The sequence below is a fragment of the uncultured Spongiibacter sp. genome, assembly GCF_964011655.1.
GTDB lineage: Bacteria > Pseudomonadota > Gammaproteobacteria > Pseudomonadales > Spongiibacteraceae > Spongiibacter > Spongiibacter marinus.
Genome location: NZ_CAXGPO010000027.1, coordinates 1 through 40809, shown reverse-complemented (window position 1 = coordinate 40809; position 40809 = coordinate 1). Strand labels below are relative to the sequence as shown.

At 55.3% G+C, this 40809-nt stretch carries 43 protein-coding genes; 29 read left to right on the top strand and 14 right to left on the bottom strand.

All coding sequences use genetic code 11. The features are described 5' to 3' along the window. The 11 genes from ABNS66_RS11905 to ABNS66_RS11855 all read left to right on the top strand — a co-directional run. Positions 1-492 (top strand): hypothetical protein (locus ABNS66_RS11905; protein ID WP_348655333.1); only part of this gene is annotated, 492 nt, incomplete at its 5' end. Between the two features lie 281 nt (positions 493-773). Next, positions 774-1619 (top strand): major capsid protein P2, encoded by an 846-nt coding sequence (locus ABNS66_RS11900; RefSeq protein ID WP_286836553.1) that lies wholly within the window; start codon positions 774-776, stop codon positions 1617-1619. Between the two features lie 36 nt (positions 1620-1655). Next, entirely contained in the window at positions 1656-1946 is a 291-nt protein-coding gene (locus ABNS66_RS11895; RefSeq protein WP_286836551.1) for a hypothetical protein, read from the top strand. Then, entirely contained in the window at positions 1946-2140 is a 195-nt protein-coding gene (locus ABNS66_RS11890) for a hypothetical protein (RefSeq protein WP_348655332.1), read from the top strand. Before ABNS66_RS11895 ends, ABNS66_RS11890 begins: the two co-directional genes overlap by 1 nt. Positions 2141-2149: 9 nt before the next feature. Then, positions 2150-2512, top strand: a complete 363-nt coding sequence (locus ABNS66_RS11885) for a hypothetical protein (protein ID WP_286836550.1) — start codon at positions 2150-2152, stop codon at positions 2510-2512. A 1-nt stretch (position 2513) separates the two neighbouring features. Further along, the gene (locus ABNS66_RS11880) at positions 2514-3086 is read left to right on the top strand and encodes a hypothetical protein (RefSeq protein ID WP_286836548.1); all 573 of its coding nucleotides are present in this window, start codon (positions 2514-2516) and stop codon (positions 3084-3086) included. Positions 3087-3119: 33 nt separating this feature from the next. Next, positions 3120-5315, top strand: a complete 2196-nt coding sequence (locus ABNS66_RS11875) for a right-handed parallel beta-helix repeat-containing protein (RefSeq protein ID WP_286836546.1) — start codon at positions 3120-3122, stop codon at positions 5313-5315. Positions 5316-5319: 4 nt separating this feature from the next. Continuing rightward, the gene (locus ABNS66_RS11870; protein WP_286836544.1) at positions 5320-5802 is read left to right on the top strand and encodes a structural protein; all 483 of its coding nucleotides are present in this window, start codon (positions 5320-5322) and stop codon (positions 5800-5802) included. Further along, the gene (locus tag ABNS66_RS11865) at positions 5799-6110 is read left to right on the top strand and encodes a hypothetical protein (protein WP_286836542.1); all 312 of its coding nucleotides are present in this window, start codon (positions 5799-5801) and stop codon (positions 6108-6110) included. The genes ABNS66_RS11870 and ABNS66_RS11865 overlap by 4 nt, the downstream gene beginning before the upstream one ends. Continuing rightward, positions 6107-6304: a hypothetical protein gene (locus ABNS66_RS11860; protein ID WP_286836541.1), complete on the top strand. Its 198-nt coding sequence runs from the start codon at positions 6107-6109 to the stop codon at positions 6302-6304. Before ABNS66_RS11865 ends, ABNS66_RS11860 begins: the two co-directional genes overlap by 4 nt. Next, positions 6301-6438 carry a hypothetical protein gene (locus ABNS66_RS11855; RefSeq protein ID WP_286836540.1) on the top strand — a complete coding sequence of 46 codons (138 nt, stop codon included), beginning with the start codon at positions 6301-6303 and terminating at the stop codon, positions 6436-6438. The genes ABNS66_RS11860 and ABNS66_RS11855 overlap by 4 nt, the downstream gene beginning before the upstream one ends. A 524-nt stretch (positions 6439-6962) precedes the next feature. Here the strand turns inward: ABNS66_RS11855 and ABNS66_RS11850 are convergent. Continuing rightward, positions 6963-7448: a hypothetical protein gene (locus tag ABNS66_RS11850; protein ID WP_286836539.1), complete on the bottom strand. Its 486-nt coding sequence runs from the start codon at positions 7446-7448 to the stop codon at positions 6963-6965. Between the two features lie 563 nt (positions 7449-8011). On the opposite strand from ABNS66_RS11850, the gene modA reads away from it, so the two are divergent. From modA to modC, 3 genes are read left to right on the top strand one after another with little or no spacing between them, the layout of a single operon-like run. Further along, positions 8012-8755, top strand: a complete 744-nt coding sequence (gene modA, locus ABNS66_RS11845) for a molybdate ABC transporter substrate-binding protein (protein ID WP_286836538.1) — start codon at positions 8012-8014, stop codon at positions 8753-8755. After that, a complete protein-coding gene (gene modB, locus ABNS66_RS11840; RefSeq protein WP_205618876.1) occupies positions 8752-9447 on the top strand; it encodes a molybdate ABC transporter permease subunit in 696 nt (231 codons plus the stop codon). The genes modA and modB overlap by 4 nt, the downstream gene beginning before the upstream one ends. Positions 9448-9479: 32 nt before the next feature. Further along, positions 9480-10523 (top strand): molybdenum ABC transporter ATP-binding protein, encoded by a 1044-nt coding sequence (gene modC, locus ABNS66_RS11835; protein ID WP_286836537.1) that lies wholly within the window; start codon positions 9480-9482, stop codon positions 10521-10523. Positions 10524-10548: 25 nt separating this feature from the next. Here modC and ABNS66_RS11830 read toward each other — a convergent pair whose 3' ends face one another. After that, complete coding sequence (locus ABNS66_RS11830; RefSeq protein WP_036255505.1) at positions 10549-10920, bottom strand: nuclear transport factor 2 family protein; 372 nt, start codon at positions 10918-10920, stop codon at positions 10549-10551. A gap of 137 nt (positions 10921-11057) precedes the next feature. Between ABNS66_RS11830 and ABNS66_RS11825 the strand changes: the two genes are divergently transcribed. Further along, on the top strand, positions 11058-13181 hold the full coding sequence (locus tag ABNS66_RS11825; RefSeq protein ID WP_027872493.1) for a carboxy terminal-processing peptidase: 2124 nt from the start codon (positions 11058-11060) through the stop codon (positions 13179-13181). 26 nt (positions 13182-13207) lie between these two features. Here ABNS66_RS11825 and gorA read toward each other — a convergent pair whose 3' ends face one another. Genes gorA through ABNS66_RS11790 form a run of 7 tightly spaced genes read right to left on the bottom strand, consistent with a single transcriptional unit; the run spans position 13208 to position 21946 of the window. Beyond that, positions 13208-14560: a glutathione-disulfide reductase gene (gene gorA, locus ABNS66_RS11820; protein ID WP_027872494.1), complete on the bottom strand. Its 1353-nt coding sequence runs from the start codon at positions 14558-14560 to the stop codon at positions 13208-13210. 53 nt (positions 14561-14613) lie between these two features. Continuing rightward, complete coding sequence (cysG, locus tag ABNS66_RS11815) at positions 14614-16014, bottom strand: siroheme synthase CysG (protein WP_027872495.1); 1401 nt, start codon at positions 16012-16014, stop codon at positions 14614-14616. After that, positions 16014-17321: a serine--tRNA ligase gene (gene serS, locus ABNS66_RS11810; RefSeq protein WP_027872496.1), complete on the bottom strand. Its 1308-nt coding sequence runs from the start codon at positions 17319-17321 to the stop codon at positions 16014-16016. The genes cysG and serS overlap by 1 nt, the downstream gene beginning before the upstream one ends. 32 nt (positions 17322-17353) lie before the next feature. After that, positions 17354-17722 (bottom strand): fluoride efflux transporter CrcB, encoded by a 369-nt coding sequence (gene crcB / locus ABNS66_RS11805; RefSeq protein WP_027872497.1) that lies wholly within the window; start codon positions 17720-17722, stop codon positions 17354-17356. 46 nt (positions 17723-17768) lie between these two features. Next, positions 17769-19061 carry a replication-associated recombination protein A gene (locus tag ABNS66_RS11800; protein WP_036255394.1) on the bottom strand — a complete coding sequence of 431 codons (1293 nt, stop codon included), beginning with the start codon at positions 19059-19061 and terminating at the stop codon, positions 17769-17771. Beyond that, complete coding sequence (gene lolA / locus ABNS66_RS11795; RefSeq protein ID WP_027872499.1) at positions 19058-19657, bottom strand: outer membrane lipoprotein chaperone LolA; 600 nt, start codon at positions 19655-19657, stop codon at positions 19058-19060. The genes ABNS66_RS11800 and lolA overlap by 4 nt, the downstream gene beginning before the upstream one ends. A gap of 9 nt (positions 19658-19666) precedes the next feature. Then, positions 19667-21946 (bottom strand): DNA translocase FtsK, encoded by a 2280-nt coding sequence (locus ABNS66_RS11790; RefSeq protein WP_036255508.1) that lies wholly within the window; start codon positions 21944-21946, stop codon positions 19667-19669. Positions 21947-22222: 276 nt separating this feature from the next. On the opposite strand from ABNS66_RS11790, the gene trxB reads away from it, so the two are divergent. The 4 genes from trxB (at position 22223) to infA (ending at position 24930) form a co-directional block, all read left to right on the top strand. Then, positions 22223-23173, top strand: coding sequence for a thioredoxin-disulfide reductase (gene trxB, locus ABNS66_RS11785; RefSeq protein WP_027872501.1), 951 nt, complete (start codon positions 22223-22225; stop codon positions 23171-23173). A gap of 16 nt (positions 23174-23189) precedes the next feature. Then, on the top strand, positions 23190-23909 hold the full coding sequence (gene aat, locus ABNS66_RS11780) for a leucyl/phenylalanyl-tRNA--protein transferase (RefSeq protein ID WP_084497785.1): 720 nt from the start codon (positions 23190-23192) through the stop codon (positions 23907-23909). Next, positions 23902-24606: an arginyltransferase gene (locus ABNS66_RS11775; RefSeq protein ID WP_027872502.1), complete on the top strand. Its 705-nt coding sequence runs from the start codon at positions 23902-23904 to the stop codon at positions 24604-24606. Before aat ends, ABNS66_RS11775 begins: the two co-directional genes overlap by 8 nt. Positions 24607-24711: 105 nt before the next feature. After that, entirely contained in the window at positions 24712-24930 is a 219-nt protein-coding gene (gene infA, locus ABNS66_RS11770) for a translation initiation factor IF-1 (protein WP_027872503.1), read from the top strand. A 26-nt stretch (positions 24931-24956) separates the two neighbouring features. Here the strand turns inward: infA and clpA are convergent, their stop codons facing one another. Together clpA and clpS are read right to left on the bottom strand one after the other, a co-directional pair. Next, a complete protein-coding gene (gene clpA / locus ABNS66_RS11765) occupies positions 24957-27236 on the bottom strand; it encodes an ATP-dependent Clp protease ATP-binding subunit ClpA (protein ID WP_027872504.1) in 2280 nt (759 codons plus the stop codon). Positions 27237-27290: 54 nt separating this feature from the next. Beyond that, positions 27291-27638, bottom strand: coding sequence for an ATP-dependent Clp protease adapter ClpS (clpS, locus tag ABNS66_RS11760; RefSeq protein WP_027872505.1), 348 nt, complete (start codon positions 27636-27638; stop codon positions 27291-27293). Between the two features lie 191 nt (positions 27639-27829). Here clpS and ABNS66_RS11755 point away from each other — a divergent pair, with 191 nt between their 5' ends. Continuing rightward, positions 27830-28060 carry a cold-shock protein gene (locus tag ABNS66_RS11755; protein ID WP_027872506.1) on the top strand — a complete coding sequence of 77 codons (231 nt, stop codon included), beginning with the start codon at positions 27830-27832 and terminating at the stop codon, positions 28058-28060. 139 nt (positions 28061-28199) lie between these two features. Here the strand turns inward: ABNS66_RS11755 and icd are convergent, their stop codons facing one another. After that, positions 28200-29453, bottom strand: a complete 1254-nt coding sequence (gene icd, locus ABNS66_RS11750; RefSeq protein WP_027872507.1) for an NADP-dependent isocitrate dehydrogenase — start codon at positions 29451-29453, stop codon at positions 28200-28202. A gap of 184 nt (positions 29454-29637) precedes the next feature. Here icd and ABNS66_RS11745 point away from each other — a divergent pair, with 184 nt between their 5' ends. The 7 genes from ABNS66_RS11745 (at position 29638) to ABNS66_RS11715 (ending at position 36019) form a co-directional block, all read left to right on the top strand. Beyond that, on the top strand, positions 29638-30300 hold the full coding sequence (locus tag ABNS66_RS11745; RefSeq protein ID WP_027872508.1) for a pseudouridine synthase: 663 nt from the start codon (positions 29638-29640) through the stop codon (positions 30298-30300). A gap of 63 nt (positions 30301-30363) precedes the next feature. Further along, positions 30364-30810, top strand: coding sequence for an NUDIX hydrolase (locus tag ABNS66_RS11740; RefSeq protein WP_027872509.1), 447 nt, complete (start codon positions 30364-30366; stop codon positions 30808-30810). Then, positions 30810-31937, top strand: a complete 1128-nt coding sequence (mnmA, locus tag ABNS66_RS11735; protein WP_051170761.1) for a tRNA 2-thiouridine(34) synthase MnmA — start codon at positions 30810-30812, stop codon at positions 31935-31937. Before ABNS66_RS11740 ends, mnmA begins: the two co-directional genes overlap by 1 nt. Next, positions 31937-32581 (top strand): high frequency lysogenization protein HflD, encoded by a 645-nt coding sequence (gene hflD, locus ABNS66_RS11730; RefSeq protein WP_036255397.1) that lies wholly within the window; start codon positions 31937-31939, stop codon positions 32579-32581. The genes mnmA and hflD overlap by 1 nt, the downstream gene beginning before the upstream one ends. Before the next feature lie 58 nt (positions 32582-32639). After that, positions 32640-34004, top strand: a complete 1365-nt coding sequence (gene purB / locus ABNS66_RS11725; RefSeq protein ID WP_027872512.1) for an adenylosuccinate lyase — start codon at positions 32640-32642, stop codon at positions 34002-34004. A gap of 1 nt (position 34005) precedes the next feature. Continuing rightward, positions 34006-35124 carry a cupin domain-containing protein gene (locus ABNS66_RS11720; protein WP_027872513.1) on the top strand — a complete coding sequence of 373 codons (1119 nt, stop codon included), beginning with the start codon at positions 34006-34008 and terminating at the stop codon, positions 35122-35124. Continuing rightward, on the top strand, positions 35105-36019 hold the full coding sequence (locus ABNS66_RS11715; RefSeq protein WP_084497791.1) for a GNAT family N-acetyltransferase: 915 nt from the start codon (positions 35105-35107) through the stop codon (positions 36017-36019). Before ABNS66_RS11720 ends, ABNS66_RS11715 begins: the two co-directional genes overlap by 20 nt. Here the strand turns inward: ABNS66_RS11715 and ABNS66_RS11710 are convergent. Further along, on the bottom strand, positions 36016-36333 hold the full coding sequence (locus ABNS66_RS11710) for a Rieske (2Fe-2S) protein (protein ID WP_027872514.1): 318 nt from the start codon (positions 36331-36333) through the stop codon (positions 36016-36018). The two genes, ABNS66_RS11715 and ABNS66_RS11710, sit on opposite strands and share 4 nt — an antisense overlap. Before the next feature lie 940 nt (positions 36334-37273). Then, a complete protein-coding gene (ppsA, locus tag ABNS66_RS11705; protein WP_027872516.1) occupies positions 37274-39649 on the bottom strand; it encodes a phosphoenolpyruvate synthase in 2376 nt (791 codons plus the stop codon). A 130-nt stretch (positions 39650-39779) separates the two neighbouring features. Here ppsA and ABNS66_RS11700 point away from each other — a divergent pair, with 130 nt between their 5' ends. Together ABNS66_RS11700 and ABNS66_RS11695 are read left to right on the top strand one after the other, a co-directional pair. After that, positions 39780-40598: a pyruvate, water dikinase regulatory protein gene (locus ABNS66_RS11700; protein WP_027872517.1), complete on the top strand. Its 819-nt coding sequence runs from the start codon at positions 39780-39782 to the stop codon at positions 40596-40598. A 15-nt stretch (positions 40599-40613) separates the two neighbouring features. Continuing rightward, positions 40614-40809: patatin-like phospholipase family protein (locus ABNS66_RS11695; protein WP_348655331.1), on the top strand; the 196-nt coding region annotated here is incomplete at its 3' end.

Here is a 40809-nt window from a genome sequence, read left to right as displayed (position 1 = left end):
TGTGACTGGAGTTCAGACGTGTGCTCTTCCGATCTGGAGCTGATGAAGGCCGACCGCAGCGGCAAACCCTATCGGCTCGCCTATACCGGGGCCAGTAAAGCGGCTGATTTTGAGCGCTTTTGTTTGGCCGTGTGGGATGTGCTCGACGGCAGTAAAGAAACCCACATACTGCTTGAAGAAGTCGCGCAATTCACGGCATCAAGTGGGCCAGCGTTGGAAGCATACGGCAACCTGCTGCGCCGGGGCCGCAAATATGGCGGCATTGTGTACACCATTGGCCAGCGCGCCGCCGAGATACCCAGCACCGCCAGGCAGCAAAGCCCGGTGCGCTATGTAGGCGTATTGGATGGCGAAAGCGACGCCAAAGCCGCCGCGAAATTTGCCGATGTGACCGCCGCGAAGCTGCTGGCAATACCGCCAGACACCCTCACGTTTTACCGAAAAGAAAGCGGCAAACCCGCCGAGATCGTGAAATTCAAATACAAGGGCTAAGACTAAATTAAACCTATAGGTTTTACGGGGCTTCGCGCCCCTTTTTTTTATTGACAGAAAACCGCAGCCGTCTGGTGGACTGAACCCCGACCGCGCCACACAGCGCACCGACTTTCAGAAACCAACAGGTATTTACACCATGAGCAAATCACGACTGATTACTGTAGCGATGGCCGTTGCCGCTGTGGCACTGCTGAACCGCATTCCCCAGACCAAAGCCATCATCAACGGCTAAGCCGGGCGTTTTTCGCCTTTCCCGAAATTACCCGGAGTAGATAAACATGGATTTAGAGCGTCTAAATCAATTTCCAGTGGTGCCCGCCGATGGCGTTGCGTCGCTGGTCACTGACGAACTGGTCGACCGCAGCGTCCACGCCATTGTGCTGGAACTGGGCGGCACCGCCTTCACCAAAGCCATGATTACAAACTTGCGCGTTCGCCTGGACGGCAAAGATGTGATTAACGGCATCACTGGCACCCAAATGCAAACCCTCAACAGCTACGAGGGATTGCCAGACGAAACCAATTTTTTGGTTATTCCGTTTGGCGACTTCACAGCGCGCACTATTCGCGGCCAGCACTTGGGCGACCTCGATTTAAGCGTGTACCGCAAACCGCTGGAAATCGAAGTCACCATTGCCGGGGCAACCGCGCCAACACTGGTGGCCCATGCCTCGCACAATGTGCCAAAAACACTCATGGGCATTGGCTTTGATGTGGCCGAGGCAGCGCAGCTGCGCTCACTCATTCGCACCGTTATTCAGCCAGCCGCCGCCGTGTCGCGCACCAGCTACGGTATCAGCTTGGGCGGCAGCCCCGGCGCTCGCCTTCGCCGCTTTGCCTTTTTCCACTCGAATCTAACGAGCGTGGACTACAAAAAGGGCAGCTTTACCAAGCACGACGATGTAAGCACCGCGCTGAATAACGCCATGCTGAAACAGTTTGCCCGTGTGCCGCAGTCTGGCCTTTATGTGCTAGACCGCATCGCCGACGGCAACCAGGGCGAAGCGGAAACGACTGTCGACGCTGATGGCCGCCCGTGGAACCAGCAAGTCGCATTGACCACCAGCGCAGGCGATACCATTACCGCGTTTGCTGACGTGCATATCCCTTGGCCCCTGCTGTAAGCGGGGCTTTTCCACTCACCGGACAAGGTAACAAGCATGGCAGATACACAAACCAGCTTTTGGGACGACCTAAAGCAAGACGGGGCGCGGGGCGTTTTAGACCTCGCCCTAAGTTGGGGAAAGTCAAAAGTTATTGACGTGGAAGATCGCACCAGCGACCGAAACATTCCCGACCAAAACGACCTAGTTAACGGCAACCCCGCTGTTGCGTCATCCGATGCACTGGGCGGCAGCTACACCAGCGCCCCGGCCTCGCAGTGGATGAAATACGGCGCGTTTGCACTGGCAGGCGTTGCCGCCTTGGTCATTGTGAAGAAGGTGCTTTAATGGCAGTTCCCGGCGTACCACTACCGCCCCTAAATATCGCTACGTCGTCAAGCGCTGGCGCAAATACGGGCGGCTTTTCAATCGGCGGGCTGAACATGACCCCCAACGCGCAAAGCCTTACCAGCCTACTGCCAGTAATCGTATCGATTGCCGCTGTAGGCGGCGCTGCGCTGCTGTTGGCGAAAAAATCATAAGGGGGCCGAATGGGCTTACTTTCTGGCGGTAACTCGAAAAGCTCGACCAAAGTCATCAACGAAACATTGAACGCGGGATTCTCCGAGCTGGGCGGCGGTAATGCCACGGCCATTCAAGGCGACGGCAATACCGTGACTGTCACCGACTTGGGAACCATTGACCGCGCGTTTAGCTTTGCTGAGCGCACCAACAATGACGCCATCGCCGTCGTGTCAGACGTGGCCGAGAACGCGGGCAAGCAAACCAGCGAAGCCGTTGCCGCCGTGTCGCAATCCGTGCGAACCGGGGCTGAAAATATTGTTAACCAGTTGGGAACCTATGGCGCGGTCATCGCGGCTGGGTTTCTGCTGGTCAAGCTGTTAGGGAAATAACATGGCAGGGCCGATAGATAAAACGATCACTTTTGCCGCTGCTGGCGAACAGAATATTCCCGCCATTGGGCGGCATATCCGCGTGCTGGAAGCGTCCAGCGACGTTTATTTGGGCATCAACAACGACAGCGCCGACTTAAAGCGCCGCCAGGGCGCGGAAGTCTCCAGCGTCACCGAGTTTAAGAGCATCCGCGTTAAATCACTGGTTGCCCAAACCGTGCGCCTCGCTATCTCCGAAATCCCCCAGGCAGACGATTCCAAAAGCGTCAGCGTATCGGCCACCGCCAACATCGAACCCGCTAACGCACTGGGCAACGTGAACGAAGTCACCGTACCCGCTGGCGGCAGTATTCAATTAATCGGCAGCGATGCCACCCGCCAAGCCGTGCGTATTGCCGTCGATGACGAGCAGCCCGGCCCGATCCACTGGGCCGCCTCGGGCCTAACCGCCATACAGGGCGGCTGGCTGGGAATCGGCATGGTGGACTACCCGGAAACCAGCGCCGAAATCACCGCATACAACCGCGGCGCGGCTGACGTTGTCGTGTCAGTTGTACCGATGAAAAAGATTTAGGCGATACTGGCCCCAATAGAAAAGGGGCCAGTGATGAAAAGACGAGACATTTTTAAGTATTTCACTGTAAGCGGCATCGGTGCCGCGCTAGGGGCCATAATGGGCGGCAAAGTTAGCTCACCACATCCGGATACGTTATTGAGTAGCGGTAAAGTCGCGCCAATTAAGATGACGGTTACTGAATTGACAAATTTAAACGGTAATAGGTTTAAAGTGGGGGCGGTCATTGATGCCATGGGGTTTGCAGCGGAGGAAGATGGCGGCGGCGGTCGTTGGCGTAAGACAGGCGTAGGGGGGCAGGCTCCAGGCCAATTGCCAGCGCAACGAGGTAATACCACATTAACGGATGCTCAGGGCAATGAGTGGGCTTTGATTTTGTCGGCAGGCTCTACGGCACTGCAGGTGGGCCTAATCGATGACGTAGATAGTACTCCCGAGTTTTTGGCATTCGTAGCCGGGGTGCAAGAAGCTGGCAAAACCGTATTACCATTGCATGAGGGTATAACTCGGGTAGAGAGTTTGACCGCTGGTGTCCCTGTACTGGGCTCCTTGATAGTGCAAGGCAAAGGAAAAGAAGCGAGCACGATTATATGGAATGACGACACAGACGGCCGCGACCTATGGGACTTTACAGGTAGCCGTGATTTTTTCGAGGCACGGGATTTTACCATCCGAGGCAGTCACGACGTTAACCGCAGCAACATAAACGCATACCCAATGCTGGTGCGCAACACCGAACGAGTGATCTTTAAAAACTTGCGCTCACAGTACTCCCGTGTCATGGGTATCGTCGCCCGCGATGCGTTGGTCGCAGTCGCAACGGAGTGCTCAGTAGACCACTGCGCCCGTGACGGTATAAGTCTCGCTAACTGTGACTACACAGTGACAGCGGGTAACGATGTCTCATACGTCGATGACGATGCTATTGCGGTACACAACCAGTATTACAGCGATCAGCGAAACCATATCTGCATCGGTAATCGGTTCAAATTTGCGCAGGGCATTAAAATGCTCGGGGTGCATGTTGCGTCAATTACCGGCAACACTTTTGATTTTTGTACCGGCAATGCGTTTGATATCCAGACGCTTGCAGCCACCGAGCTAGAGGGTGGCACGCCGTCGTTTGCTGTTACCATCACTGGCAATACAGTATCCAACCACATTAATCGCGCAAACATCGACGGCCTAAACTCGGCTGGCGACATCTTTGCTTTGTCCAGCACCTCGGCGCAGGCGGGCACACTTGCAGCGATACCGGGCACTCGCAAGCCAGACGGTACGATTGATTTGCCGTATGCGTATTACCGCAACGTTTACCAGCAGGCTGACGCCAACAGCACTACTCCCATCCCGATGTCGCGCGGCTTTACGATCTCTAACAACACCGTTATGCGGAACATTGAAAGGGCAGGGCTGCTTAGTGATCTCGGGCACGGTAAGTTCTGGATGCGCGATGGGGAGTATGACGTAGACCTGTCGGTCAAGGCGGCAACAAATCCGAGCTTCTTTCGCCTACCTGATACGCCGGTATTTTCCGTCAACGGCACCGGTAATACTTTTATCGGCGGCAAGTGGTTCATTTCCGCATCAAGCAACGGTCGAATGGTCGATAGCAAGCTGACCGACACGACAATTTATGACTGCGACGCGCTAATCACCGCCGAACCAACCACCAATCAATGGGGGTTAAAGCTGGAGGGTTTTGAGGTCGATCTTGATCCTTACTTGCAGCACGCTAGTCGTAACACTGACGGCTCTTGGGCGGGTGAGGGCGCATTGACTGCGATGACCTTGCAGGGTGCGACGGGCATCGAGCTGGTGGGTAACACCTTTAAAAATATGTCCCGGATTAGCGATTACGACTTTAACAACGCAGTGCGCGATGGTGTGCTGCTTGCCGACGGTAACGTCGTTTGGTCTGGCGTGAGTACGCGTGGATACTCGGCAGCGAACAAGGGTGTCGGCTATATCCCGTCCGTCGGCAATACGCGTGTGATCAACTACGATGCTGACCCGGCCAATGCGACCTTCGGCGAAATCATCAACGAGCTAAGGCGCGATGCCCAGGTACAGCCCACGTCCGGCTATTACTTGGACGGGTGGTTTGTTGATAAGTCGATAAAGCAGATTAGCTTGGGCAAGGTTATTACTGGGTGGCTAAAGGTTGGTGACGGTGATTTGCATACGCCGGGGGTAAACTGGCGCGAAGTGAGAGCGGAGGTGGTTTGATGTTATGCAAAATCTTCTACTACTTACCGTGGCCGTGGGTGTACTAATGACGCTGCCAGGCAACATCAACCCAGCCGCGCCGCGTGGGATTCGCAACAACAACCCGCTGAACATCCGAGAAGGGGCAGGGGGAGGCGACCAGTGGCGGGGCGAGTACGCCACCGAGCTGGACGACGCGTTCGAAGAATTCAACAGCCCGGAATGGGGCTACCGCGCCGCAAAACGCATCGTGCAAAGCTACCGCCGCCGGGGCATCACCACACTGCGCGGCATCGTCAGCGCATGGGCGCCCACCAACGAAAACAACACCGGGGCCTACGTTAACAGCGTCGCCAGCAAAACCGGGCTGCCACCTGAGCACACCATCACCGATGCAGACCTGCCGGCACTTTTCCGAGCAATGGCCATACACGAAAACGGCGCAGCATGGGCGCTGCACCCCTCGCTGTCACTCGCCACCATCAACCGGGGACTAGCACTCGCATGAGCACCGCAGCCGCAAAAGCCATCGACAAACTGCCCGGCGGCGTCTGGCTCGCCTTGGGCGCTGCCGTGGGCGTGTTGGTAGTTGTGGGCGCTGCCCGCAAACACGCCGCCAAACTCAACCCGGCCAACCCAGACAACCTCGTTTACTCAGGCGTGAACGCCGTGGGCGACAAGCTCGACGATGGCAAGGACAACAACAGCTTTAACCTCGGCGCGTGGATATACGACGTGCTGCACCCCTATGACAATTTCGAACTAAGCCCGCAATGGCAGAACGTCATCAACAAAAAACAAGGTATCGCAGAATGAGCCTATTACACCGCCGCCAACAGACCATGAACGCCGCCAAGCGCGCCGCCGTGTCACACATTCCCGCATGGGCCGAGCTAATGAAGCTCGACGAACAAGAAGCCCTAGCACTCGCCAAACAACACGGCATCGCCGAAAGCGACCGCATGGCCGCACTGCAAGCCCTCAACGCCAAGCGCAAGGCCAGCCAATGAAACTGCCCAAGCCACTAAAAAACCGCTACGTAGTCGCCGCCATCATTGCCGCCGCACTTAGCATCGGCGGGGCATCACTCACCCTTGCGCCAACACTCACCAACGCCGCGTGTGCCATCGTAGAGTGTGAATAAATGACCGAGCGACAAAAAGAAATTGCACTACAAATCGCCATTACCGCAGCGGGCGGCGTGCTTGCTGCCATCATCACCGCCAAACTGCTAAAACGGGGCTAAGGGGGAAGGGTGGAAGTTGACCTGATTACAGTAGGCACAGCCGCAGGGACGTGGGCGACATCAATGATCGCCACCGTTGCAGTGATAAAAGCCGAAATTAAATGGATAGTAAGAAGCCTGGACAGATTGCATCATCGCGTTGATAGGTTAGAAAAAATGGTAGAACGCCGCCAGGCAGCCCCATTAAACCCATATACCGGGCCAGAGCGCCGCGCCACATGAGCCGCGACATACTCGCCGACCTACAAGCCGCCGCCGTCGAAAAACTCACCGGGGGCGACGTTCGCGCCGTACTACGCACCAACATCGCGCCGCCCATCACCATCTACAGCGGCGCAAGCCAAGGGCCGGGCCTGCTGCAAACCCTCGGCATAAAAGCGGCCATCACCATCACCGACGCCAACGGTCGCCAACTCACCACACTAGGCACCGCTGCGCCAACGGATTGGGTCAGAGCCGCGATAATATGGGGCGGGCTGGGCTACCTCGCTGCCGTGTTTGGGCGCGGGCTTCTCAAGTAACCGCAAGCCGCCACGCTGCGCCGCACCGCGTATCACCTCCAGCCGCTGCAAACGATCCACCCGAGCGCGTAAACTGAACAGCTCCGACGCCATAGCCTGCTTGTTAAAATGCCACGCCAGCAGCTCGCCCAGGTCGAACGACTCGCCGCTATCCAGCTCCAGCCGATCACCGGCCAGGTCAAACCGCATACAATCGGCCAGCTTATCCGGCACCACATAGCCGCAAGCCACCAGCGCCAGCAACCGCCAAACAGGCTCAGGCGCGTTATTCTGCCGGCGGTATCGCCGCGCCGTGGTGGCATCCACGCCTGTAATTTCCTGAATATCGGACGCTGTAAAGTCCCGCACCGTAAAAAATCGGCGCGCGTTTTTATATTTTTTCTGCATAGATAATCCCTTATTCATAACCAAAACCAATCAGCAAAAGGCCAACCGGGGCCGGGATTATCGAAAAACCTGATAAGCAGCGTAGGAAATCGACCTAGCCACTTGACAGAATTAAAACACCTCACAATGTTCGCATAATATATATTATGTTAAATATGGTATTTGCATGAGAGCGAGAGGTTGGCATTTGCGCCCCCTTACTACGGCGGGCTTTTAGCTTTTTAACCACATAACGGCGTATTTACGCTCGCGGGACCAACAAAATTTGGCTGCTTATTAGCAGGCGTTCGCCGAGCAAGATGGGAAAACCGAGGCCTATAGTGCCGCAGGCCTCGCCGCGCCGGCGCTTACCGCGAGGCAGGTGTTTTTGCTGCTGGAAGGTGCTCCGTCGAGTATGTTGATCCACCATGACCCAGCGTACATTTCCGACGCGGGTCATGCCGCAGCAGCCCTTGTCGCACAACATGCATTAGAGGCTAACTAAGTTGAGGCTAAGTAGAGGCGCCGCTTGTGTCGTACCTAAATTTGGTCGAGACTAGCTGCCTGATTTTAGGGTGCCTGTGTTGTTGAACCGACTGTTTGGCCTGTTATTGATATGTGTGTGGTCTGGCGCTGCGGTGGCGGCGCCGCTGCGTATTGCTGTGGCCGCGAATTTCGCTCCCACACTGGAGAAACTCGCCGCTCATTACGCGACCTTGGGTGGAGTGTCACCTGAGCTTGTTCGCGGTTCGTCGGGCAAGCTATACGCACAAATTCGCCAAGGTGCGCCCTTCGATATGTTTTTCTCGGCTGATATCGCCCGTCCGAAAGCGCTGGAGGATAACGGCTTCGTCATCGATGGCAGCCGCCAGGACTATGCGCGTGGCCGCTTAGTGCTGTGGCCGGTAAATAAAGATGGGCAGCGCGAACTGACAGCATTTAGCTATTCGCGTTTTGCCATTGCCAACCCGCGTTTGGCCCCTTACGGGCGAGCAGCGCAAGATGTTTTGCGGCATTTCAAGCTAGAAAAAGCGGCGGCAAAGCGACTCGTAGTCGGTGAAAATATCGCCCAGGCCTACCAATTTGTGCATTCCAAAAATGCGGACGCGGGCCTGTTAGCGCGCGCCCAGATGCCCCCCTCTTCCACCGATTATTGGTTAATTCCCGATGTCTGGCACCGGCCGATCAGGCAGCAACGAGTGGTGCTAACTCGCTGTGACGATATTGAGGCTGCCCGGGCGTTTCTGGCGTTTTTACAAACCGATGTTGCTAAGCAGATCATTCGTAACGATGGTTATCAGCTGCCCACAAGGGAGGGCGCAGAATGATGGGGTTCGATAGCCAGGATATGACCGCGCTCTTACTTACCCTGAAATTGGCACTGGTCGTCACTGTTTTACTGTTGGTGATTTCGACTCCGCTGGCTTGGTGGCTAAGCCGCAGTCGCTCTTGGTTGCGCGCTCCGGTAGCGGCGCTGATCACCCTGCCATTGATACTACCGCCTACAGTGCTTGGCTTTTATTTGCTGTTGGCAATGGGGCCGGAGGGGCCCATAGGCTACCTGAGCGAGCGTTTGGGAATGGGGAGCCTGGCGTTCAGTTTTACGGGCTTGGTGATTGGCTCCTTGTTTTACTCCCTGCCCTTTGTGGTACAGCCCATACAAAACGCAATGGAAAGCATGGGCGAGCGCCCTTTTGAAGTGGCCGCCACCTTGCGTGCCGGCCCGGTTGACCGTTTCTTCACGCTGTTATTACCGCTGTGCCGAACGGGGTTTATCACCGCGGCGGCGCTGGGTTTTGCCCACACGCTGGGTGAGTTCGGTGTGGTGCTGATGATTGGCGGCAATATTCCGGGTGAAACCCAGGTGCTCTCGGTGCAGCTGTATGAACATGTGGAAGCCCTCGACTACCCCCGTGCGCATCGCCTCGCCGCGCTGATGTTGGCGCTATCCTTTATTACCATGCTATCGCTGCATGGGCTTCGCAGCGGCAAGCGCTCAGCAAAAGTATTGGGTTTCTAGTCGTGGTAAAGCAGCTTTCAGGTCATTTTAGATTGGCGTTTCCCGGCGACAAGTTCGCGCTTGATGCCGAGTTTTCCCTGCCAATGGACCGTGTTACGGCGATATTTGGCCCTTCCGGTTCGGGAAAAACAACGTTGCTGCGCTGCATTGCAGGATTGCAACGCGCTCGCGGCGAGTTGTTTTTTGGCGACGCTTGCTGGCAGCAAGGGCGCCACTGCCTACCCTGCCATCGCCGGCCGATCGCCTACGTTTTTCAAGAGGCGAGTTTGTTCCCACACCTCAGTGTGGCGGGCAACCTCCGCTACGCACGGCGGCGCGCAGCGCCCCAGGCGCCGGCATTGGAAGAAGTAGTGGACTTATTGGACCTTGCCGCATTGATGTCGCACCGGCCAGATCAGTTATCAGGGGGAGAACGCCAGCGTGTGGCGATTGCGCGAGCGCTATTGATCGGCCCGGAGTTGCTGTTGATGGACGAGCCTTTATCCGGCCTGGATGACCGCAGAAAAGCCGAGATATTGCCCTATCTTGAAACACTCTGCCGCGCGTCGAATATTCCTATTCTGTATGTCAGCCACTCGGTTGATGAGGTGTGCCGCCTCGCTGATACCCTGCTAATGCTGGAAAACGGCAAAGTCAGCCACTACGGGCCAATGGAAGAGCTGCTCATGCAGCAGGTAATCGCCCGACCGGGCAGCGCGGATGTGTCGGCGGTACTGCGTGCCAGGGTGAACCGCATTGATGAGCAATGGCAACTCGCGGAATTGGCCTTTAATGGGGGTGCACTTTGGGTACAACACAACGATGAAGCCTTAGGGAGCGAGCAACGCCTGCGTATTCGGGCGCAGGACGTGAGTATTAGCCTGTCGGCCCACGGCGACAGCAGTATTTTGAATGTGCTGCCCTGCTCGATAACGGCAATCAGTGATGAGGCGGTAGGCGCTATGCAGGTACTAACATTGCAGCTGGGTAGCGAGCGCCTATTGGCGAGGCTCACCCGGCGAAGTATCGACCACTTGGGCTTAACCGTGGGTATGTCGGTGTTTGCACAAATTAAGTCGGTGGCGATCATTCGCTAGGTGACAGGCATTTGGCGGGGCGGCGTTAGGGGGTTGTCATGTTCTCTTCACCCCAAAATGCCTTCATTGCACAGATTTTTCCGACGTCATTAAAGGTGAATTGGTCGATGACTTCCAGGCGCATTTCGCCGTTGCCGGGGTTGAGTTCTACCACAAACGGAAACACCGCATGGTTAGCGGCTAAGCGCACCGCGCCCTCTAATCTTGCAGAAATGCCGGAACTAAATGCGGTCTTGTAGAATCCTAGAATAGCGTCCTTACCGCGAATGACATCTCCGCCGACTGGGTCTTCCACGGTAGCGTTGTCATCAAAAAGTGCGTCAATTGCGCCGAGGTCGTGCTCAGTCAGCGCCTTGATATATGTTTCAACGGCTGTCACTTTAGGGTTTTTACTCACAATTGCGGGCTCCATCAGTTAGCCTAAGTGGATATTTTCAGTGTAACGCGGTATACCGATACGGGAAATCCGCTGATAGGAAATCACCGGAAAATTAGTCGTAAGGCTGAACCACAGCGGAAAAACACAGGTAATTTATGCTTTTTACTCAACATCGTTCGTCGCGCACCCTTTTCGCTAGCGTTTCACTCCTCTTTTTATTCTTGCTGTCGCCCGCCCATGCGCTGACCGACTTAGAACCCAGCAAAGAGCATCGCAAGGCGATTCGCGACATGCTCAACCAACTCAATAGCAGCCACTATGTAAAATTGGCTGTTGATGACGCCTCATCGTCGCGTTTGTTGGATGCCTACCTCAGTGACCTGGACCCCAATCGACAGTTTTTACTCGCCGAGGATATTGCCAGTTTTCAGCAATACCGCGACCGCCTGGATGATGAACTCAAAAAGGGTCGCCTGGATACAGGTTTTCTGATTTTTAACCGCTATCGTCAACGCATTGTGAGCCGTTTGGAGCGCAGCCTCGACGATCTGGAAAAAACCGTCGCAGCGATGGACTTCAGTGTCGACGAGAGTTTTTTGCTGGACCGCTCTGAACAGCCCTGGCCAAAAAACCAGACCGAAGCTGATGAGATTTGGCGCAAGCAACTGAAAAATCGTGTTCTCGGTTTAAAGCTGGCGGGCAAAGAAGATAAAGCCATCGTTGAGTTGCTGGAGAAGCGTTTCCGCAATCAGGTGAAGCGCCTGACTCAGCTTGAGGCGGAAGACGCCTTCCAAATCTACGCGAACGCCCTCGCCTCGCTGTACGACCCCCACACTGATTACTTTTCGCCAAGGCTGTCGGAAAACTTCCAGATTAATATGAGCCTGAAGCTCGAGGGGATCGGCGCTGTTCTGCAAATGGAAGACGACTACACCAAGATCGTGCGACTGGTGCCTGCCGGCCCTGCCGATAAACAGGGTGAGTTGCAACCTGCAGACCGAATTGTCGGTGTTGCCCAGGGCAAGAAGGGTGATATGCAGGACGTAATTGGTTGGCGCCTGGACGATGTTGTCGACCTGATTCGCGGCCCGAAGGGGTCGGTTGTGCGCTTAGAGGTTATTCCTGCATTGGCGCATAGCGACGAAGAGCGCAAGGAAATTGTGATCGAGCGCAACGAGGTGAAGCTCGAAGAGCAAAGTGCCAAGGGAGAGATCCTCGATATTGAAGATGCCTCGGGCAAAGTAAGAAAGATTGGGGTTATCGATATCCCAACCTTTTACTTGGATTTTGACGCCTTCCGCATGGGTGACCCCGACTTCCGCAGCACCACCCGCGATGTGCATCGGATTCTTGGTGAACTACTGGCCGAGGGCGCGGAAGGTATTGTGATCGACCTGCGTGACAATGGCGGCGGCTCGCTTGCCGAGGCCAACGGTCTGGTGGGCCTGTTCATTGAATCCGGGCCGACGGTGCAGATACGCCAGTCCAATTCCCGAGTGATTCGCGAAGGTAAGCGCCGGAGCTCGCCCTATTACACCGGCCCGCTGGCGGTGTTGATCAACCGCATGAGCGCATCTGCGTCGGAGATTTTCGCCGGTGCCATTCAGGACTACCAGCGCGGTATTGTGATCGGTACCCAGTCTTTCGGTAAGGGAACGGTGCAGTCGGTAAACCCGCTGAGTCACGGTCAGTTAAAAATGACCGAGTCGAAGTTTTACCGCATTTCGGGTGACAGCACCCAAAACCGCGGCGTGATTCCCGATATCAGCTTCCCTCCCCTCTACGATTCCGAGCAGATTGGCGAAAGCATTCTCGACAATGCGATGGCGTGGGACCGCATCGCCCGCGCTCGCCACAGCTATTATTACGACCTGCGCAGTGGCCTGGATAAGTTGGAAAAACGCCACGAGGAGCGTGTTGCTAAAGACCCTGATTTTCGGTTTTTGAAAGAGCAATTAGCGGCAATAGAAAAATATCGCGACAGAAAGTACCTGTCGCTGAATATTGCCAAGCGTAAAAAAGAGCGCGAAGAGCAAAAAGCCCTGCAGCTGGCGATGGAAAACCGCCGTCGTGTGGCCAAGGGTGAAAAGCCCTTGGATGTGCTGAAAGATGACGAGCTCGATACCCCGGATGACCTGCTGATCAGCCCGGATACCGAGTCGGAGAATGAGGGTGAAGAGAAAGACAAACGCCCTGACCCGCTGCTAAATGAGGCCGGCCATATTCTGGTGGACGCGATTCCCGCGTTCCAGCAGGAAAGACTCGCCGGGCGGCCCTAAAAAGGGCCTTCCCCATGAAGGCCAGCTTATCGGCTGGCCTCGCGCATGGTCACAAACTCCTCTGCGACCGTGGGGTGAATGCCAATAGTGGCGTCGAATACCGCTTTGGTTGCCCCCGCCTTTATCGCCACGGCAAAGCCCTGGATTAACTCGCCGGCATCATCTCCGAGCATATGAACGCCGACAACGCGGTCTGAGGCTTTATCGACGATCAGCTTCAAAAATACCTTTGACGGATTCTCAGTGAGGGTGTGTTTCAGGTGTTTGAACTGCGACGTAAACACGCTGATATCGCCAAATTTCTCCCGCGCTTGTTCCTCGCTGTAGCCGACCGTTCCAATATTGGGTTGGCAGAAGATCGCGGTGGGAATGTATTCGTAGTCCATCGCCTGGTCAATGCCGCCATAGAGTCGCCGAGCGAGATTCATTCCTTCGGCGAGCGCCACGGGCGTCAGCTCCATGCCACCGATGACATCACCCAGTGCGTAAATACTGGGCGCCGCCGTTTGGAAGGTGTCCGACACGGCAATAAAGCCCTGCTCGTTGAGCGCAACCCGGGTGTTTTCAAGCCCAAGTCCCTCGAGTAGCGGCTGGCGCCCAGTGGCATAAAGCACAGCGCCGGTATTCAGCACGCCGCCGCTCTCCAGCTGAAGCTGCAAGCCATCGGCGGTTTTCTCGATCGCAGTGACGTTTTCATTGAAACGCAGTTCGATGCCGCGCTGGCGCATTTCCTCTGCAAGGTGGCCGCGTATTTCCTCATCAAAGCCACGCAGAAACAGCGAGCGACGGTAAATTTGTGTGACCTTAACCCCCAGGCCGTTGAGGATGCCGGCAAATTCGGTGGCAATATAGCCTCCGCCCACTACCGTGGCATGTTCTGGCAGCTCATCGAGATAAAACAGCTCATTGGAGCTAATGGCGTGCTCTTTCCCCGGCACATCGGGGATATAGGGCCAGCCGCCAACAGCAATAAGAATCCGTTCGGCGCGATAGTGTTTGCCGTTCACGTCCACCGTATGTTCGTCGACAAAGCGCGCGTGACCGTTGATCAGGTCAACATTGGCATTTTTGAGAATATTGCCGTAGATGCCATTCAAGCGCTCAATTTCGCGGGTTTTGTTGTCGCGCAGGCGTGGCCAGTCTATAGGGCCGTGCGAAACATCCCACCCAAAGCTGGCGGCATCGTGGAAGTTCTCGGTGAAATGGGCCGCATAGCTAAACAGTTTTTTAGGCACGCAGCCGACATTTACACAGGTACCACCCAGATAACGGGCTTCGGCCACGGCCACGCGGGCGCCCATCGACGCTGACATTCTGGCCGCGCGAACACCGCCGCTACCGGCACCAATGACAAACAGATCGTAATCAAACTGACTCACAAAACCTCCGAATCAAGTGAATATGGCATTGGGACTCGCCGCAGCGACCGATGTTACAAACTTGGCGACGCGAGATCGTAGTGCTCGTACCAGGCCAGTTTTTCTCGCAAGCTGACCACTTCGCCGACAATAATCAGCGTGGGGGCTTTAACGGGATTTTTTGCCACTTCCTCAACCATGGTTGCCAAGGTGGCTACCACTACCTTTTGATGGCGCGTGGTGCCTTGTTGCACCAGAGCGATTGGTGTATCGGCGCTTCGACCGTGGGCGATGAGCTGCTCGCAGATCACCGGCAGGCCAACCAGGCCCATGTAAAAAACGATCGTTTGGTGGCCGTGAACCAGCTCGGCCCAGGGCAGGTTGATGCTGTTATCTTTCAAATGGCCGGTAACAAAACGCACTGACTGGGCATAGTCGCGGTGGGTCAACGGTATACCGGCATAGCTCGCACAACCGGCCGCAGCAGTTACGCCTGGCACAACCTGAAAAGGGATCGATTCGTTTGCCAGCTGCTCAATTTCCTCACCGCCGCGCCCAAAAATAAAGGGGTCACCGCCTTTTAAGCGAGCGACTTTTCGGCCCTGCTTGGCGTGTTCAACCAACAAGGCGTTGATGTCTTGCTGGGGCACCGCATGATTCGAGCGCGCTTTGCCCACGAAAATACGCTCGGCATCTTTGCGGCACAACTCGACGATTTCCGGTGCGACCAAGCGGTCGTACAGCACAACATCCGCGCGCTGTAATAGCCGCAGCGCCTTAAACGTCATTAAGTCCGGGTCGCCAGGCCCGGCACCAATAAGGTATACCTCGCCGCCAGGACGAAGCTCTGCCTCATTGATCAATTTGCTGAGCATTTCGCCGGCCGCTTGTTCTTGCCCGGCATAGACCATCTCCGCCACAGGCCCCTGGAGCGTTTGCTCCCAGAAGTCACGGCGATCTTCTATGTCGTCAAAACGGGCTTTAACGGCGTCGCGAAATTGTCCGACCAAACCGGCTAGTCGCCCGTAAGCGGCGGGAATGCTCGATTCCAACCGCGAGCGAATCATCCGGGCCAGCACCGGGCTTTTACCGCCACTGCTCACTGCCACCACGATGGGCGAACGATCGATAATTGCCGGCAAAATAAAGCTGCACAGCGGCGGGTTATCCACCACATTTACCGGAATATTGCGCGCGTTGCAGTCCCGCGACACTTGCTCATTGAGGGCTTGGTCATCGGTGGCGGCGATGACTAAAAACACGCCATCCAGGTAATCCAAGCGGTAATCCGCGTGCAAACATTGACCGGATTCACGGGCAAGTTGCTCCAGCTCAGGGGTAATATCCGGGGCGACAACGCGCAGTATCGCTCCTGCTTTACTGAGAAGCCGGGCTTTGCGCAAGGCGACTTCGCCACCGCCCACCAGCAAACAGGTCTTACCGTCGAGTTTGGTGAACAGCGGCAAAAAGTCCATCAGCCAAGTTCCTCAGCGCTGAGTTGCTCAATATTACCCATGTAGGGCTGCAATACACTCGGTATGGCCACCGAGCCGTCGGCGCGCTGGTAATTTTCCAGTATGGCGACCAGTGTTCGCCCCACTGCCAGCCCTGAGCCGTTCAAGGTGTGGAGCAGCTCAGGTTTGCCGGTTTCAGGGTTGCGCCAGCGGGCCATCATACGGCGCGCTTGGAAGTCGCCGAAATTACTGCAAGAGGAGATCTCCCGGTAGGTGTTTTGGGCCGGCAGCCACACTTCCAGGTCATAGGTTTTTTGCGCGGAAAAGCCAAGATCACCACCGCAGAGCAAGACCTTGCGGTAAGGCAGCTCCAGCTTTTGCAAAATGGCTTCGGCGTGCCCTGTCAGGGTTTCCAGCGCTTGGGCAGAATCGCCGGGCTTGACGAACTGCACCAGCTCCACTTTTTCAAACTGGTGCTGGCGAATCATTCCGCGGGTATCACGGCCGTAGCTGCCCGCCTCTGAGCGGAAGCACGGTGTATGGGCGGTGAACTTTAAGCCCTCTCCCAGCTCGCCCGCTTCGACGATAACATCGCGCAGCATATTGGTAACCGGCACTTCCGCTGTGGGGATCAGGTAGTACTCTGATTCGCTGTTAAGGCGGAACAGGTCCTCTTCAAATTTAGGCAGCTGCCCGGTACCGCGCAGTGAATCGCTGTTGACGATATAGGGCACGTAAACTTCTTGGTAGCCGTGCTCACCGGTGTGCGTGTTGAGCATAAACTGCGTGAGTGCGCGGTGCAGACGCGCCAAACCGCCGCGCATAACGGCAAAGCGACTGCCGGTGATTTTACTTGCGGTATCGAAATCCAGCCCGCCGAGGTTGCCGCCGACATCCACGTGATCTTTAACGTCGAAGTCGAACTGGCGCGGCTCGCCCCAGCGCGAAATCTCTACATTGGCGTCCTCGTCTGCACCCTCGGGCACTTCCTCTACCGGTACATTGGGTACAGCCATCAACACCGCGTCGAGTTCGTCGTTCGCAGCCTTGGCTTCATTTTTTACGCGCTCGAGGCTCGCTTCTATGGTTGCCAGGGTTTCATTTACCTTGGCTTTGGCCTCATCGACCGACAGGCCGCTCTTTACTAATTCGCCAATTTGCTTAGAGGCTTGTTTGCGCTGTGCAAGCAGCTCCTGACTTTCCACATCGGCTTGCTTGCGACGGGTATCGAGTTGTTGAAAATGCGCCACGTCGAAGTCGTAGGCCTTTTTCTTCAAGGCGGCTGCCACGGCGTCCGGGTCCTGGCGAAGCTGCTTGATATCCAACATTATATAAACTCTCCAAACCTTTGATATTTAAGCTATCTTGTAGCGATTATTCCTAGCCAGCAGGCCAGTACACATGTGGTAACAGTAGTGAGCATGTAGGCCAGCGCCAGCAGCGGTTTGCCCGCCTCCAACAGCGCTACAGACTCAAGGGAAAACGTGGAAAAGGTGGTGAAGGCACCAAAAAAGCCGACCATCAACACATAGCGCCAGTCGCTGTGCAAGGTGCTGCGCTCGGTAATCAGCACGTATACAACGCCAATGGCGGCGGAGCCGAGCACGTTCACTGCAAAGGTTGCCACTGGCCATTGGCTCGCGGGTAGCACCTGGCAAAGCCGGCCAATACCGTAGCGACTCAGCGCGCCGCTGGCACCACCTAAGGCGATCAGTAGATATTGCAGCACGCGCTTTCCCTGTTGGTTAAAGCGGGCATTTTAGCAAGAACTGCGCTCACGGATAACGCTTATGCGGGCTTTGTGCATCCAGTTGCTGTAAATAACGCATTTTTTCAGCAATTTTTCGCTCCAAACCGCGGTCCACGGGTTGGTAGAAATGCTCACCGTGAAGGGCTTCCGGTAAATAGCTCTCTCCGGCGGCGTAGGCGTCGGGCTCATCGTGGGCATAGCGATAGCCCTCGCCAAAGCCCTGGGCCTTCATTAACTTGCTGGGCGCGTTGCGTAGGTGCATGGGCACGTCGTGACTTGGGTCGCTGGCGATGCGTTTTTTTAAGGCATTAAAGGCCGTATAGACTGCGTTACTCTTGGGCGCGGCAGCTAAATAGGCCACGGCTTGCGCCAGTGCCAACTCACCTTCCGGACTGCCGAGGCGCTCTTGTACATCCCAGGCGTCAAGGCAGATGCGCAGGGCTCTGGGGTCGGCATTACCGATATCTTCGCTGGCCATCCGTACCAAGCGCCGCGCGACGTAAATAGGATCGCAGCCGCCGTCGAGCATGCGAATAAGCCAGTACAGAGCGCCGTCGGGTGAACTGCCTCTTACCGACTTGTGCAAGGCGGAGATCTGCTCGTAAAACAGGTCGCCGCCTTTGTCGAAGCGCCGGGGTTGATGGCTCATTGCCTGCGAGACAGCGTCGGCGTCAATCGTTTGCTCGCTGCCACGGTCGCGCATGATGTCCATTGCGAGCTCTAGCAGGTTAAGTGCTCGGCGGGCATCGCCGTCTGCCTGCAGAGCGAGCTCTGACAACAGTTCATCACTACACTGCCAGCCCTCCTCTTCACAGGCGTGGCGTAAAATTGCCAGCTGACTCTCGGCGTCAAGCGCGTGAAGTGGGTAAACACGGGCGCGCGACAGCAGTGCGTTATTGATCTCGAAACTGGGGTTTTCGGTAGTGGCACCGACGAAGATTAGTGTTCCATCCTCCACATAGGGAAGAAAGGCATCTTGCTGGGCCTTGTTAAAGCGGTGTACTTCATCGATAAACAAGACCGTCCGGCGACCGTACTGGCGCTCCCGCTTGGCCTCTTCAACGGCCTGACGTATATCTTTTACGCCCGCGAGTACCGCTGAGACCGTAATAAAGTGAGCGTCGCTATGCTGGGCGATCAATCTCGCCAGGGTGGTCTTGCCAACTCCCGGCGGCCCCCAAAAAATCATCGAGTGAAGCTGGCCTGAATCAAGCGCTGTGCGCAGCGCTTGGCCCTCAGCGAGCAAATGCGCCTGTCCTCGGTATTCAGCGAGTGATTGCGGGCGCATACGCGCCGCCAGCGGCGCGGGGTTACTCATGAGGGGGCGTTGGATTCAGAAAAGATGAAGGTGTCGTCAGCCAGCGGTACGTTGTAGCGCGGCTTGATAAATTTCACCTCTGTGTACTGTTCCAGGTTGTCGCGCATACTCATGCCGATAAGTTTGCCCTGGCGAAAGCGCAGACTCATTTGGCTGAACATGCCGGGTTGTTTCGGCGTGAGAATAAACTCCCGCAGCGCACCCTGTTTGTTAAACCGCACATCAAACTGGCTTTCTAGCTGCTCAATGCTGGCGCCAATAATCATCGCCGGCGCTTCTGCCAGCTCGTCGCTAAATGGCTCGCTATTGAGCTGCTCCAAGTCGGCGTCGTAACGCCATAGCGTTACACCGTCGCTAATAAGTTGGTAGTGAAAAGGCTCACGGCTCTCCCAGCGAAGCTTGTTGGGGCGCTCTACCGCAAGTTCGCCGCGGGTGAGCTGCAAAACGTTGCCGCTTTCATCGCGAACCTCTTGCTCAAACTGGGCTTGCAGAGTTTGCAGAGAGGATAAGTGCAAATGCAGTTGCGCAACATCACTGGCGTGTGCTGGCACCGCGAATATTACGCTAATAACGAGGGCCCAAAAGGCGTTGTACATAAGAAGATCCTATTCGACCGGTGGCGGCGCCAGAACTTCTCTGCTGCCGTTGCTGGCCATCTCGGAGACCACACCTGCAGACTCCATGGTTTCTATCAATCGAGCAGCGCGATTGTAGCCAATGCGCAGTTTACGCTGCACAGAGGAGATCGACGCCCGACGGCTTTGGGTAACAAAGCGAACCGCTTCATCGTAGAGCGCATCGGCCTCACCGTCGTCATCGCCCCCTTCCGGGGCCATGCCTGGCATGGCATCGCTGCTGCTACCCTCCTCTAATAGACCATCGATATAGCGAGGTTCTCCCCGCTTTTTCCAATCGGCAACAACTCTGTGCACCTCATCATCACTGCAGAAGGCGCCGTGCACCCGCACAGGCAGGCCGGAACCAGGTGGCAAATACAACATGTCACCGTGGCCAAGCAGCTGCTCTGCACCACCTTGGTCAAGAATTGTGCGCGAATCGATTTTCGACGAAACCTGGAACGCAATCCGCGTGGGCACGTTGGCTTTGATCAAGCCGGTAATCACATCAACAGATGGGCGCTGCGTGGCAAGAATCAAATGAATACCCGCCGCACGGGCCTTTTGAGCAATTCGTGCGATAAGTTCTTCAACCTTTTTACCCACGATCATCATCATGTCAGCAAATTCGTCGATGACCACCACAATAGCGGGCAGCGGCTCAAGGTCGGGCGCTAGCGCCTCTTCAAGGCCTGGCTGGTAGTTCTCGTCTGGCACGAATAGTGGGTCTTTGATGGGTTCGCCGCTTTGGATGGCATCCTTGATCTTGCGGTTGAAGCCCGCCAGATTCCGAACGCCCATTGCTGACATTAATTTGTAGCGCCGCTCCATTTCAGCAACACACCAGCGCAACCCGTTGGCGGCATCTTTCATATCGGTAATGACTGGCGTCAGCAGATGGGGAATGCCGTCGTAGACCGATAGCTCAAGCATCTTGGGGTCTACCAACAGCAGGCGAACTTCCTCCGGCGATGACTTGTACAGCAAGCTAAGCAGCATCGCGTTAACGCCGACCGATTTACCGGAACCCGTCGTACCGGCAACTAATAAGTGCGGCATCTTAGCGAGGTCAGCGCAAACCGGCTCTCCCGAGATGTCGTGCCCCAAGGCCAGCGTGAGCGCGGACTTAGAGGCCTCAAAAGCCTGAGAGGAAAGCACCTCGCGGAAGTTCACGATCTCGCGATCTTCATTGGGAATTTCTATGCCAACGTAGGGCTTGCCTGGAATAACCTCCACGACGCGCACACTGACTACTGCAAGTGATCTGGCAAGGTCCTTAACCAAGTTGCTGATTTTACTTACTTTAACGCCTGCATCTGGCTCCAGCTCGAAGCGCGTAATTACCGGCCCCGGAAACACCGCGACAACCTTTGCTGAGACACCAAAATCCAACAGCTTAATTTCGAGCAGCCGCGACATCGCCTCCAGCGTCTCAGGAGAGAAGCCTTTGTCTGGGTGGTGTTCCGCCGGATCGAGTAGTGATAACGATGGCAAGCTGCCTGTGACGATGCCGTCAAACAGCGAGGTTTGGCGCTCTTTCTCTACACGCGCCGATGGTGCGGCAGGCTTGGGCGGCGGCGCGATAGCCGGTGCAGTTCGGGTCTTTTGTATCTCGTTTTTCTTGGCCACCGACTCCTTGCGCTGTTGCTGCGCCTCGCGAGAGGCCTTGCGCTCTGCCCGCTGCTGGAGGAATTGGTAGTAGCGATCCTGAAGGCGCGCATAAAGCGTGAGGGTAATGCCCCCTAGACGGTCTATTAATTTCAGCCAGGACAGGTCGGTGAATACCGTCATTCCGAACAAAAAGATCGCCAACAGCAGCAGATGACTGCCGAAGTAACTGAAACCGGCGACGGTAGCGCTGCCGATCGCATCGCCCAGAACGCCCCCCGCACCGAATGGCAAGCCACTGTTGCCGTGATCTTCCGTGGCGGCCAGGCCGGTGCTGGCGATCATTACCAGCACAAAACCGATGCAACGCAAGGCGAAGACAACAGAGTCGAAACCGCTGGCATGCAGGCGGTCGCGAAACAGTTGTATCGCCCGAAAGGCCAGCATGGCGGGAAAGAGATAGGCCATGTAGCCGAACAATGCATAAAACACGTCGGCGAGCCAGGCGCCCACGGGGCCACCGGCGTTAGCGATATCTTCCCCACTGCCCGTTCTCGACCAACCAGGGTCGGCGGCGCTATAGCTGATTAGCGAGACAAAAATGTACAGGCAGGCCGCGACCAGAGCGATAAGCAGCCCTTCGCGCAAACGCAAATGCAGGGTGTCGCGGCCTTTGTCGGGAGTGTTGTTCTTTGACTTCGTGGTCTTTGCCAAGGGAAATCGGCTTCCTTCTTATCTTCGTAGCGATAAAACACTGCGCGGGCGCAAGCGAAGCGGTTGAAACCGCGAAATTTGGCCCAATATTAGCACTTCGAAGTGGCGTTTGTCGCCGTGTTAGCTTTTGCTGACCCCGGCCTTTTACCCTATGATAAGCGCCTAATCTCAGTCACCCGGGATGAGTACAAGTTCAATCCCCAAACACGGAATTCTGCCTTCATGAGCGACAGCCAACACCACCGTCTGATTATTCTTGGTTCCGGCCCTGCTGGATACACCGCCGCTGTATATGCTGCCCGCGCCAACCTCGACCCAGTGGTGATTACGGGTATGCAGCAGGGTGGACAGCTTACTACCACCACGGACGTCGACAACTGGCCCGGCGATCAAAACGGCGTTCAAGGCCCTGAGCTCATGATGCGTATGCAGGAGCACGCCGAGCGCTTTGATACCAAAGTGCTGTTCGACCACATCGAAAGCGTGGACCTTAAGCAGCGCCCCTTCACGCTCACAGGCAGCAATACTTACACCTGTGATGCACTGATTATTGCAACGGGAGCCTCTGCTCAATACCTGGGGCTGCCCTCAGAAGAAGCCTTTATGGGTAAAGGCGTGTCGGCATGTGCAACATGTGATGGCTTTTTCTACCGTGGCAAGAAAGTAGCCGTTATTGGCGGTGGTAATACCGCTGTTGAAGAGGCCTTATATCTGTCAAACATTGCCTCAGAGGTGACCTTAGTGCACCGCAGAGATGCGCTGCGTTCTGAAAAAATCCTGCAGGATAAAATTCTTGAGCGCGCTGAGAATGGCAACATCAATATTTTATGGAACCATACTCTCGATGAAGTCCTGGGCGATGATTCAGGGGTAACCGGCTTGCGCCTGGCCAGCACACAAGACGACAGTACCCAGGAAATTGACGTTGCCGGTGTGTTTATTGCGATCGGTCACAAGCCCAATACCGGTATCTTCGAGGGGCAACTGGATATGCATAACGGCTACCTGAAGATTGCCAGCGGCACAGAGGGCAACGCTACCCAAACCTCAGTAGAGGGCGTGTTCGCGGCGGGCGACGTGGCCGACCATATCTACCGTCAGGCGGTGACCTCTGCAGGCTTTGGCTGTATGGCGGCACTGGACGCTGAGCGCTATTTAGACAACCTCGCCTAAATACGGGCACGTTGCTGTGCCCAGCATTCCCTGGTTAAGCGAAAATTCGCTGCAATTCCCAGAGATTGACTCCGCGCTGGATGACCCCAACGGCCTGCTCGCCGTTGGCGGTGATCTCTCCCCTGCTCGCCTTTTGGAAGCCTACCGACAGGGGATTTTCCCTTGGTATGAAGACCCACAACCCATTTTGTGGTGGTCGCCACAACCGCGAGCAGTGCTTTTCCCCGAAAAGGTCTATGTGAACAGAACGCTGCGCAAGCAGTTAAAGCGAGAGCGTTTTCGGATCACCGCCGATCAATGTTTTGGCGAAGTGCTGGATGCCTGCGCCGAACTGAGCCCAAAACGCCCAGGCACATGGATCACCGCAAAAATGCGGAAAGCCTATAAACAATTGCATGAACTCGGCTGGGCGCATTCCATCGAAGTTTGGCAGCAAGGAGAGCTGGTTGGCGGCCTGTACGGCTTAGCATTGGGGCAAATGTTCTTTGGCGAGTCGATGTTCAGCCATCGCAGCAATGGTTCAAAGCTCGCGCTGCTAGGGCTGTGCAAACAACTACAGCGATGGGGGTTTGAACTTATCGACTGCCAGGTCGGCAATGACTACCTTTACAGCATGGGTGCCGAAGACCTAGCGCGCGCAGACTTTAAATCGATGCTGGAGACCTTCGCCCAACCGACAGCCAGTGATGCGAGCCACTGGACGCTGGACGCAGACCTGCTAGATAGCTATGAATGACGACCGACAAATTAAGCTCTACGCCACTGCCCCTCACCCATGCAGTTACTTTGATGACCGCGAGGCGCAGACCCTGTTCGTAGACCCGGCCTGCGCCGTTGGCTCTCCCCTATATACTCGCCTGTCCCAGGCCGGCTTTCGGCGCAGTGGCAGCCACTATTACCGGCCAAATTGCGACGGTTGCAACGCCTGCATAGCCAGCCGGGTTCCCGTCGCCGACTTCAGCTTGAGTCGCAATCAGCGGCGGCAAATCGCCCGCAACAAAGACCTGGATTACTACTGGCGTGAATCGTTAGATGCCGAGGCCTACCCGCTGTATGAACGCTACATCAACGAGCGTCACCGCGATGGCGATATGTACCCCGCCTCGCGCGAACAGTTCGACAGCTTTATTGCCGACAGCCGTCAAGACACGACTTACCTGCATATATACCATCAGCGTCAGCTGCTAGCGGTCAGTGTATGCGACCAGATGGGGGACGGGCTGTCGGCGATATACACGTTTTATGCGCCAGAAGCGCAACGTCGCAGCCTCGGTAAGCTGGCGGTCTTGCATATGATCGAAACCTGCCGGCAGCGACAACTGCCCTATTTATATCTCGGTTATTGGATACGAGACTGCCAAAAAATGCGCTACAAAATTGATTATCGCCCCTTGGAGCTGCTTATGAGTCAGCGCTGGGTGCGATTGAATTGATCACAAATTGCCTAATCCCGCTATTTAGGGCAAAATGCGCGCAGTTTTTTCCGGGTCACTAGGCCCCACTCTCTACTTTCAACCACATCTGAGGATTGCTGCCGAATGGCGAAAGAAGACCAGATTGAAATGGAAGGCGAGGTTATTGATACCCTGCCCAACACCACGTTTCGCGTAAAGCTGGAAAACGGCCACGTTGTTACTGCTCACATCTCAGGGAAGATGCGCAAGCACTACATCCGTATTTTGACCGGCGATAAAGTTAAGGTTGAGCTCACGCCTTACGACCTGACCAAAGGCCGCATCACTTTCCGCGGCCGTTAAGCCCAGCAATGAAACAGAGACCTGTGTCAGGCCTCTGTTTCTGTTTCCCGCTGAGTTTCCGCTTCCAGTGTTAGTGTATCTGCCTCGCTATTCACGCTGATGTGCACAACACCTCCCTGCTCTTCCAGGCTACCGAACAACACCATTTCCGCCAGCGGCTTTTTGATGTGTTCTTGAATGACTCTCGCCATCGGGCGGGCACCCATTGTGCGGTCGTAACCTTTTTTCACCAGCCAACGGCGCGCGTCGTCATCAACGTGAAGAGCGACTTTTTTGTCGTCCAGCTGAGCTTGTAGTTCAACCAAGAACTTATCCACGACAGTAAGCACGACCTCTTCAGGCAGGGGCGCAAAGTTAATCACGCTGTCCAGGCGGTTGCGGAACTCCGGCGTAAACAGCCGGTTGATCGCTTCGCTGGCATCAGTGTGGTGATCCTGCTCGGTGAAACCAATAGAGCGGCGGCTAATACTCTCGGCCCCGGCATTGGTTGTCATGATAAAGATAACATTGCGGAAATCCGCTTTGCGGCCGTTGTTGTCGGTCAGTGAACCGTGGTCCATCACCTGCAGCAACAGATTGAAAAGCTCTGGGTGTGCTTTTTCGATCTCATCGAGCAACACAACAGAGTGTGGGTGCTTGGTCACCGCATCGGTTAATAACCCGCCCTGGTCAAAGCCGACATAGCCTGGAGGCGCACCGATCAGGCGCGATACTGTATGGCGTTCCATGTACTCCGACATATCGAAGCGGATCAATTCCAAGCCCAGTATTTTTGCCAATTGGCGACAAACTTCTGTCTTACCCACGCCGGTGGGGCCGGCCAGCAGGAACGAGCCAATGGGCTTGTCCCCGGCTTTCAGGCCAGCTCGCGCCAGCTTGATGGATGCACTCAGCTCGGTGATTGCCTGATCCTGACCGAAGACCACCATTTTGAGATTATCTTCGAGCTTGGCCAGTGACGCTTTGTCATCCGACGATACGCTCTTGGGCGGTATGCGAGCAATTTTGGCGACAATGGCCTCAATATCTGCCACATCGATAACATCGACACGCTGATCCTCGGGCTGCAGGCGCTGATACGCTCCGGCTTCGTCTATTACATCGATGGCTTTATCGGGTAAAAAGCGATCATTGATATAACGCGCCGACAATTCTGCGGCGGTTCGCAGCGCTGCGTCACTGTATTTGAGCTCGTGGTGCCCTTCAAAACGTGACTTCAGGCCTTTCAATATATGGAAGGTATCTTCCACACTGGGCTCGCCGATATCCACTTTTTGGAAGCGGCGGCTCAGGGCGCGGTCCTTCTCAAAGATCCCGCGATACTCCTGGAAAGTGGTAGAGCCTATGCAGCGAATTTGTCCGCTACTGAGCAGCGGCTTTAATAGATTCGAGGCATCCATAACACCGCCCGACGCGGCCCCTGCGCCGATAATCGTGTGGATCTCGTCAATAAACAGGATCGCACCTTCACGTTTTTTCAGGTCTGCAAGCAGGCCCTTCAGGCGTTTTTCGAAGTCGCCGCGGTATTTAGTCCCGGCTAATAGCGCCCCCATATCCAGAGAGTAAACGACACTGTCGGCCAGCACGCTGGGGACATCGCCATCGACAATCCGCTTTGCCAAGCCTTCTGCAATAGCAGTTTTACCGACACCAGACTCGCCGACGAGTAAAGGGTTGTTCTTGCGACGGCGGCTGAGTATCTGGGCTACGCGCTCCACTTCCTCTGTGCGGCCAATTAAGGGGTCAATGCGACCGGACTGCGCCTCTTCGTTGAGGTTGGTGGAGAAGCTTTCCAGTGGACGTTGCTCGGGATCACTGCCCTCACCCTCGTGCTCGCCGTGTTGCTCGTGCTCGCCGGACTCTCCCCCGGACACCTTGGAAATGCCGTGGGTGATGTAATTGACGATATCCAGGCGATTAACACTCTGCGACTTCAGGAAGTAGACCGCTTGGCTTTCCTGTTCGCTGAAAATAGCAACCAGAACGTTAGCGCCGGTCACTTCCTGTTTGCCGGAGGATTGCACGTGAAACACGGCTCTCTGCAAAACGCGCTGGAAGCCCAAAGTGGGCTGGGTATCTCGCTCGACGTCGTCGTCGGGAATACGCGGTGTGGTCGCGTCAACAAACTCGCTTAGTTCACCCTTTAACTGGGGTAAATCTGCTCCACAGGCCAGTAGCACCTTCACGGCGGCTTCGTTGTCTGCAAGGGCAAGCAATAAGTGCTCTACCGTCATAAATTCATGCCGACGGCTGCGGGCAGACTTGAATGCCTGGCTGAGTGTCGTTTCTAAATCTTTACTCAACATAGCCTGTTACGCCTTCTGTTGTTGCACATGGGTACTGCTTTGTACGTGACATGATCAGCCTTCGTTCTCTTCGATTTCGGCGAGTAGAGGGTGACCGCTTTCACGTGAATACTGATTAACCTGCTCCGCTTTTGTTTCAGCGATATCGCGGGTGAACACGCCGCAAACCCCTTTCCCCTGGGTGTGAACGGTTAGCATCACTTGCGTTGCTTTTTGTCTATCCATATAAAAAAAGTCTTCGAGTACCTCGATGACAAACTCCATTGGGGTGTAGTCATCGTTTAGCAGCACCACTTTATAGAGCGGTGGCTTTTTCAGCTGTGGTTTCGACTCCTGTAGAGCGGTGCCTCCTTCATAATCGGAGTGATCTTCCTGGCTCATAACTGTGTTCGGGTACGGCATAATTCTGTTTACCTGAGCTTAGCATCGCGGTATTCCCCCACAATAGGGGTATTCACGAAGCGCGGCTAGCGAGAAGTCGCGGCTTGACGCCAAGCACTCCGTGTTTTAAAAATGGGTATTAGCGCGATAAAAACAAGGTCTATCGCGTTAAATGTGACAATAACTATAACGAGAAATCAGGGTGTAAGGCTATGCAAAATGGTGTTGTAAAGTGGTTCAATAACGCCAAAGGTTACGGATTTATTCTCTCCGAAGATGGCAATCAAGAAGTGTTTGCCCACTACTCGGCGATCTCGATGGAAGGCTACAAAACACTTAAGGCAGGTCAGAGTGTCTGCTTTGATGCCCAGCAGGGCCCGAAAGGCCTACATGCAACAAATATTCAGGCAGATTCTGAATTAGAACAAGAAGTTGAGCAGTGAACCAAGAAAAAGGCTAAGGTTTGCAAAGTGCCTTGGTCGCCACGAATACGTGGGCAATTACTCCGCGCTGTGATCTAAGCCCTCAATAAACGCGCCCACATCGACAGCAAGGCCACCCCGCTAGGGGTGGCCGACACACTTACATGTGCTTGACGATCGCATCACCGAACTCAGAACATTTCAGCAAGGTTGCCCCTTCCATCAAACGCTCAAAGTCATAGGTGACTGTTTTGGCCTGAATCGCGCCGTTCATGCCGTCGATAATCAGGTCCGCTGCTTCATTCCAGCCGAGGTGGCGCAGCATCATTTCAGCCGACAGGATCAGCGAACCGGGGTTAACCTTATCCTGGCCGGTGTATTTTGGTGCTGTACCGTGAGTGGCTTCAAACAGTGCAACGTTGTCGCTGAGGTTTGCACCAGGTGCGATACCGATACCGCCAACCTGCGCGGCAAGTGCATCAGAGAGGTAGTCGCCGTTCAGGTTCAGCGTCGCGATAACGCTGTACTCATCCGGACGCAGCAATACCTGCTGGAGCATCGCGTCGGCAATTACGTCTTTAATGATGATTTCTTTGCCAGTGTTTGGATTTTTCAGCTTGACCCATGGACCGCCGTCTAGCAGCTCACCACCGAACTCTTCCATGGCCAACTCGTAGCCCCAGTTCTTGAAGGCACCTTCGGTGAACTTCATGATGTTGCCTTTGTGAACCAGTGTCAGCGAAGGCAGGTCTTGATCGATAGTGTACTGAATCGCTTTGCGCACCAGGCGCTTAGTACCCTCTTCCGATACCGGCTTAACACCGATACCACACTCCTGCGGGAAGCGGATTTTGGTGACACCCATTTCTTCCTGCATAAAGTTGATCACTTTATCAGCTTCAGGAGTGCCCGCTTTCCATTCAATACCCGCATAAATGTCTTCCGAGTTTTCACGGAAGATCACCATATTGGTTTTGCCTGGCTCTTTAACGGGAGAAGGAACGCCTTCAAACCAGCGAACGGGGCGCTGACAAACGTAGAGGTCCAGTTCCTGGCGCAGTGCAACGTTCAAAGAGCGGAAACCACCACCAACGGGGGTAGTTAGTGGACCTTTGATCGCCACGACGTATTCTTTGATGGCGTCCAGTGTTTCTGCGGGGAACCAGTCGCCGTCGTAGAGCTCGGCGGCTTTTTCGCCAGTGAAGATTTCCATCCAGCTGATTTTTTTATTGCCGGCGTAAGCTTTCTCAACCGCTGCATCCACAACGTTGATCATTACCGGAGTGATGTCGATCCCGATGCCATCGCCTTCGATAAAAGGAATAATTGGCCGATCGGGTACGTTCAGGGAAAGATCCGCATTAACGGAGATTTTCTCACCCTCTGTAGGTACCTTGATATGTTGGTATCCCATTTTTGACTCCATGGTTTATAGGTTAGTATCTGAGCTCGTTCGGTGGCGGCAACAGCGCAGTGTCGCTGCTACAATGCCGCCCCTCCAAGTCTGGTCAGCGAGCGCTTTAAAGCCTAGCTTTCTTTAAAAAGCGCCGCATTATAACACTTTATAGTCGAATTTCTTCCATGAATATTAGATTCCCGTGACAGTTCTCTATCTTTTTAATAAGCCCTTTCGGGTTATGAGCCAATTTACCCCCTGCGACGACCGCGAAACGCTGGCGAATTACATTGATATTCCCGCCATCTATCCCGCTGGCCGACTGGATTTTGACTCAGAGGGATTAATGGTGCTCACCGGAGACGGTTCACTCCAGCACCGTATTAGCCATCCCGACCACAAGCTTAGCAAATGTTATTGGGTACAAGTGGAGGGTGAGATCAATGAATCGGCAATTAACGCCCTGCAAAATGGTGTGGAGCTAAAAGACGGCCTGACCCAGCCCGCGCTAGCGCACGCGATGGACGAGCCTGCCGGACTGTGGCCCCGGCAACCGCCGGTGCGCTATCGCGCTGCGATTCCCACCAGCTGGCTGTCACTGGAAATCACCGAAGGTAGAAACCGGCAGGTTCGCCGTATGACGGCAGCGGTAGGCTTTCCAACACTTCGGTTGATTCGGGCGAGCATTGGCCCTTGGTCACTCGACGATTTGGCCCCCGGACAATCGCGAATAGTAGAACTGAGTACTTCAGAGCAACGTAAATTATTTCCGAAGGCCGGGCGCTGTAGTACACGCAATGCTAAAACGCGCAAACCCAGGCCGCGAACTTCGCCAGCCCGGCGTGGCAAACGTAGCCCACGCTGAGCGGTGGCGGTACAATGCCCGGCTTTCGGTGCTGCGACAATTCACAACAGACTAGGAACCACTATGGACTGGCAGGCAAGAGTCACGGTCGCGTGTGTAATAGAAAATGACGGTAAATTTTTGATCGTTGAAGAGATCCGTGACGGCAAGCGTGTGCTCAACCAGCCCGCCGGCCACCTGGAGGCCGACGAAGGGCTTTGTGAAGCGGCGCTGCGAGAAACGCTGGAAGAAACTCAGTGGAAGGTTGAGCTACAGGGCGTCGTCGGTATTGGCCTGTATAGCCCGCCAGCCAAAAACGCAACGTATCATCGCACCACGTTTTTTGGCCGCCCCATGGCGTTTTGCCCTGAGAGCCCGCTGGACAGCGATATCGATAGCGTTCACTGGCTGACTATTGAACAACTTCGCGAGCGCCGCCATCAGCTGCGCAGCCCCATGGTGCTCGACTGCGTTGAACGCTATCTAGAAGGCCAACGCTTTCCACTGGCGATGATCTACGGAGAACCTTAATGAGCGCCACCGACTACAACCCGCTGGCAGACAAGGCGATTGCCGATACCAAAGTGATCGTCGGCATGTCCGGTGGCGTCGACTCATCGGTAACGGCACTGCTGTTAAAGCAGCAGGGTTATCAGGTCGAAGGCCTGTTCATGAAGAACTGGAATGAGGACGATGGCACAGAATACTGCACCGCCATGGACGACCTCGCCGACGCTGCTGCCGTGTGCCAAAAACTGGATATTTACCTGCACACCGCCAATTTCGCTCAGGAATACTGGGACAATGTCTTTGAGCACTTCCTCGAAGAGTACCGCGCGGGCCGCACCCCTAACCCCGATATTCTTTGCAATCGGGAGATTAAATTTAAGGCCTTTTTGGACTACGCATTGCAGCTGGGCGCCGATGGCATTGCCACCGGTCACTACACCCGGCGCAGCCCGGGCAGAGAGCATACCCAACTCCTAAAAGGCATAGACAACAACAAAGACCAAAGTTACTTCCTGCATGCAGTCAGCGCCGATCAACTGGCCAAGACCTTGTTCCCAGTTGGGGAATTAGAGAAACCTGCCGTCCGCGCCCTCGCCGAGGAGCACGGGCTCGTCACCCACAACAAAAAAGACAGCACCGGGATTTGCTTCATCGGCGAGCGTCGCTTCAAGGATTTTTTGCAGCAATACCTGCCTGCTCAACCGGGCCGTATCGAAAGTCTCGATGGCCAGGATATGGGGCAGCACAGCGGCTTGATGTATCACACAATTGGCCAGCGTCAGGGCCTCGGTATCGGCGGTGTGCGCGGTGCCGGTGAACAGCCCTGGTACGTTGTTGATAAGGACTTGTCACGCAATGTTCTGCGGGTTGCCCAGGGCAGCCAGCACCCTGCGCTGTTTAAAAATTGCCTGCGGCTGTCGAGTATTCACTGGATCACTCCCCCGCCACCCCAGCTGCCCCTGCGTTGCAGTGCAAAAACGCGCTACCGCCAGGCCGACCAACCCTGCGAGCTGCTGGCGACCGAAACCGGCTACGAGGTAATTTTCGATACTCCCCAGCGCGCAATCACCCCTGGGCAGTCAGCGGTTTTCTACCTGGGCGAGCAATGCCTGGGCGGCGGCATTATCGAATCGGGATACAATCGCTAATGGCCTTCTTTCCCAATGCAGAGCAACTCACAGAACAAACCCTGGCGTTGGCTGGCGTTCTGCAGGCCGTGACGCTGGTCGATCAAATTGCCCGAACCGGGCAAGCTGAACCCGCAGCGCTCGACGCTTCCCTGGCCAGCCTTTTTGCCTTCTCAGGGAATGACACCCGCAGTGTGTTCGGCAATATCAATGCACTTGAGCTGGGTATCCGCGCCCTGCGTGATTTGCTCAGTGGCAATGATTACGGCGAGCGCCAGGCCGTTACGCGCTACTGTATGGGCGTATTGTTCTTACAAAACAAACTGCGCCGGGACCATGCAGCCGCAAGCATCATGCGTAATCGACTAGAGCACTGCGCCAAACAGCGCGAGTTTGGCGGTGAATTAACGAGCTTGGCGCCGGCTTTGGCGGATATCTATCAAGATACCCTATCCAAGTATCGCTTTCGCATTCAGGTAAGCGGTAGCGCTCAACAACTGCAAAACAATGACAATGCCGCCAAAATTCGTGCACTGCTGTTAGCGGCCATTCGCGGTGCCTATCTCTGGCGAGCGGCGGGCGGCAATCGCTTTAGCCTAATGTTCCTCAGAAATCGCCTTTTTACCGAAGCGCAGCGGCTACTGGGCACTGAAATTCAGCACTGAGCAGTGTATGATTGCGCCCCATTAATTTGCCCTCCGCGTATAGAAAGGTAACCCCATGATGGAATTGTCCGCGCTCTCTGCTATTTCCCCTGTCGACGGCCGCTATGGCAGTAAGACAGCGTCGCTGCGCCCGGTGTTCAGCGAATTCGGTTTGATCAAAAGCCGTTTAATCGTCGAGCTGCGCTGGTTGGCCCAATTGGCGGCAAATCCTGGCATTGAAGAAGTACCAGCTCTCTCAGAAGACGCAGCCGCTAGATTAGAGGCCATGATCGCTGAATTCGGTGAAACACAAGCGGCGCGAGTCAAAGAGATTGAGTCCACCACTAATCACGACGTTAAAGCGATTGAATACTTCATTAAGGAAAGCATCGCAGACAATGCTGAATTAGCGGCGATTTCAGAATTCGTTCACTTTGCCTGCACCTCAGAAGACATCAACAACCTTTCCCACGCCCTGATGCTTCGTGAAGGCCGCGAGGTATTGCTGCAGGACATCGACGCTATCGTTGACAAGCTGGCCGAGCAAGCCCGCGAGTTTGCGGACATTCCGATGCTGTCTCGTACCCACGGCCAAACGGCGAGCCCCACCACAATGGGTAAAGAGCTGGCCAATGTGGTTGCGCGCCTGCGCCGCCAACGCGCCTGCATTGCCGACGTTGCCCTGCTGGGTAAAATCAACGGCGCGGTGGGCAACTATAACGCCCACATCAGTGCCTATGCCGACGTAGACTGGGAAGCCAACGCGCAGAGCTTTGTTGAAGGCCTGGGGCTTAGCTGGAACCCTTACACCACACAGATCGAACCTCACGACTATATCGCTGAGCTGTTTGATGCCATTGCACGCTTCAACACCATCTTGATCGACTTAGATCGCGACATCTGGGGCTATATTTCACTGGGCTACTTCAAACAGCGCACCATCGCCGGTGAAGTTGGCTCGTCCACCATGCCTCACAAGGTCAACCCCATCGACTTCGAAAACTCTGAGGGCAACCTCGGCATTGCCAACGCGGTGCTGCAACACCTGGCGGCGAAGCTGCCGATCTCTCGCTGGCAGCGCGACCTGACTGACTCGACGGTTTTGCGCAATATGGGCGTTGGCATGGCGTACAGCATGATCGCCTATCAAGCCACGCTGAAAGGCTTGGGCAAGCTGCAAATCAACCCAGAGCGACTGGCCGCTGACTTGGACGATGCCTGGGAAGTACTGGCTGAGCCCATTCAAACCGTCATGCGTCGCTACGGCGTAGAAGAGCCCTACGAAAAACTGAAGGCCCTAACCCGCGGCCAGCGCATCACACGGGAGACTTTGGCCAGCTTTATTGACACGCTGGAGATCCCCGAGGCAGCAAAAGCGGAGCTTCGTCAGCTAAGCCCCGCGAGCTATATCGGCAACGCCGTCGCGCAAGCCAAGCGGATATAAAATGGCGCTGCAGGGCTTCGATGCGCAGCAATTCCTCGACGAGGATTGGCAGCGCCGTCCACGGGTGTTGCGTGGCGCCCTGCAGGGTTTTGAATGCCCCGTGGACGGTGATGACCTCGCTGGTCTGGCCTGTGAAGACGAGGTTGATTCACGGCTAATCTCACAACACGGCAGCGACTGGCAGCTACAACACGGGCCGCTGAAGGAGAGCTACTTCGCCGAGCTGCCCGCCAGCCATTGGACTCTCTTGGTTCAATCGGTCGACCAATGGATACCCGGTGTTGCAGAATTACTAAACGATTTCCGTTTTTTACCGCGCTGGCGTATCGATGACATTATGGTCAGCTACGCGGCCGATGGCGGCAGCGTGGGCCCCCACTACGATCAATACGATGTATTTCTCATTCAGGGCAGCGGCCGCCGTCGCTGGCAGCTGGGCCAGCACTGCGACGATAGCAGCGAACTGCTCGGCCACCCTGAATTACGCTTGCTTAAACACTTCGACTGTCAACAGGAAGTGATTCTTGAAGCCGGCGACATACTCTACATTCCCCCGGGTGTCGCACATTGGGGAACCGCTGTCGGCGATGACTGCATCACCCTGTCGGTGGGCTTTAGAGCCCCCTCCAACGCCGAATTACTGAATAGCTGGTCAATCGAGCGAGAAACCGTGTTGAGCGACGGGCAGCGGTTTAGCGATCAGGCCCTAAATGCCAGCGCGCCCAGTGGCTGGATCCCTGAAGATGTTCTCCCGCAACTGCGCGAGCGCCTGAGCGCAGGGCTAGACGATGATCGAGCCCTTTCACGCTGGTTTGGACAGATGATGACCCACGTCGACCAGCAGCAGCGCTTCGATAACCCTGCGCTGTCATTTGAGGAATATGCTCACCGCGAACAACAGGTGCCAGCCTGCCTGCGCCTGGGTGCGCGCTTGGCCTTCGACGCCCACTATCTGTTTGCCGACGGTATTGCCTACCCCTACCCCAGTGACTTGCGCCCCGCCGTGGCTGAGTTCTGTGAACAAGAAGGCGGTGATGATGTGATGGGGCTGGTGGTTGAGCTACGCTATCAGCTCTACCAAACAGGCACGGTGTATTTCGATGACGATGTTGAAGATTGAGCGCGTACGCTGGTCAGAACATTGGCGGGAATTAACGGAAATTCGGCGTCGGGTTTTTGTTGAAGAGCAACGCGTTCCCATTGAACTGGAACTAGATGAAGATGACTTCACCGCGCGTCACTGGCTGGCGCGATATGGCAGCGAAGTCGTCGGAACCGTTCGTCTTTTGGCTGACGGCCACGTCGGGCGTATGGCTGTCGCCGCTGACTATCGCGGCAGAGGTATCGGTCGCGCACTGCTACATGCCGTAATTGATGACGCGATCCAACAGCAACTGCCCAAATTGGAGCTCGCGGCCCAAACACACGCCATCGACTTCTACCGGAAAGAAGGTTTTCAGCCCATCGGTGACAGTTTTATGGACGCCGGTATCGCTCACCAGTCAATGACGCGAACGCTGCGGGGTACGCAACGCCTGGGAGAAGATGGCCGCAAATTTGCTGTTGAGTCACTGCCCGACAGCGCCCTGGCCTTAGCCAGTTTGAGTCGCCGACAGTTGTGGGTGTTTTGCCACAGTCTGGAGCCAGAGGTTTATGCCCAGCCGCGCCTGATTGATATTGTCTCTACCCTCGCTCGAAGGCATCGCGACAGTGAAATACGACTGCTGATCTGCGACGACCGGCCGCTGCGAGAGAGTCGCCATCCCTTGGTAGAACTCAGTCAGCGGCTGAGCAGCAGTATTCATATTCGGGTTTCTAATCCAAAGCAACACGGCGAACTTAGTGAATACTTCTTGCTCGCCGACAACGAGGCAACCCTCGTTCACAGTATGCGGCGCGGCGGCCGGGCCTGGGGCTGTTTTCATTCGCGGCCGACCGCAAGTGCCTACCGAGAACAGTTTGACCGCCTGTGGCAGCACGCAAAACCCTCTCCCTGGCTGCGCCCGCTGGTCTAATCGCCCAGCATTACACCGAGCTCGTTGTCTCGGTAGACCACCTCATAACACCTCAAGCCCCGACAGGGTTCTTCTGTCGCGTGAAGTAACTCACCACTGCGTAGGTCAAAGCGGTAGTGGTGCTTGGGGCAAACCAAATTCTCACCTCGGATATCCGACGTATCGAGAGGCCAGGCGCGGTGGGGGCAGTTACTTTCGATCAAATAGTGCTGGCCGTCGAGCTGTAGCAGCATCAATTGTGCATCATCAATCTTGAAGACTTTTCGGTATCCATCGTAAAGATTGATCAGCTTTTCAAGGCTGTAATAACGCACTGCTATCTTCCTCTTACACCACTGCTATATATCATTTTGCTACGCTAGGAACTTGCTCCCCCTTCCATAAAGAAACCTTTGGGCCCCGCAAAGACGGAGTCAAGTATGGCTATAAAGCCCTCCAAAAGACAACTCGGTTTGCGCTAATTTCCCCTAGTAGTGAAATTTGTTTCGGCGTACAACGACACTTGGAGAGAGTGTAGTAACCTATCTGGCTTATAAAAACAGAACCAATTTTAATCAAGACTTTGAAATGACGACCCCCAAGCTTGATGGCCTACCGCGATCAACTCGAGTTATTCGCATCGTTCTCAACACAGGCATAATTGGATTTGCGCATCGGCTGAATAGAGTGCTTTCCATCCGGCTTTTCAGCTCTAAAAATCTAAGGAAGTGAACACCCCAACTCAGGTCGAAAAGGTCTAATTCATGATTTGTATTGCGCATATGCCTGTAAAAACACGCCGTTTTTGCAAGTCCCTTCTCGTACTATTGCTGATAATTTCTATTATCGGCTGTAGTTCAACGAACGTTTATAGTCCCAGGCAGAAAGGTGGCCCACATCTAGAGCCTGGAAGTGAGTATTACGTAGTATTTTCCAGCGGTTTCTCCGAAAAGAGCCGTATATCTGTTGTAACAGAAGAAGGCTTTTACGACACTGAGAACCACTATCATAAATTTTCTGAAATACAAGAGATAAAGAGTAAAGCTGGCGGGAAGAGGCATACAGCTGCTGTGGTACTGGGCAGCATCGTCCTCTTTTTACTAGTGGGTTCACTCGCCGTAAGAGATACAATTGAGTCAGGCTTTGACTGAAATATAATCAGCAGAACAAACCAACGCTGGGCGAGTAGCCTCACGAACGATTTTGGTTCATTCCGCTGACCAGACGTGTAGCTAAATACTAGCCTACACCGACCCGAATATTCTCGAAAATGAGTTATTGCTCGGTTAATTTATCGGCCAAGAACAGCCAGGTCTCCAGTACCGAATCCGGGTTCAGTGACACGCTGTCGATGCCCTGCTCCATCAGCCACTGCGCGAAGTCCGGGTGATCTGAGGGGCCCTGTCCACAAATTCCGATGTACTTGCCCTGCTCCTTACACGCCCGAATCGCATTGGAGAGTAGTACCTTAACGGCCTCGTTGCGCTCATCAAACAGGTGGGCGATCAAGCCGGAGTCGCGATCCAGACCAAGTGTCAGCTGAGTGAGGTCGTTTGAACCAATTGAGAAGCCATCAAAGTGCTCGAGGAATTGCTCCGCCAACAAGGCATTGGCAGGTAGCTCACACATCATGATGACCTTCAGGCCGTTTTCACCGCGCTTTAAGCCATTTTCGGCCAGTAGCTCTACCACTTGTTTCGCTTCGCCTACGGTGCGTACAAAGGGCACCATAATCTCAACATTTTGCAGGTCCATCTCTTCACGCACTTTCTTCAGCGCGCGGCACTCCAGCTCAAAGCACTCGCGGAACGAGTCAGAGATATAGCGTGAGGCACCTCGGAAACCCAGCATGGGGTTTTCTTCTGAGGGCTCGTAAAGGCTGCCGCCAATCAAGTGTGCGTACTCATTTGATTTAAAGTCGGACATCCGCACAATTACCCGCTCCGGGTAAAACGCGCTGGCAATGCTAGAGATACCCTCGACCAGCTTCTCGACATAAAACTCTACAGGGTCGGCGTAGCCAGCCACACGACGCTTCACCGCTTGCTGAACATCGCGCGGCAAAGTGTCGTAGTTGATCAGTGCTTTGGGGTGCACACCGATCATGCGGTTAATGATAAATTCCAAACGCGCCAAGCCCACACCGGCGTTGGGGTATGCCTGAAAATCAAACGCGCGATCGGGGTTGCCCACGTTCATCATAATTTTAAAGGGCAGCTCGGGCATGGCATCGAGCTTGTTACGGCTGATATCGAAGTCGAGCTGACCGGCGTAAACCATGCCCGTATCACCTTCCGCGCAGGACACGGTGACGTCCTGACCTGAGCTCAAACGCTCAGTGGCATCACCACAGCCAACGACCGCAGGAATACCCAGTTCGCGGGCGATGATAGCCGCGTGGCAGGTACGGCCGCCACGGTTGGTAATGATGGCGGCTGCGCGCTTCATTACCGGCTCCCAGTCTGGGTCGGTCATATCAGTAACCAAGACATCGCCCTGTTGTACTTGATCCATTTCCGCCAGGTTGTCGATCACCCGCACAGGGCCCGCGCCAATGCGCTGACCAATAGAGCGGCCCTCGCAAAGCACTTCGCCTTTTTCTTTCAGCAGGTAGCGCTCCATCATATTGGCCGACTCGCGGCTTTTTACCGTCTCCGGGCGAGCCTGAACGATGTAGAGCTTGCCGTCGTCGCCGTCGCGCGCCCACTCAATATCCATGGGTCGGCCGTAGTGTTTTTCAATAATCAGCGCCTGACGGGCCAGCGACATGACTTCTTCGTCGGTGATGCAGAACTGGCTGCGATCGGCTTCGGGAACATCAACGGTTTCTACCGATTTGCCGGCCGATGCTTCACTGCCGTAGACCATTTTGATCAGCTTGCTACCCAGGTTGCGGCGCAGCACGGCGTGGCGGTCTTTTTCCAGCGTGGCCTTGTGAACGTAAAATTCGTCAGGGTTAACAGCGCCCTGAACCACGGTTTCACCCAGGCCGTAGCTGGCAGTAATGAAGACCACACCGTCAAAGCCAGACTCGGTATCCATGCTGAACATAACGCCTGCGGCACCGGTTTCTGAGCGCACCATGCGCTGAATACCGGCAGACAAGGCAACATCGGCGTGTTCAAACCCCTTGTGAACGCGGTAGGCAATAGCGCGATCGTTGTACAGTGAGGCAAAGACCTCCTTGATCGCGATCATAATGTTGTCGAGGCCGTTGATGTTCAGGAAGGTTTCCTGTTGGCCGGCAAATGAGGCGTCGGGCAAATCTTCTGCTGTGGCCGAGGAGCGCACTGCACAGGCCATTGCGGGGTTGCCGTCGATCATTTTAGCGTAGGCTTCGCTGATCGCGTCATTCAATGGCGCGGGAAATGGCGTATCAACGATGGCTTGGCGAATCTCCTTGCCTACCTTGGCAAGGGTTTTTACATCGTCGATATCCAGACCTTTGAGCATGTCCTGAATACGTTGGTTCAGGCCACTTTGGTCGAGGAAGTCGCGGTAGGCTTGCGCCGTGGTGGCAAAGCCATCGGGTACCGATACACCGGCATTAGACAATTGACTGATCATCTCACCGAGAGAGGCGTTTTTGCCCCCAACAACTTCGACATCGTTCATTCCCAGATCCCTGAACCAGATAACGTATTCAGCCATGCGGTGTATCTCCTTTTGCTATGCTTGATGCATAGTGCAATAAGCGTAAAAAAATGCGACGCGAGCATACTAAAACAGCTATTCTGGAAATTCCCGTCGAAAACAACGCAGCATTCGGTAAAAAAACTACATGATGAGAACCGTTTTTTATATTTCTGACAGTACAGGCATCACCGCAGAAACCTTGGGCAGCAGCCTGCTCTCCCAATTTGAACAGTTAAAATTTGACCACGTTGTCGTGCCCTATGTAGACACCGTGGAGAAAGCGCGCGCCGCCGTCGATAAAATCAATCAGGTCGCCGAGGCCACGGGGCGCCAGCCGATTATCTTTGACACCTTGGTCAACCAAGAGATTCGCGCCGTAATTGCCACCAGCAATGGTTTTATCATCGACGTGCTCGACACCTTCCTCAACCAGCTGGAAAGCGCCCTTGGGGAGAAACCCTCCAGCACGGTTGGCCGCGTCAAAAACGCCGACCGCGACGCCCAGTACAAACATCGCATCGACGCTGTTAACTTCGCACTGGACAACGACGACGGTGCAAGAATCAACCGCTACGACCAAGCCCAAGTGATATTGATCGGCGTTTCCCGCAGTGGCAAAACCCCAACCTGCCTTTACTTGGCGATGCAGGGCGGTATTTTCGTCGCCAATTACCCGCTCACCGAAGAAGACCTGGAAGAACGCAGGCTGCCAAAACCGCTCGCCGCTTATCGCGACCGGCTCTTTGGTTTGACCATAGAACCGCAGCGACTTGCCGCAATTCGCAGCGAACGCCGTCCCGACAGCCCCTACGCCAGCCTGCGCCGCTGCGAGGATGAGGTGCGCGACGCCGAGGCGCTCTTTAGCCGCTTTGGCATTCCCTACTTGGATACAACGCATGCCTCCGTCGAGGAAATTGCTACGCGCGTGCTGGTTGAAACCGGCCTGCGCGGTCAGCGGTCATAGCCGGGAAGTCTCGCGATGTCTTGTCCTGACGCCAGCGCCAGTCACGCCAACACCGGGCTGATTCTACCCGGCGGTGGCGCTCGTGCGGCCTACCAGGTTGGCGTGCTAAAAGCCATTGCATCGCTGCACGGCAAGCGGCACAGCAACCCCTTCCCTATCCTGGCAGGAACCTCGGCCGGCGCGATCAATGCCACCTCCCTTGCGGCGGGCG

What these genes read in the sequence shown, in the direction of transcription:
- ABNS66_RS11900 (WP_286836553.1), top strand. Translation starts at nt 774, where the DNA reads ATGGATTTAGAGCGTCTAAATCAATTTCCAGTGGTGCCCGCCGATGGC.
- ABNS66_RS11895 (WP_286836551.1), top strand. Translation starts at nt 1,656, where the DNA reads ATGGCAGATACACAAACCAGCTTTTGGGACGACCTAAAGCAAGACGGG.
- ABNS66_RS11890 (WP_348655332.1), top strand. Translation starts at nt 1,946, where the DNA reads ATGGCAGTTCCCGGCGTACCACTACCGCCCCTAAATATCGCTACGTCG.
- ABNS66_RS11885 (WP_286836550.1), top strand. Translation starts at nt 2,150, where the DNA reads ATGGGCTTACTTTCTGGCGGTAACTCGAAAAGCTCGACCAAAGTCATC.
- ABNS66_RS11880 (WP_286836548.1), top strand. Translation starts at nt 2,514, where the DNA reads ATGGCAGGGCCGATAGATAAAACGATCACTTTTGCCGCTGCTGGCGAA.
- ABNS66_RS11875 (WP_286836546.1), top strand. Translation starts at nt 3,120, where the DNA reads ATGAAAAGACGAGACATTTTTAAGTATTTCACTGTAAGCGGCATCGGT.
- ABNS66_RS11870 (WP_286836544.1), top strand. Translation starts at nt 5,320, where the DNA reads ATGCAAAATCTTCTACTACTTACCGTGGCCGTGGGTGTACTAATGACG.
- ABNS66_RS11865 (WP_286836542.1), top strand. Translation starts at nt 5,799, where the DNA reads ATGAGCACCGCAGCCGCAAAAGCCATCGACAAACTGCCCGGCGGCGTC.
- ABNS66_RS11860 (WP_286836541.1), top strand. Translation starts at nt 6,107, where the DNA reads ATGAGCCTATTACACCGCCGCCAACAGACCATGAACGCCGCCAAGCGC.
- ABNS66_RS11855 (WP_286836540.1), top strand. Translation starts at nt 6,301, where the DNA reads ATGAAACTGCCCAAGCCACTAAAAAACCGCTACGTAGTCGCCGCCATC.
- ABNS66_RS11850 (WP_286836539.1), bottom strand. Translation starts at nt 7,448, where the DNA reads ATGCAGAAAAAATATAAAAACGCGCGCCGATTTTTTACGGTGCGGGAC.
- modB (WP_205618876.1), top strand. Translation starts at nt 8,752, where the DNA reads ATGATGGGGTTCGATAGCCAGGATATGACCGCGCTCTTACTTACCCTG.
- ABNS66_RS11825 (WP_027872493.1), top strand. Translation starts at nt 11,058, where the DNA reads ATGCTTTTTACTCAACATCGTTCGTCGCGCACCCTTTTCGCTAGCGTT.
- cysG (WP_027872495.1), bottom strand. Translation starts at nt 16,014, where the DNA reads ATGGACTTTTTGCCGCTGTTCACCAAACTCGACGGTAAGACCTGTTTG.
- serS (WP_027872496.1), bottom strand. Translation starts at nt 17,321, where the DNA reads ATGTTGGATATCAAGCAGCTTCGCCAGGACCCGGACGCCGTGGCAGCC.
- ABNS66_RS11800 (WP_036255394.1), bottom strand. Translation starts at nt 19,061, where the DNA reads ATGAGTAACCCCGCGCCGCTGGCGGCGCGTATGCGCCCGCAATCACTC.
- lolA (WP_027872499.1), bottom strand. Translation starts at nt 19,657, where the DNA reads ATGTACAACGCCTTTTGGGCCCTCGTTATTAGCGTAATATTCGCGGTG.
- trxB (WP_027872501.1), top strand. Translation starts at nt 22,223, where the DNA reads ATGAGCGACAGCCAACACCACCGTCTGATTATTCTTGGTTCCGGCCCT.
- ABNS66_RS11775 (WP_027872502.1), top strand. Translation starts at nt 23,902, where the DNA reads ATGAATGACGACCGACAAATTAAGCTCTACGCCACTGCCCCTCACCCA.
- infA (WP_027872503.1), top strand. Translation starts at nt 24,712, where the DNA reads ATGGCGAAAGAAGACCAGATTGAAATGGAAGGCGAGGTTATTGATACC.
- clpA (WP_027872504.1), bottom strand. Translation starts at nt 27,236, where the DNA reads ATGTTGAGTAAAGATTTAGAAACGACACTCAGCCAGGCATTCAAGTCT.
- clpS (WP_027872505.1), bottom strand. Translation starts at nt 27,638, where the DNA reads ATGCCGTACCCGAACACAGTTATGAGCCAGGAAGATCACTCCGATTAT.
- ABNS66_RS11755 (WP_027872506.1), top strand. Translation starts at nt 27,830, where the DNA reads ATGCAAAATGGTGTTGTAAAGTGGTTCAATAACGCCAAAGGTTACGGA.
- icd (WP_027872507.1), bottom strand. Translation starts at nt 29,453, where the DNA reads ATGGGATACCAACATATCAAGGTACCTACAGAGGGTGAGAAAATCTCC.
- ABNS66_RS11740 (WP_027872509.1), top strand. Translation starts at nt 30,364, where the DNA reads ATGGACTGGCAGGCAAGAGTCACGGTCGCGTGTGTAATAGAAAATGAC.
- mnmA (WP_051170761.1), top strand. Translation starts at nt 30,810, where the DNA reads ATGAGCGCCACCGACTACAACCCGCTGGCAGACAAGGCGATTGCCGAT.
- hflD (WP_036255397.1), top strand. Translation starts at nt 31,937, where the DNA reads ATGGCCTTCTTTCCCAATGCAGAGCAACTCACAGAACAAACCCTGGCG.
- purB (WP_027872512.1), top strand. Translation starts at nt 32,640, where the DNA reads ATGGAATTGTCCGCGCTCTCTGCTATTTCCCCTGTCGACGGCCGCTAT.
- ABNS66_RS11720 (WP_027872513.1), top strand. Translation starts at nt 34,006, where the DNA reads ATGGCGCTGCAGGGCTTCGATGCGCAGCAATTCCTCGACGAGGATTGG.
- ABNS66_RS11715 (WP_084497791.1), top strand. Translation starts at nt 35,105, where the DNA reads ATGACGATGTTGAAGATTGAGCGCGTACGCTGGTCAGAACATTGGCGG.
- ppsA (WP_027872516.1), bottom strand. Translation starts at nt 39,649, where the DNA reads ATGGCTGAATACGTTATCTGGTTCAGGGATCTGGGAATGAACGATGTC.
- ABNS66_RS11700 (WP_027872517.1), top strand. Translation starts at nt 39,780, where the DNA reads ATGATGAGAACCGTTTTTTATATTTCTGACAGTACAGGCATCACCGCA.